We start from the raw sequence: 57,671 nt of genomic DNA on the forward strand, positions 1-57,671 counted from the left end.
AAGGATGTCGGCGTCAATTCATTCGGAACACTGCATCGCGCCAGCTCTTCCGAATAAGCGAGCGCGCGTTCACAAGGGGATATTTCAACAGCCTGCTAGAATCGCGTGTGATATCACGACGAACATCGACTGGAGCCTTCAATGACGACATCATCGCCCGAATGGCAAGCGCGCCAATATTCGCTGTTCGAGGAAGAGCGCACGCGCCCCGTCCGCGATCTGCTGAACGCGACTCATGCGCGAGCCGCGCGCACGGCGGTCGATCTCGGCTGCGGCCCCGGCAATTCAACCGAAACGCTCATCGCGCATGCGCCGAACGCGCGTGATCGGCGTCGACAATTCGGGCGACATGATCGACGCGGCGAAAAAGCGCCTGCCCCAAGTCGAATTCGCGCTCGCCGACATTTCCGCGTGGCAGGCAGAAGGACCGTTCGATCTGATTCTCGCGAACGCGGCGCTGCAGTGGGTGCCCGATCACGAGACGCTGTTTCCGTCGCTCGCCGGCAAGCTCGCGAAGGGCGGGCAGCTCGCCGTGCAGATGCCCGACAATCTCGACGAACCCGCGCACCGCCTGATGCGCGAAGCCGCCGCCGATGGCCCTTGGCGCGACAAGCTGAAGGGCGTGGAGCGCACCGCGCGCTTCCGGGCGGACTGGTATTACGCGTTGCTCAAGCCGCTGTGCGCGCGCGTCGACGTGTGGCGCACGACGTACCATCATCCGCTGGACGGCGGCGTCGATGCCATCATCGAATGGTTCAAGGGCTCGGCGCTGCGGCCGTTCCTCGCGAAGCTCGACGAGAAGGAAGCGGCCGCGTTCCTCGACCGCTATCGCGCCGGCCTGAAAACCGCATATACCGTTTTCGACGACGGCAGCGTGCTCCTGCCCTTCCCGCGTCTGTTCATCGTCGCGACGCGCTGAGTGTCAGTTCGGCCGGCGCTGCTCGCGCAACATCTGCACGAACTGCCGCGCCGCCGGCGAAAGCTCACCGCCCCTGCGCGTGACGATGCCGTAGGTCTGCGATTTCGACTTCATGCGAACGGGCAGAATGCGCAGCATGCCGTGGCGCTCGAACACTTTCGCGACGCTCGCCGGCAGAATCGACACGAGTTCCGCGCTCTCTTGCAGCAGCGTCACGGTCATCAGCGGCGAGGCGGTGGAAATCGGATTGGCGGGCATCGGCAGGCCGGCGAGATCGAGTTCGCGTTCCAGCAATGCGCTCATCGGCATATAGCTCGGATACGTGACCCAGCGATAGCGCGCGAGATCGGCGAAACCGACTTCCGGCTCGCCCGTGCGCTCGTGACCCTGACCGACGACGATGCAAAGCGGCTCGTCCGCCAGCGGCTGATACTGATACTTCGACGGCTGATCCGACACGCTCGAGCGCCCGATGACGAGATCGACGCGGCCGTCGTCGAGCATCGGCAGCATGCGCGCGCTCGTATCCTCGACGATTTCGATCGCCAGATCCGGATGCTTCGCGTGCATCTCGTTGACGATCGGCGCGACCACGCCCGGCACCGCGCCCATGATCGTGCCGACGGTCAGCCGCCCGCCCGTGCCCGCGCGAATCTGCGCGACTTCCTGGCAGAGCGCGTTGAGATCGGCGGCCAGCACGCGTGCGTAGCGCACCACGCAGCGGCCGAACGGATTCGGGATCAGCCCGCTCTTCGCACGCTCGAATAGCGGCGCTTCCAGCATGGATTCGAGTTCGGCGAGCGCCTTGCTCGCGGCGGATTGCGTCATCGCCATGGCGCTCGACGCCTTGTGCAGCGATTTGTGGTCGTCGAGCGCGATCAGCAGTTGAAGCTGCTTCATGCGCAGCCGCGACATCAATACATCGAGCGTGTTCTTCATCTTTCGGCGTGCGGGAAAGCGCGGGGTGATTCCAAAAAGCGATCAAGCGATGGAAAGGTTTCACTATACAGGCGCACGCGCGAAGCCGTATAGTCGGGCAAGGTGCAGTCATCGTACAACCGGTACATGCGGCTGCCGCGAATCACTCCAAGCAAGGACGAGACATCATGCAACTCACTGGCAACCTGCTCATCGGTCAGGAATCGGTCTTCGGCTCGAACGGCTCGATCAAGGCCGTCAACGCGTCGACCGGCGCGGCCATCGAACCGGCTTTCGGCGGCGCGACGCTCGCGGACCTCGACCGCGCGTGCGCCCTCGCCTGGGCCGCGTTCGACGTCTACCGCGAAACCGCGCCCGAAGCGCGCGCGAAGTTCCTGGAAACGATCGCGCAGAACATCCTCGATATCGGCGACGACCTGATCGAGCGCTGCATGATCGAAAGCGGCCTGCCGCGCGCGCGTCTCGAAGGCGAGCGCGGCCGCACGGTCGGCCAGTTGCGCATGTTCGCCGATGTCGTCCGCAATGGCGATTTTCTCGGCGTGCGGATCGATCCGGCGCAACCCGAGCGCAAGCCGCTGCCGCGCGTCGATCTGCGTCTGCGTCATATCGGCGTCGGCCCGGTCGCCGTGTTCGGCGCGAGCAACTTCCCGCTCGCGTTCTCCGTCGCCGGCGGCGACACGGCGTCGGCGCTCGCCGCCGGTTGCCCGGTCATCGTCAAGGCGCACTCGGCGCATCCCGGCACGGCGGAGCTCGTCGGCCGCGCGGTGCAGAAGGCCGTGAAGGACTGCGGCATGCCCGAAGGCACGTTCTCGCTCCTCTTCGACAGCGGCCGCGACATCGGTCAGGGCCTCGTCGCCGACAACCGCATCAAGGCGGCGGGCTTCACCGGCTCGCGCGGCGGCGGCGTCGCGCTGATGAAGATCGCGGCGGCGCGCAAGGAGCCCATCCCCGTCTACGCGGAAATGAGCAGCATCAACCCGGTACTGCTGTTCCCGAACGCGCTCAAGAATCGCGGCGAAGCCATCGGCAAGGCGTTCGTCTCGTCGCTCGTGCTCGGCGCGGGCCAGTTCTGCACGAATCCGGGCCTGATTCTGGCCGTCGACGGCCCGGATCTCGACAAGTTCATCGAAGCGGCTTCCGCTGCGCTCAAGGAAACCGCCGCGCAGACGATGCTTACGCCGGGCATCTGCAAGACGTACGCGAACTCGGTCGCGAAGACCGCCGATAACGCCGACGTGACCACCGCCGCGCGCGGCCTCGAAGCGAAGGGCGACAATCAGGGCCAGTCGGCGCTGTTCGTCACCACCGCCGAAGCGTTCCGCAAGAATCACGATCTGCAAGAGGAAATCTTCGGTGCATCGTCGCTGGTCGTGCGTTGCCCGAGCCTCGACGCGATGATCGATCTGATCGAATCGCTGGAAGGCCAGTTGACCTCGGCGCTGCATATCGACGAGGCCGATTACGCCGATGCGAAGCGCGTCCTGCCCGCGCTCGAGCGCCGCACCGGCCGCCTGCTGGTGAACGGCTTCGGCACAGGCGTGGAAGTCGGCCACGCGATGGTGCACGGCGGCCCGTTCCCGTCGACGGCGGATGGCCGCTCGACTTCGGTCGGCAGTCTCGCGATCAACCGTTTCCTGCGCCCGGTCAGCTATCAGGATCTGCCTGACGCGCTTCTGCCCGACGCACTGAAGACGGCGAATCCGCTCGGCCTGAACCGCCGCATCGACGGCAAGCTGCAACTGGCGGAATAACGCTTCGGGTCGGTCTGATGAAAGCCGCGGCGCGTCATTCGCGCCGCGGCTTTTTCGCTTCTGCGCAACGCCGGAGCACGAAAGGCAAACCTTTCGAACGATGATTCGGAAGCCTTACCAATCTCCCGGCAACGTCCGCCGCTTCGGGCGATCCGCATTGACATACTCGGCGTGGGCTCGCTACAACGTTTCGTCACGCGCTCGAATCGCTTTCACATCAGTGGGTTATCCGGCGATCGCGCCCCGTTGTCTTTTTTCGGCTAAGGATTGGCGATTCAAAACCGCCGCCGCGATCCCAAAATGTCAGAAATATCGTGAGCGAGAGCACCGCCCGGAGTAGGGGCGAAAGGCAATTGACGTCCGATAGTGGTTGAACCATAGTCGGATAGTCGTTTCCCGCTGGCGCGCGCGCCGCGCGGACAAAGAATACGAAGGATTGCTGCCGCGGGACGCCGTTCCCGCGTACAGGCGCGACGGCTCGGCGCGCATTGGCGGCCACGCGATTTTGGCAACCTCACGCACACGTCCTTCGAGGGCTTTAGCATGACCACGCGACTGACGTTTCCCGCATCCATGTTCTCCGTCGTCTGCCAGCGGTGCGGCAGCACGGTGCGCAAGAACGCCGACAGTTGCCCGAATTGCGGCGCAGACCGAAGCGCCGCATTCGGCCAGACGCGCGAGGCCGCCTCGGGCAAATCGCGCAAGAACGTTTTCGAAGAGGCATCGGCGCCGCTCGCATCGGCGGGTGCGTCCGCATCCGGTTCTTCCGCTTCCCTCGACTCGGATGGCGCCGGGCGCGTCGAGCCGGGCATGCGCTCGCGCTGGACGGAGCGCGCGAGTGAGCGCATCGCGCAAAAGGCGGCGGAATATCGCGCGCGCCGCGCCGAGGAATCCGCACGCAACGCCTTCGCCGATTCCAGCAACGATCCCGACGCCCTGCCCGGTTCCGAGCGGTGGAACACGAAGAAGACAGTCATCGCCGGTGCATGCGGTCTCGTGTTGCTGCTCGGCGCGACGTTCTATTACCAGCTTGGCGATTCGGACGGCGGTTCGAGCACGCCATCCGCGGATCACAGCGTTTCGGGCGTGATCGATTCCAAGGTCGGTTCGCTGATGCGCGGCGCAACCGACGCGCCCGGCACGCCTGCCGCACCGGCCGCGGCGGACCGGCGCCCGTTGGCCGCCGCTCCGTCCGGCAATGCGCTGCAGGATGTGCGCGTCGCGCTGGATCAGCACGATCTCGCCACGGCCCGCGCGCGGCTCAAAATGCTTCCGCCGCAGCAACAGGCGCGCGCCGACTACGAATCGCTGAAGGACGAGCTCGTCAAGCGCGAAGCGCAGCGCGACGCCGCGCTGCAACTCGCGCGCGCCTGCGAGCGCACGTCCGCGTGGGCGTGCGTGCAGCAGAACGCGGGCGAGGCGCTCGCCCTCGACGGCAGCAACATCGAATCGCAAGCCATGCTCGAACGCGTGATTTCGCACGCGGGCTGGCTCGCGCCAACGGCAGTGGCCGCGCTCGCCAAACGCGTGCCGGGCACGGCGCCCGCCGCGGATGCCGCGAACACGGCGGCTGCCGCGCCCGCTCAACTTCCCGCGCAGGCAAACGTTGCAGCGGCGGCCGCGCAGGCCGCGAAGACGAACGGGTTTGCTCAGAAGCCCACGCCGGACAGGCGCACGGTGCAACGCAGCACCGCAGCGCGCTGGGCCGACGACGACGCTGCCTACGAATCGCGCGCGGAGAAAATCGCGCGTGGCCAGGCGGCGACCGCCGCGATCACCGCGACGACGATCAATCCGCCGCCCGCGCCGACCGTCGCCACGACGATGACGATGCCCACGCCCGCGCCGCAAGCGGCCACGCAACCGACGCCCCAACCGACGCCCCTGCCGACGCCACAACCGGCCACGACGCAAGCCGCCGTGCCCGCGCCGTCGCAACCGGCCGCTGCGAAGGCCGCTCCGCCGCCCGTCACGCAAGCGGCGCGCGCGCCCTATTATCTCGGCGAAGAAAGCGCCCAGCCTTCCGCCGTGAATTCGCGTGCCGCGAACCCGCGCGCGCCCTATTACATCGGCGACGAGCCGCCGCAGCAAGCCGCTCGTCCGGCCAATCCGCGCGGCGCGTATTACCTCGGCGAAGATCCGCCGCAGCCGTCCGCGCCCCCGACGCGCACCGCCGTGCCGCATCCACCGCAATCGGGCAATCAGAGCAGCGCGCTTCCGCCATCGACGGCGCCGATGCAGGCAGCCGTGCCCCGTCCGCCCGCGGCCGTCGCACAAGCCGTCGCCCAGCCCGTCGTGCAGACGAACGTCGCGACGCGCAGCACGCAGGCCGCGGCCACGACCGGCGCGTCGCCGCAGTTCGCCACGGTGCCGGCCGGTTCGCATGTCGACTCCGACAAGTCCGAGGAACTCGAACGCGCCATCAAGCAATACGGCTGGAGCGGCGGCGATTCGGCCTCGAAGCCGCCGTCGCGCTGAAAACGGCAAAAAACGCAAAAAAGCGCACGAGAACGACGCAAGAACGACCCAAGAACGACGCAACTACAAGAACACGCAGAGACAACACCGACGCACCGCAAGCACGCGCCGCGCATCTTCGCGCCGGGCCGCATGCGAGTGCCCGCGCATGAGCAGATTGCGCGCGACGCGGACGATTCCCGCATCGTGCGAGTTTCAAAAAGCACCCGTCCAACTCCGACTAAGGGTCAATCATGTTCACCACGAAATACATGCGCAACGCCGCACGGGGCGCGCTGACGCTTCTCGCCATCGCCGGGATGATCGGCGCGGGATCGAGCTTCGCCGCCGATCCGATTCCCTACAAGATCACGACGGGCCAGGAACGCGGCACGTATATCCAGATCGGACAGGACTTGTCGAAGTACGTCGCCGAGCCGGCCGGCATCGAACTGGAAGTGCTGCCGTCGAAAGGGTCGGCGGAGAACGTGCAGCGCATGCGCTACGAGCCCGGCGTGAAGTTCGCGCTGGTGCAGTCGGACGTGTATCAGGCGTACATGGACATGGCGACCTCGGGCAATGCGGACGCGGGCAAGATCATCAAGCCGCTGCGGCTCATCATGCCGCTCTACGACGAAGAGATTTACTTCGTCACGCGCGCGGACTCGCCGATGAAGTACATCCACGAGATCAAGGGCAAGAACATCAGCGTCGGGCCGATCGGCAGCGGCACGGCGCAATCGGCGGAGACGCTGTATCGGCTGATGTTCGGCGAACCGATCGCCGAAGCCAACGAGCAGCACCTCAACAACGAGGATTCGCTCGCGCGGCTGATCGTCGGGAAGATCGACGTGGCGGTGATCGTCGCGGGGCAACCGGCGAAGCTCTTTCAGGACATGAATCCGGAGCTGCTCAAGCAGATCAGGCTGCTGCGCCTCGATCCGAACGCGCAGGAAACCGCGCGCGCGAAGCAGACCTATTTCCCGGCGACGATCCGCACGACGAGTTATCCGAACTGGATTCAGGAAGACACGCCGACGCTCACCGTGAAGGCGTTTCTCGTGACCTACGATTACGGTTTGCGCGGCACGGTCGGCGCGCTGTCGAAATTCGCCGATTCGCTGTGCTCGAACTTCGACACGCTGCAGGCGAACGGCCATCCGAAGTGGAAGCAGGTGCATCTCGAACTGCCGCCGCTCACGAAGGGCTGGAAATACTATCCGCCGATGGAAAAGCACTTGCGCGCGTGCATCGCGCAGCGCACGGCGGCCGCCGAGCAAGCGCAGAATCCGACGCGCAAGGTCGCGACGCGCGACGCCGACGCGGCCGCGCAAAAGCCGAAAAAAGCGGCGTGTTCCGCGCAGGAAAAGCTGCTGTTGTTGTGCGATCAGTGACGCCGCGAAGCTAGCGGACGAGCGTCGGCATGAGCGCGGCGAGGCGCGTCGCGCCGCGCTCGATCGCCGTGACGTGCGTCCCGCCGTAGCCGAGCAGCACGCCTTGCTGCGCCGGCTCGCCCGCGTAGAACGCGCGTATGCCGTACAGCCCGACCGATACGGCGCGCGCCGCCGCGACGACCTCGTCTTCCCGCACCGAACCGGCGAGCCGCGCGACGAGATGGATGCCCGCCGTCGCGGGCAGCGGCTCGAACCAAGGCGCGAGCTCGCCTTGCAGACGTTCGATCATCAGCGCGCGGCGTTCCGCGTACGCCTTGTGCATGCGGCGCAGATGCTTCGCGTATTCGCCATCGAGCATGAACGCGCCGAGCGCGGTTTGCGTCAGCATGCAGCTGTGCCAGTCGCAAATCTGCTTTGCGTTCCAGAGCGGTTCGGAGAGTGTCGCGGGCGGCACGACGTAGCCGAGCCGCAGATCGGAAAAGAGCGTCTTCGAAAACGTGCCGACATACGCGACGAGTCCCGCGCGATCGAGACTCTTCAGCGATTCCACCGGCCGCCCTTCGAAGCGGAATTCGCCGTCGTAATCGTCCTCGACGATCACCGCGCCGCGCTTGCCCGCCCATTCGAGCAACTCGACGCGCCGCTCGAGGCTCATCGGCATGCCGAGCGGAAACTGATGCGACGGCGTCACGTAGACGAGCCTCGTGTTGCGCGGCAGCTTTCTCACGACGATGCCCTCGCCATCGACCGGCACATGCGCGATGCGCGCGCCGAGCGCCGCGAAGAGCGCCCGCGCCGGCGGATAACCCGGCTCTTCGACCGCGACGACATCGCCCGGCTGGATCGTCACGCGCGCGAGCAGATCGAGCGCCTGTTGCGCGCCCTGCGTGACGATCACGTCCTGCCAGTTGCAGACGACCGCGCGGCTGAACGCGAGATAACGCGCGATGCCGAGCCGCAACGCCTGCTCGCCGCCCGGATCGCGATAACCCGCGACGCCGCCGCCCGCGCGCGCCTGCGTGCGCAGTGCCTGATTCAGGCAGCGTCGCCAGGCGTCGTAGGGAAAGAGCGATTTGTCGGTTACGCCGCCCTTGAAATCGCAGTCGAGCGTTTCGTCGGCGGGCGGCATCGGCATCGCCATGCGCTCGGGCATCTTGCGCCAGATGCCGGTGGCGCGAGCGCGGGCCGATACGGGTTCGGTGCGCGCGGTCGGCAGGCGCGTGAGCCCTTCAGCGACGAACGTGCCGTCGCCGGCGCGCGTGCGCAAGAAGCCTTCCGCGATCAGCCGCTCGAAGACATCGAGCGTGGTCTTGCGCGAGACGCCGAGCTGCGCGGCGAGATCGCGCGTGGACGGCAGGCGCGCGTTCGCGGCGAGCCGCCCTTCGATGATGCCCGCGCGTAGCTGGCCGTAGATCTGGCCGGTCAGGTCGCGGCGGCCGTGCAGGGTGATGTGGATGTCCAAGGGTGCTGGCGACCGACGCGGCTACAGTTGATAGGGCATCCGCACGCCCGGATCGTCGGGCGGGAAGTCCTTCGAGTTTCGCGAAACGAGCAGCGCATTCACCGATTGCGCCGACGCCCACACGATCGCATCCGGCAACTTGATGCGCGATTTCCTGCGAATTCCGATTGCGAGGTTCGCGACGGCCGAATCGAGCGGCACGAGATCGAAGGTGGACAGCCAGGCGCGCAGCGACGCTTCACTGTCGGGATTGGCGCCCTCTAGAACTTCCATGAGCGTGATGATGCTGATCGACCGCTCTTCGTAACGCTCGATCTCCTTGCGTGCCGCATCGATTCCCAACAGGTAATCGATCAGGATGTTCGTGTCGAAAAGCGCTCTTACCATTCTTCGCGCAGCTCCCGCTGATACTGCAATCCATCGATCTTTCGCTCTTGCCATAAGCCGAACACATCGACGGCAGGACGGCGCTTGTTGCTCGCGACGTACGCGCTGATCGCGTCCCGAATGACCGCGGCTCGCGGGCGCTGCTGCTCTTCGCCGATCGCGGCGAGTTCGTCTATCTGTTCGTCGGGCAAATCGATCAAGATCCTTCCCATAGATACCTCGCTATACGATATACATATGGTATATCACCATAGCCCATTTATTCACCTGCGCTGAAAATCGACTGACACAAAGTCACGCCTTGCTCGCTCAACCCCGCGCTGCCCGTCCCATCCTCGTTCATCCGCACCTCGACGAATCCCGCTTCCTCGAGCCCGGTCAATTGCCGACGCAACGCGCTCATCGGCAAACCGGACTGCTTCGCCAATTTCGCGAGCGACCACGCGCGTTCCGGCGTTTCCGTCTGTGCGCGCCAAAGCTGTGTCAGCACGGCGACGAGCGCCGGATCGATGTCATCGTTCATGCGCGAATCCCCATAGTTATCTCCCTGCCCGCGAGTTCGCCGAGCCGCCGCAACGCGGCCTCGCTCTGCGCGGTCCACGGATAACTGTAGTTCAGCCGGATGAAATGGCTGAAGGCGTTGCGCGTGGAGAACATGTAGCCCGGTCCGACCGTGATGCCGCTGTCGAGCGCGGCGCGATAGAGCCGCATCGAATCGACGCGCTCCGGCAATTCCACCCATAGCACATAGCCGCCCTGCGGCGCCGATGTGCGCGTGCCCGCCGGAAAGAAGCGCTCGACCATCGCGCTCATGATGCGCGACTGCTGCCGATACAGCTTGCGCACGCGCCGCAGATGCCGTTCGTAGCCGTCCTGCCGCAGATAATCCGCGATCGCGACCTGCGGCACCGATGGCGTCGTCAACGTGTTCAGAAACTTGAGCTTCTCGACCTGCGCCCGATACCGTCCCGGCATCGCCCAGCCGATCCGGTACGACGCCGTCAGACTCTTCGAAAACGACGCGCAATGCAGCACGAGCCCTTTTGTATCGAAGTTCTTGAGCGTCGACGGGCGCGCATCGCCGTAATAAAGCTCGTGATAGACATCGTTTTCGATGACCGGAATATCGTGCGCGGACAGCAATTCGACGAGCCGGCGCTTGCGCTCGTCCGGCATCTGGAAGCCGAGCGGATTCTGGAAGTTCGGCATCACCATGCACGCGGCGATCTTTCTTCGTCCGATGATCCGCGCCAGAGCGTCGATGTCGATGCCTTCCGCCGGATGCGTCGGCACTTCGATCGCGCGCATCCCGAGACGCTCGATCGCGTGCAGCATCGCGTAGTAAGTCGGCGATTCGACGGCCACCGTGTCGCCGGGCTGCGCGACGGCCTGCAGGCTCAGGTTGATCGCCTCAGTCGCACCGACCGTGATGACGATCTCCTCCGGATCGACCGGCACGCCGTTTTCGGCATAACGCCGCGCGATCTGGCGAATCAGCTCGGGATTGCCGGGCGGCAGATCGTCGATGAGATTCCAACTCGCCTGCCGCCGCGCGATCGCGTTCGCGTACTGGTTGATGCGCCGCCACGGAAACGGCTCGGGATCGGGATACGGCGAGCCGAACGGCACGGCGTCGTGAGCGCGGATGCTGCGCAACGTCGAAAGCACGAGCCGGCTCACATCGACTTCCGATGCCGTCGCGATCACGCGCGTCGGCTGACTGTGCGCCGCGCCCGCCTGCGGTTTTGCGCGCACGAAATAGCCGGACTGCGGACGCGTCTCCAGAATCCCGCGGCTTTCCAGGATCGCGTACGCATGCAGCACCGTCTTGATGCTCACGCCGTGCTGCTGGCTCGCCTGCCGCACCGACGCGATCTTCTCGCCGGGCGTGAACACGCCGCGCCGCACGGCTTCCTCGATTTCATCGGCGAGCTTTTCGTAGAGTTTCAACTGGATTTCGTTCTGAAGCGGCAATGCGTCAAGTCTAGGGCAAATCGACGCAACTGTACTCCTTCTATTTCGCATTTTCTGTGCGCCGCGCGCGATTCGGATCACAGTACGCTTCGGACATCGCAAGCCAAAAAGCATCATCCGCCAAGCCATGTTCAAGAAGCCCGAAGAACGCATCGAACCCTATACGCATCCCGCCGCCGGCTGGGGCGCGCTGAAGCAGGTCGCCATCAATCTCGTCAAGGAGAAGGTGGCGGGTGGCAACTACAAGACGCTCTTCAAGCAGAATCAGCCGGACGGCTTCGATTGCCCCGGCTGCGCGTGGCCCGACCGCGAGCACGGCTCGACCTTCGAATTCTGCGAGAACGGCGTCAAGGCCGTCGCCGCCGAAGCGACGAGCAAGCGCGTGACGCCCGCGTTCTTCGAGGAGCACACGGTTTCGTCGCTGATGACGCAGAACGATTACGAACTGGAGCAGCACGGCAGGCTGACCGATCCGCTCGTCTACGACGCAAAGCGCGACCGCTATGTGCCGATCGATTGGGACGATGCGTTCGAACTCATCGCCTCGCATCTGAAGAAACTCGACGATCCCGATGGCGCCGCGTTCTACACGTCCGGCCGTGCGAGCAACGAAGCCGCTTTTCTGTATCAATTGTTTGTGCGGATGTACGGCACGAACAATTTCCCCGATTGCTCGAACATGTGCCACGAAGCGACGAGCCGCGGCTTGCCGCATACCGTCGGCATCGGCAAGGGCACCGTCACGCTCGACGACTTCGAACACGCCGACACGCTGCTGCTCTTCGGCCAGAATCCGGCGACGAACCATCCGCGCATGCTCGGCGAGTTGCGCGAGTGCGCGAAACGCGGCGCGACCATCGTGTCGATCAATCCGCTGAAGGAGCGCGGCCTCGAACGTTTCGCGAGCCCGCAGCACACGCTCGACATGCTCTCGCCGAAGGGCGTGAAGATCAGTTCGGTGTTCATCCGCCCGAAAGTCGGCGGCGACTTCGCGCTGATCAAAGGCGTGGCGAAGCGCGTGATCGAACTCGACGACGCCGCGCGCGCGAACGGTGGCGAGCGCGTGCTCGACGTCGATTTCATCGCGGAGCACACGGTCGGCTTCGACGCCTTCGCCGACGACCTGCGCGCCGAAAGCTGGGACGCGATCATCGCGGAATCGGGCGTGGAGATGGACGATCTGCTGAATCTCGCCGACATCTACGCGAAAGGCCGCGCCGTCATCTCGACGTGGGGCATGGGCCTCACGCAGCACAAGAACTCCGTGCCGACCATTCAACTGCTTTCGAACCTGATGATGATGCGCGGGAATATCGGACGGCGCGGCGCGGGCTTATGTCCGGTGCGCGGCCATTCGAACGTGCAGGGCGACCGCACGGTCGGCATCGAGGAAAAACCGACGCAGGCGTTTCTCGACCGGCTCGGCGCGGCCTACGATTTCGAGCCCCCGCGCGAGCATGGCTACGACGTCGTCGAAACGATTCACGCGATGCTCGAAGGCAAGGTGAAGGTGTTTATCGGCCTGGGCGGAAATTTTTCGATCGCGACGCCCGACACGCCGCGCACCTGGGAAGCGATGCGCTCGTGCGATCTCACGGTGCACATCACGACGAAGCTCAACCGCAGCCATCTCGTACACGGCCGCGACGCGCTCATTCTGCCGACGCTCGGCCGCACCGAGATCGATGTTCAGAACGGCGTGCCGCAAGGCGTGTCCGTCGAGGATTCGATGAGCATGGTGCACATTTCTTACGGCATGAACAAGCCGGCCTCGGCGAATCTGCTTTCCGAAGTCGCGATCGTCGCACGCATGGCGCACGCGACGCTCGGCTCGGCCAAGGTCGACTGGCGCGCACATGAGGGCGACTACGCGCTGATCCGCGATGGCATCGAAAAAGTGCTCGACGGTTTCGAGCGCTACAACGAACGCCTGAAGCAGCCGGGCGGTTTTCATCTCGGCGTGGCGTCGCGCGATCGCGTCTGGAAGACGCCGAGCGGCAAGGCGCAGTTCATCGTGCACAGGATCGCGGTCGATACGCCGATCCACCGCGCCCGTGCGCTGTACGGCGACCGTCTCATGACGCTGATGACGACGCGTTCGCACGATCAGTACAACACGACGATCTACGGTCTCGACGATCGCTACCGCGGCGTGTACGGACAGCGGCGCGTGCTGTTCGCGAACCGCGAGGACATCGACATGCTCGGGTTCGAGCCGGGCGAACTGGTGGATATCACGAGCGTGTGGGACGACGGCATCGAGCGTCGCGTAGACGGTTTCAAGCTCGTCGAATACGACATTCCGCGTGGCTGTCTCGGTGCGTATTATCCGGAGACCAACCCGCTCGTGCCGCTGTCATCGGTTGCGGATGGCGCCGGTACGCCGACGTCGAAGTCCATTCCCGTGCTGCTGACGTCGTCCAGTCAGGCCATTGCTGCCTGAAACCGCTGCGCGACGCGATGCCGCCAAGCACGCGGCATCGCGCTCTCTCGCGCTGACGGATACGGCGTTCGAGCGCGGCGGCGCCGCTGAACCAGCGATCGGCGCATGCGCCCAGCATGGCGAGGATGCCGGCCCACGCGATCAACCCGGCGGCGAAGCTGTTGAATTCGCCGCTGAACCAGACGCCGCCGAGCATTGCGGCCGCGAACACCAGCATGACGATGGCGAACGGGGGGCAATGTTCGTGTTCGATATGAGCGCGGCCGCCAGCGCCCAAGCCCATTTGGTAGCCGCTGAGAGAATATGCGCTAATGGACTGCGCCATTTTGTCCTCCAGACTGTTATCAATTTGTGTTTCCACAAACTTACGCAGTTGGAGCGATCAGTAATACCAGACAATTCCTAACAACGCTTTCGACCTGTGGCGCTTGACTTTCGCCGAACCCCGCAAAACGCGATGCCACCGCGATTCACGCCTCATTTCGCTCCTGCGAACTCCTGAACATCGGCATCGGCTTCGCCGGCGAGCGGCACGACGCCGGACGGCCCCGTCGCATGCGGATGCAGCAACAGCGCGACGAGCCCGCTCCAGCCCGTCTGATGCGACGCGCCCACGCCGCGCCCGTTGTCGCCATGAAAATACTCGTGAAAGAGCACGAGATCGCGCGAACGCGGATCGGCCTGTAGCAGCGGATAGGCAGCCATCACCGGACGCTCGCCGTTCTTGTCGAGCAGAAAGAGCGTGGTCACGCGGCGCGCGAGTTCGTCGGCGATTTGCGCGAGCGAAAACTTCTGTCCCGAGCCCGTCGGATATTCGACGCGAAAATCATCGCCGTAATAGCGATGAAACTCGTGGATCGATTCGATCAGCAGATAGTTGACCGGCATCCACACCGGACCGCGCCAGTTCGAATTGCCGCCGAACACGCGCGAGTCGGATTCCGCCGGAAGATACTGGATGCCGAAGCTTTCGCTGTTGTGATAGAAGACGAACGGGTTATCGAGATGCACGCGTGACAGCGCGCGCACGCCGTGATCGGAAAGGAATTCGGTTTCGTCGAGCATGCGCCTGAGCAGCGCCTTCATGCGATGCCCGCGCAACAGCGACAGCAGCACGCTGTTGCCCTGACCCGCCACGTTCCAGCGCGACACGAGCCTCGAAAGATCCGTTCGATGTTCGAGAAACCAGTGCAGCCGTTCGCGCAATTCCGGCAGCGAGCGATACACCTTCGGCTCCAGCACATGCACGGCGAAAAGCGGAATCAGCCCGACGATGGACCGCACGCGCATCGGCACATTGGTTCCGTCGGGCAGGCGCAGCTTGTCGTAGAAGAACTCGTCCTCGCTGTCCCAGAGACCGGTGTCGCAATCGTCCTCGCAGCTCACCGCTTCCGCGATATACAGGAAGTGCTCGAAGAACTTCACGGCGATATCGACGAACACCTTGTTCGCGTATGCGAGCTCGAGCGCGATACGCATCAGATCGAGCGCGTACGCGGCCATCCATGCGGTGCCGTCGGCCTGATCGATGTGGCCGCCCGTCGGCAGCGGCGACGAGCGATCGAAGATGCCCACGTTGTCCAGGCCGAGAAAGCCGCCCTGGAAAATGTTCTTGCCGTCGGCATCCTTGCGATTCACCCACCATGAGAAGTTGAGCAGCAGCTTGTGGAACACGAGTTCCAGAAAATCGCGATCGCCCTTGCCGGTGATCGCGCGGTCGATCTCGTAGACGCGCCACGTCGCCCACGCGTGCACGGGCGGATTGGCATCGCCGAAAGCCCATTCGTACGCGGGCAATTGACCGTTCGGATGCTGATAGCGGTCCTTCACTAGCAATAGCAACTGACGTTTCGCGAACTCCGGATCGATGAGCGCGAACGCCGCCGCATGAAACGCGAGATCCCACGACGCGTACCACGGATATTCCCACTTGTCCGGCATCGACACGATGTCCGCGTTGCACAGATGCCGCCAGTCCGAATCGCGTCCGGTGCGCCGCTGCTTCGGCGGCTTCGGCTGAAGCGGATCGCCGTCGAGCCAGCGCGTCACATCGAACTGATAGTACTGCTTCGACCACAGCATGCCGGCGAGTGCCTGGCGTTGCACGAGCCGCTGATCGGCATCGGCGATATCGTGCTGCAGCGCGCCGTAAAACTCGTCGGCTTCCGCGATGCGTCGCGCGAAGAGACCATCGACGTCGAGCGGCACGGCGTCCGGCGCGGACTCGGGCCGCCAGCGCAGATACACGACCGCCTTGCCGAGCGGCTCCAGTTCGAGATGCGCGTGCGCGGCCGCGCGCGTGCCCTTGTCGCGGCGAATCGCGTCTTCGTCGCCTTGCAGGATGTAATCGTTGAAGCCGTCCTTGAACGGTCCCGTGCCTTCCATGTGGAAGAGACGCCTGACGTTGGTCTCGTTCTCGCAGAAGAGCCATTCCATCGCGCTCGCGTCCGGCGACCACGCGGTGACGACCATCGGTTCGTGCGCGCCCTGTTCGGCGAGCACGTAGGTGCCTTCGCCCTGCACCGTTTCCACCTTCAGCGAGGGCTTGATCGGCGTCGGCTTCCACGACCAGGTATTGCGCGCCCAGATTTGCGGCAGCACGTCGAGCGCGGCCCGCACCTCGCTGCGATTCTCGATCGTCACGCGCATCACGATGTCGTCCGGCGTGTGCTTCGCGTATTCGACCTGCACGTCGAAGTAACGCGCGTCGTCGAACACGCCCGTGTCGAGCACTTCGTATTCGGGCATGTCGGCGCCGCGCCGCGCGTTTTCATCGACGAGATCGGCATACGGATACGCCGCATGCGGATACTTGTAGAGCATGCGCATGTAGGAATGCGTCGGCGTGCCGTCGATGTAGAAGTACAGTTCCTTCACGTCCTCGCCGTGATTGCCTTCCTGGTTCGTCAGACCGAAGAGCCGCTCCTTGATGATCGGATCGCAGCCGTTCCAGAGCGCGAGCGAGATGCACCAGTTGAGTTTGTCGTCGCCGAAACCGGCGATACCGTCCTCGCCCCAGCGATACGCGCGGCTGCGCGCATGATCGTGCGGAAAGTATTCCCACGCGGTGCCGAATTCGCTGTAGTCCTCGCGCACGGTGCCCCATTGGCGTTCGCTCAGATACGGTCCCCAGCGCTGCCAGCGTGGGCAGTCCTTCGAATGGAGCCGCAGGCCCTCGACGGTTTCGAGCTGGTTGACGGGGCGCGATTTCGACATGGGCGTCTCCTCGATGGCGGCGTGCTGAACGACGGGCAAGTCTCGTAATTTAGCGCGTTTTGACGCCGGCCCGCGCGCGCCGCGCTAGGTTGCGCCGAGCAGCTTTTCGATGCGCAAGAGCTCCGCGAGCGACCACGCCTGAAACGGCGTCCCGCCGGGCGTGTGCGGCGCATCGGCATCGGCGACTTCGCTGACGTGATCGAGACCGTAGCGATCGAGATGCGCGTAGAGCGGCGTCAGAAAACGCTCGCGCGCGCCCGCCGCGCCGTGCACGCGCACCCACGCCTCGACGAACGGGCCGATCAGCCACGGCCAGACGGTGCCCTGGTGATACGCGCCATCGCGATCCAGCACGCCGCCCGCGTAGTTCGCCCTATAGGCCGGATCGGACGGCGCGAGCGTGCGCAAACCGGGCGGCGTGAGAAGTTGCGTTTCGACCTGATCGACGACCGCGCGCGCGATATCGCCATCGACGAGCGGAAACGGCAAGCCGCCGACCGCGAAGATCTGATTCGGGCGAATCGATCGATCGACGCGACCGGGTTCGTGATCGACGTCGACGACATCGAAGAGCGTATGCGTGTCCGGATCGACGAAACGCGCGGCGAACGACAACTGCGCCTGATCGCGCAACGCCTGCCAGCGCGGATTCCACGCGCTCGCGATCGTGAGCGCGTTGATCCACAGCGCCTGCACCTCTACCGGCTTGCCGATACGCGGCGTCACGACCCAGTCGCCTGCCTTCGCGTCCATCCATGTGAGCTGGACGCCGGGCACGCCCGCGCGCAGCAGACCGTCCACATCGGCGGCGATGCGAAAGCGCGTGCCGCGCGAATAGCCGTCGAGAATCGCATCGACGGCGCTTTGCAGGCGGCTCGTCGTCGCCGCGTGCGCGTGCCCCGTCGCCAGATAATCGTGCGCGGCGACGACGAACCACAGCGAGGCATCGACGGAGTTGTATTCGGGCAGGCCGCCGCTGTCCGGAAAGCGGTTCGGCACCATGCCTTCGGAAATCGTATCGGCCCATTCGAGCAGGATCGATTCCGCTTCCTGATGCCGGCCGGACACGAGCAGGAGGCCGCGCATCGAGATGAAGGTGTCGCGGCCCCAGTCGGTGAACCACGGAAAGCCCGCGATGATCGTTTTGCCGACATTGCGCGTGACGACGTACGCATCGGCGCTGCGCGCGAGCCGCGAGCCGAACGCCGCGCGCCGTTCCTTTTCCCGCGAGGCGAGATGCGATGCGTGCGCGAGCGCGCTGTCTTCGAACGGCTTGTCGTGGCCGGCGTGCGCGTGGAGGATCATCACGGCTTCGCCGCGCGCGAGATCGAAGCTGAAGATGCCGGGCGTCGCGAGGTCTTCGGTGAAATCGAGTCCGCGCTCGCGTTCGCGCACGTAGCAGAAGTTGCGATACCAGTCGGGGGCGTGATCGTAAGCGCCGTTCGACGTGACGCAAATCGTCGGCAAATCGCCATACGGCTGCCATTGCACGCGCTCGCCTTCCAGTGTGGCATCGAAGGAAAATGCCGCGTTTTCGTGGTGCAGCGCGTGGTAGTCGCGGCCTGAGAGCAGCGGGCGGACTTCCAACTTGGCCGCTTTCGATGCGCCCTCGAGACGCCAGCGCAGGACGGTTTGGCGGGCTTCCTTTGCAACGAACGCTTCTGCGACGATGATCGTTGCGTCGTCGTTACCGATGCGGTAGCGCCATGTGGGCCACGGATCTGTATCGAATGAAAGGAGGCTTGCGGTCGTGTCGGGATAGAGGATGTCGGGGGCGTAGCGCTGCATCGTCAGAGGGATACGCGCGTTGCCCGTTTCGAGCCATGCTTCCATGCCGTTGATGAGCACGACACGGCCGGCGGGCGGTTGAGTCGCCGTCAGCAGCAGCGCTTGGTAGCGACGTGTGCGCATCGTGCCGACCGTGCCGGAGGCGAAACCGCCGTAAGCATCGGGTTCGAGCCATTCGTCTTCCAGACGCGCAGCGTCGATCGGCGATTCATCGGTGCGTTCGATGCGTGTCATGGTTTTTGTTTTTTTGCTGGATTGCGTGTTCGTGGCGGCTCGGGGTTTCGCCGGATCCCGGTTTCGTGGCGGCTCGGGGTTTCGCCGGATCCCGGTTTCGTGGCGGCTCGGGGTTTCGCCGGATCCCGGTTTCGTGGCGGCTCGGGGTTTCGCCGGATCCCGCTTTCGTGGCGGCTCGGGGTTTCGCCGGATCCCGGTTTCGTGTCGGTCTATTAGCACTGCCCCTGTGCGGGGCGGCACTCACTTTCTTTGCTGCTGCAAAGAAAGTAAGCAAAGAAAGCAGCTTCCGATACGCCCGCGGTCACACGCAATTTGGGTAGTCCTCTCGTCCATCGTGGGCTGCCTAAAGAGTGCCCTCATCACAATCACCGGGCTTGGCTCGCGCACGGTCTGACTAGCTAGTAGTTACAACGCGCGGGTCCAGCAATCATACATCCGGCACAGCGCTACGCGCTGCCGCCCGGTATGCGAGGGAAACCAAAGGGCGGCGATTGCAGTGAGATGGAGACGTTAGTAGAGAAGCACATGCATCCCCGATGGACCGGTCGGCCGCGAAGCGGGCTGGAGCTATTTGGTGCTGAACCAGTTTGGTGTGTGGTGCGATGGTTCAGACCGTGCGCGAGCCAAGCCCGATGGGGCCTATGAGGGCACTCGTTAGGCAGCCCACGATCGACGAGAGGACTACCCAAATTGCGTGTGACCGCGGGCGTATCAGTAGCTGCTTTCTTTGCTTACTTTCTTTGCAGCAGCAAAGAAAGTAAGTGCCGCCCCGCACAGGGGCAACGCTAATAGACCGACGCGAAAACGGGATCCGGCGAAACCCCGACCCGACACAATCACGGGATCCAGCGAAGAAACAAAATCAACCAAGAACCGCACTCACAGCGTGAATCAAAATCCCGACAGCGCCTCCCACAAGCGTCCCATTCACGCGAATGAACTGCAAATCCCGCCCAATATTAAGCTCAACATCCCTGACGAGCGTCGCATCGTCCCACTGCTTGACGGTGGCGGCAATATGCTTCGCGATGCCATCGCGCAACTCCGGCGCAAGCGCCTTCAAAGCATCGCGCATATGCTCGTTAATCGACTCGCGTAATGCCGGATCGCTGCCGAGCGCCTCGGCAAAACCGCCCGCCATCGCGACGACCTTCGCATGCAGCGCCGAATCCGGCCGCTTGATATCCGCATCGAGCCACGCGATGAACTCGTCCCACAGCCCGTTCACGTATGTCCGCAACTCGGGCCGCTCCAGCCACTCACGCTTGTGCTCGTCGATGCGCGCCTTGAACGCCGGATCCGTCTTCAACCGCTCGACAAACCGCTCCACAGCCGCATCGAAAGCCTTGCGACGTTCGTGCTCGGGATCGCTGCTTACATCGTGCAGCCATTGATTCGCGCCGCGCACGAGACCGGCCGCAAACTTGTTGCCAAGGTCTTCAGCATTCAGTCCGACGAATCCCAGCATACCGACGAGCTTCGGATACTCCTCGCCCGCCACCGCGACGATGCGCGTCGCGAGCATCTCCTGCACTTCGGGCTTGTCGAGCCACCCGGCCAGTTGCTTCAGGCCCTCATCGAGCAGCAACTGATGACGCCGGTCCGATATCAGCGTCGACAGCACGCTTCCCGTCGCGCTCGCCAGATCGAACGACTCCGCGCGACGGCGCAGCGTCTCGTAGAGCATCGACTTCACGCGCGCGTCATCGACGAAAGACAGCAGTTGCCCGACCGCGCCCACGGCCTTCTTGCCGAGCAACTCGGCATTGGCAGGCTCGGCCAGCCACATCGACAGACGGCTCGCCGGATCGAACGCATTCACGCGCGCGACGAGCGCATCGGTGCCGAGAAAACGGTCGCGAACGAACACGGCCAGGTTGTCCGCGACGCGCGCCTTGTTCGCGGGCAGGATCGCGGTGTGCGGAATCGGCACGCCAAGCGGATGCCGAAACAGCGCGACCACCGCGAACCAGTCGGCGAGCGCGCCGACCATCGCGGCTTCCGCGAACGACGACACCCACGCCCACGCGCCCGCATCGTGCTGGCTTTTCGCCAGCGCGAACAAGGCGCCGGCCGCGACGAGCAGCCCGGCGGCGAACCATTTCATTCTTCTCAGCGCGACGGCTTTGTCCTGCGTTTCCATCTATGTCGGTTTCATGGTTTTGATGAGGCCGAAAGCTTACCAGCAGCGCGTTGCAAATCCCGAAGGACTTCGACGGCGCGTTCGCCCTCTTCGACCGGAACGAAGATGTGATCGTGATACGCCGCCGCAATCACATTGCAACTGATGTTCGCCTCGCCGAGCGCACGCGCGAACGCCGCCGTCAAACCGACCGCGTTCAGATCCGAATGAACGGTCAGCGTGATCCAGGCCGCGCGAAAGAGCGGCGCGACGCCGGCCGCCTGCGCCGCGCTTTCTTCCATCACGACCGTCAATCCCTCGCGCTCGCGGAACGTCGCGACGATGCCCGCGCCGCTCGCCACCGCATCGTGCGGCAGCGACGCGAACACGTACGCGCCCGGCTGCAGTTCGGGCTCCATCGACGCGATCAGCGTATCGAGATCACGCAGCATTTTCGGTCTCCCGTGTCCGCGCCAAAACCGGCCGCAGCGCAGCGCCGGTATGACTGCGCGGATGCGTCGCGAGCGTGTCCGGGTCCGCCGCCGCGACGATCGTGCCGCCATTCACGCCGCCTTCCGGGCCGAGATCGAGCACCCAGTCGGCTTCGGCGATCACATCGAGATCGTGTTCGATGACGATCACGCTATGCCCGCCATCCACCAGACGATGCAGCACGCGTATCAGCTTCGCGACGTCCGCCATGTGCAGGCCGACGGTCGGCTCATCGAGCACATAAAGCGTGTGCGGCGGCTTCTGGCCGCGCCGCGTGACGTCGTCGCGCACTTTCGACAGTTCGGTGACGAGCTTGATGCGCTGCGCCTCGCCGCCCGACAGCGTCGGCGACGGCTGGCCGAGCGTCAGATAGCCGAGGCCGACATCGCGCAGCAATTGCAGCGGATGCGCGATGCTCTGCATCGACGCGAAGAACTCGACGGCTTCGTCGATCTCCATCGTCAGCACTTCGCCGATGTTTTTGCCGCGCCATGTCACCGCGAGCGTTTCCGGATTGAAGCGCTGGCCGTGGCACACGTCGCACGGCACTTTGACATCGGGCAGGAAGCTCATCGCGATGGTCCGCACGCCCTGGCCTTCGCATGCCGGGCAACGGCCATCGCCCGTGTTGAACGAGAAACGCGACGGCGTGTAGCCGCGCGCGCGGGCTTCGAGCGTATCGGCGAAGAGCTTGCGGATCGTGTTCCACATGCCGATGTAGGTGGCCGGGCACGAACGCGGCGTCTTGCCGATCGGCGTCTGATCGACTTCGAGCACGCGATCGATAGCCTCGAAACCGGTGACGCCCGCGCAGCCCTGCCACGCATGCGCGACATCGAACGTCGGACGCGGCGCTTCGCGCGCGAGCACGCTGGCGCGCGACCCGGCAGCGGGCTTGTCCGCTTGCGCGGCCTTGCGCGCGCGCCGCACCGCAGGCGACGACAACACCGAACGGCCGACGGCATCGAGCAGGTTCGTCATCAGCACGTCGCGCGCGAGCGTCGATTTGCCCGAACCCGACACGCCCGTAATCGCGACGAGCCGATTCAGCGGCATCGTCGCCGTCACGTTGCGCAAGTTGTGCAGCGTCGCGCCTTCGACCGTCAGCCATTGCTCCGGCACGGCGGCGCGCTTCGCGGTCGCCGCGCGCACTTCGCGGCGCGGCTGCAACGGATGCACGATCGGATTCGCAAGGAACTGGCCCGTGAGCGACGCCTTGTGCGCCGCGAGATCCGTCACGTTGCCCTGCGCGACGACCGTACCGCCGCGCTTGCCCGCGCCCGGCCCGATATCGATGATGTGATCCGCGCGGCGAATCGTGTCTTCGTCATGCTCGACGACGACGAGCGTATTGCCCTTGTCGTTCAGCTTCTTGAGCGCGGAGAGCAGGATCAGGTTGTCGCGCGGATGCAAACCGATGGTCGGTTCATCGAGCACGTAACACACGCCTTGCAGATTACTGCCGAGTTGCGCCGCGAGACGGATGCGCTGCGCTTCGCCGCCGGAAAGCGTCGGTGCGGCGCGATCGAGGCTCAAATAGCCGAGCCCGACTTCTTCGAGGAATTGCAAGCGCCCTTCGATTTCACTGACCACGTCACGCGCGATATCCGCATCGCGGCCCTTGAGCTTGAGCGATGCAATCCACTCGCGCGTATCGCTGACGGTCCATCGTCCGACTTCCGTGATCGGATAATTGCCGAACGTGACGGCGCGCGCAACATCGTTCAGACGCGTGCCTTCGCATTCCGGGCAGGGCTGATCCACGATATCGTCCGGTTCCTGATCGACCGAGCCGATGCTCTGCTCGCGTCCGCGATCGTCTTGCGCGAAGAGCGTGTCGTCGAACGCGGCGCGCTGTTCGCGCGTGAGCTTCACGCCCGTCCCGACGCATGTGTTGCACCAGCCGTGTTTGCTGTTGTACGAGAACATGCGCGGATCGAGCTCCGGATAACTCGTGCCGCAAACGGGGCACGCGCGCTTCGTCGAGAACACGCGCGTTTCTTCCTTGCCGCGACGCGCGCCGTCGTGCCACGACCCATGCAGTTCATCGAGCGGCGCGCAAAGATGCATGACGCCCTTGCCGATTTCGAGCGTGTCGTCGAGCAAACGCCGCAGTTCCGCTTCGTTGTCCGCCGACACGACTAGATCCGCAACCGGCAATTCGATCGTATGTTCACGGAAGCGATCGAGCTTCGGCCACGGACTCACGGGCAGAAATTCGCCATCCACACGCAGATGCGTATTGCCGCGCGCCTTCGCCCATTTCGCGAGATCGGTATAGACGCCCTTGCGATTGACGACGAGCGGCGCGAGCAGTCCGACATGCTGCCCCTTGAAATCGCGCATGATCTGCGCGGCGATCGATTCGGAACTTTGCGACTGGACCGGCGTGCCATCGTGAATGCAATGCTGAATGCCGAGCTTCACGTACAGCAAGCGCAGGAAGTGCCAGACTTCGGATGTCGTCGCGACCGTCGATTTGCGTCCGCCGCGCGACAGGCGCTGTTCGATCGCGACGGTCGGCGGAATGCCATAGACGGCATCGACTTCCGGACGGCCCGCCGGCTGCACGATGGAGCGCGCATATGCGTTCAGCGATTCGAGGTAACGGCGCTGACCTTCGTGGAAAAGAATATCGAATGCGAGCGTCGACTTGCCCGAACCGGACACGCCCGTCACGACGTTGAACTTGTTATGCGGAATATCGACATCGAGCGACTTCAGATTGTGCTCGCGCGCGTTGACGATCCGCACCACGTTCTCGCCCTGCAACGCACGTCGCGCGCTCGCGACTTCCGCCGCGAGTTGCAGCGGCACGCCCGCGCGCTTTTGAGCCGCGCCGGGCGCCATCGCTTCTTCGTATTCGACCAGCGCGCGGCCCGTATGCGATTGTTCGCATGCCGAAACATCGTCCGGCGTGCCGACGCATACGAGCTGCCCGCCGCCATCGCCGCCTTCCGGACCGAGATCGATGATCCAGTCGGCCGCGCGAATCACATCGAGATTGTGTTCGATGACGATCAGCGAATGACCGCGTTCGAGCAGGCGCCGCAGTGCCTGCATCAACTTCGCGATGTCGTCGAAATGCAGGCCCGTCGTCGGCTCGTCGAACATGAAGAGACGGCTTTCGCTCTTGCTGGTCTGCGACGTTTCGGCGAGAAAGCCCGCGAGCTTCAGACGCTGCGCCTCGCCGCCCGAAAGCGTCGGCACGGGCTGGCCGAGCTTCACGTATTCGAGACCGACATCGACGATCGGCTGCAGCACGCGCAGCACTTCCTTGTCGCCGGCGAACAGCGCGACGGCTTCGCTCACCGTCAGCTCGAGCACATCGGCGACGCTCAACTGACGATCGCCGCGCTCGATCTTCACTTCGAGGATTTCCGCGCGATAACGGCGTCCGTCGCAATCGGGGCAACGCAAGTAGACATCGCTCAGGAACTGCATCTCGACGTGCTCGAAGCCCGAGCCGCCGCACGTCGGGCAGCGTCCATCGCCCGAGTTGAAGCTGAACATGCTCGCGCTATAGCCGCGCTGCAACGCGAGCGGCGCCTTCGCATAGAGCTTGCGAATTTCGTCGAACGCGCCGACATAGCTCGCCGGATTCGAGCGCGCCGTGCGGCCGATCGGCGACTGATCGACGAACACGACGTCGCTCAAATGCTCCGCGCCCTTCAGGTCGCGATACGCGCCGGGCGCTTCCGTCGCCTTGCCGAAGTGACGCATCAGCGCGGGCGCGAGCACGTCCTGGATCAGCGTCGATTTGCCCGAGCCCGATACGCCCGTCACGCACACGAGACGTTGCAGCGGAATGTCGACCGTCACGTCGCGCAGGTTGTGATCGCTCGCGCCTTCGAGCGTGAGGCGCGGCGTGTTCGCATCGACGACGCGGCGATTCCAGTTCGACGCATGCGCGACATGCTTGCGGCCGCCGAGATACGCGCCGGTGAGTGTGTCGGTGACTTGAATGTCGTCGGGTGCGCCGTCATAGACGATCTGCCCGCCGCGCTCGCCCGGACCCGGTCCCATGTCGATGAGACGATCGGCCGCGAGCATCACCGACGGATCGTGCTCGACGACGACGAGCGTATTGCCCGCGTCGCGCAGACGATGCATCGCTTCGACGATGCGGTTCAGATCGCGCGGATGCAAACCGATGCTCGGTTCATCGAGCACGAACAGCGTGTTCACGAGCGACGTGCCGAGCGCGGTCGTCAGATTGATGCGCTGCACTTCGCCGCCGGACAGCGTGCGCGACTGGCGATCGAGCGTCAGATAACCGAGACCGACATCGCAGAGATATTTCAGGCGCGTGCGGACCTCGGCGTGCAAGAGCTTGAGCGCTTCGTCGAGCAAGGTCGATGGCAGCGTCAGCGAATCGAAGAAGCGGCGGATGCGCTCGATCGGCATCAGCATCAGATCGTGCACCGTGAGGCCCGGCAGCGCTTCGAGTTGCGCGCGCGTCCAGTCGACGCCTTCCGGCATGAAGCGATCTTGCGGCGCAAGCACTGCGTCGGCCTGTTCCTTCGTGCCGAGACGCCACAGCAGCGATTCGGTTTTCAGACGCGCGCCGGCGCACACCGGACACGTCGTATAGCTGCGATATTTCGACAGCAGCACGCGGATGTGCATCTTGTACGCCTTCGACTCCAGATAATCGAAGAAACGCTGCACGCCGTACCACTGGTTCTGCCACTTGCCCGTCCAGTCCGGCGAGCCCTTGATGACCCAGTCGCGCTCCTGCTGCGTGAGATCCTTCCACGGCACGCCGAGGCGAATGCCCGCCTTCGCGCCGTAGCGCACGAGATCGTCCTGGTTCTCTTTCCACGCGGGCGTCTGCAATGTCTTGATCGCGCCTTCGCGCAGCGTCTTCTTTTCATCGGGGATGACGAGACCGTAATCGACGCCGATCACGCGTCCGAAGCCGCGGCATGTCTCGCAAGCGCCATACGCGGAATTGAACGAGAACAGCGCCGGCTGCGGATCGGCGTAGCGCAGATCGCTTTCCGGGCTGTGCAGGCCGGTGGAAAAACGCCAGATCTCCGGCTCGCCTTCGTCTTTCAGCACATAGACGTCGACGCGGCCCGTGCCGCGCAGCAACGCGCTTTCGATCGCCTCCAGCGCACGCGAACGCTCGATGTTCTGCAAGCGAAAACGATCCGCGACGACATCGAGCATCTGCCGTTTGCCGCTTGCGGTTTCGACGTGGCGTTTCGCCTGCACGCGCGTATAGCCGCTCGCGGAGAGCCACTGCTCGACCTCCTCGTCGCTCGCGGTGTCGGGCAATTCGACCGGAAACGTGATCGCGAGACGCGGATCATCGGCCCGCGTGCGTTCGAGCAGTTCGGCGTAGATCGTCTCGGGCGTGTCGTGACGCACGCGATGCGACGTCTTCTTGTCGAAAAGTTCGGCGGCGCGCGCGTAGAAGAGCTTCAGATGATCGTTCAGTTCGGTCATCGTGCCGACGGTCGAACGCGAACTGCGCACCGGATTCGTCTGGTCGATGGCGATCGCGGGCGGCACGCCGTCCACGCGATCGACATGCGGACGGTCCATCCGGTCGAGAAACTGGCGCGCGTACGCGCTGAAGGTTTCGACGTAGCGCCGCTGGCCTTCCGCGTAGAGCGTGTCGAACACGAGGCTCGACTTGCCGGAACCGGACGGGCCGGTCACGACCGTCATCTGGCCGGTGTGCAGGTCGAGATCGAGATTCTTGAGGTTGTGCTGACGTGCGCCGCGAATGCGGATTGCGTTATTCGATGCCAATTTTTCAACCGGTTCAATGAGTTAGGCGGCACCCTCGAAGTGTTCGACGAGGTCGCACGAGTGTTCGGAAGTGCGTGGCCGCCATAGCGATCAGTACTGTACACGCATACAGTGTTCGCCGCCAAACGTGTCGGAAGTGTCCGGTGACACTGCGCAAGGCGCTCGCCTGCTCGGCGATCACTTCAGATGTTCGATGACCGCATCCGCGACGGCATCCGGCGCCTCGCGCAGCGGAAAATGGCCGGCGCCATCGATAACGACGCGCCGATAGCCCGCCGTAAAGTAGCGCGCTTGGCCTTCCGAACTCGCCGGTTCGTCGCAGGCGTCCGCGCCGCCTTGAATCATCAAGGCCGGTACGCCGATGCGATCGTTCGTCGCAAGCCGCGCGTACAGATCGGCGAGCGCCGGATCGGACGGCTGATCGCTCCGCCAGCGCCGGCGATACGCGTTCAGCGTGATCGGCACCCAGTCGGGATTGTCGAATGCGCGCGCCGTCGCCGCGAATTCGGCTTCGTCGAACCAGCCGGGCGGCGACCATGTGTCCCACTGGATGCGCGCGAAGCCTTTGGGATCGGCGGCGACGGCGTCCGGGCCGCCGTCGAGCGACATGAACCATTGGTACCAGAAGCGCCGCGCCTGCGAGAAGTCGGGCAATTCGAAGACGCCGCGCGGCTGATACGCCAGCGCGAGCGCGGCCATGCGGCGCACGCGCTCGGGAAACAGCGTGGCGATCGTGTAGGCGGCGCGCGCGCCCCAGTCGTGGCCGACGACATCGAACGTGGCGATGCCGAGCGCATCGGCGAGATCGACGGCGTCTCGCGCGAGCGCGACGCCCGAGCCGTCGCGCACGGCGTCGTCGCGCAGGAAACGCGTGCCGCCCGCCCCGCGCAACTCCGGCACGACGGTTCGATAGCCGGCGTCGTTGAGCCGCGCGGCCACGGCATTCCACGCGCGCGCCGCATCCGGCCATCCGTGGATCAGCAGCACGACGGGCGCGTCGGCGGGACCGGAATCGGCGTAAGAGATATCGAGCGTCAGCGTGCGCGCGTGGCGTGCGAAATCCAGCATGGCGAGACTCCTCGAAAGCGAGGAGTCATTCTAGCGAGCAGTGAAAACACGCGCTCGGCGCGCTCACGCCCCGATCAACACCCCGCTCCTGATCGCCTTCTCACCCGTTACGCGTCCCATCGGCGCGCCCGCGTACACGAAGCGGACCGCGCGTCGCATGTAGAACACGCCGTCGTTGGCCGTCGTGACGGTCGTCACCGAGTCGGTGACCGGATCGACGATATCGAACACCGGATCGCCCGCTTGCAGCCGCGCGCCCACTTTCGCGCGATACACGACGATCCCGCTCGCCGGCGCCGTCAGTTGCTGGCTGCCCGCGAGCGGCGTCGCGGCTTGCGCGAGCGGCGGCGCGTCCTTCGCCTCGCCTTCGATCACGCCGCGCGCGATCAGAAAATCGACGATGGCCTCCGCATCCTGCGACGCCGTGTCGTAATCGACATCGCGCTGGCCGCGATGCTCGATCGTCGCCGCAATGTTCGGCGCGCCGAGCGGCGTTGCATCGCCGAGGCGCTCGCGCAGCTCGTTCCACAAAAGCGCATGAACCTCGTCGAAAGATTGACCGCCCGAATCCGTCGCCAGCAGCACGCCGTTCGCGCCGAGATAGCGCGCGAGCGGCTCGATCGCGGGCCAGCTCGCGGGACTCGTGTAGATGTGCATCGTCGCTTCGAGCGAGCAATGCAGATCGAGCACGACATCCGCTTTCGACGCCAGCCCGAGCAGCGCAAGCCGCAGCGATTCGAACTCGTTCTTCGCGGTCGTTTCGCCGAGCATCTCGACGAGCGCGCCGCGCAGCAGACGCGCGTTGTGCGCGGCATCGCCGGACGATAAGCGCGCGCCCACGCGTTCGATCAGCGCGGCAGCGGATGGCATCGGAAAATCGCGGTTGAAGTTGTGGCCGCTGTTCGCCTCGAAGCGCCCGAGGAATTGCCCGAGCACATGCTGCGACAAGCCGATGGGATTCGCCACCGGCACCAGCACGATTTCGCCGCGCATGCGCCCTTCGGCTTCGAGCGCGGCGAGACGCTGCTTCAAGGTCCACGCGGTGAGCATGGCGGGGGTTTCGTCGGCGTGCAGCGACGCTTGCAGATAAACGCTTTCGCCGTTCGCGGCATCGCCGAAATGAAAGCTGACGAGTTCGCGCGACGTGCCGAGCGTCGTCGACACGAGCGGATGACGTTGAGTGTGCATGTTCAGTCGCCGTAGACGTCGAAATCGAAATACTTGCGCGCGATTCTTTGATACGTGCCGTCCGCGCGCATGTCGCCCACGGCCTTGTCGACCTGGGCCTTCAGCGCCGCATCCTCCTGCCGCAGACCCATGCCGACGCCGTGATCGCCCATCGACAGCGGCTCGCCGACGAACGCGAAGCCCGCGCCGCGCGGCGTCTTCAGAGAGCCGTGCTCCGCTTCGACGGAGCCGAGCAGCGCGGCATCGATGCGTCCCGCGGTCAGATCGTTGAGCACGCCGTCCATGCTCTGATACGCGACCACTTCGACGCCGCCCGGCTGCCAGTTCTTCATCGCGTAGGTTTCGAACTGGCTGCCGCTCTGCACGCCGATGCGCTTGCCGCGCAAGCCCTGCGCGCTCGCCGTGAGCGGCGCGCCCTGCTTCGCGATCAGCCGCGAGCGGAACTGGAAGAGCTTGGTGGAGAAAGCGATCTGCTTCATGCGCTTGTCGGTGATCGCCATCGACGACATGATCCCGTCGATCTTGCGGGCCTGCAGCGCGGGAATCATCCCCGAGAACTCGAGTTCGACCCACTGGCAGCGCATCGCGATGCGGCGGCAGATTTCATCGCCGAGATCCACGTCGAAGCCCGCGACGTGGCCATCGGGCGTCTTCACGTCCATCGGCGGATAACCGGGATCGATGCCGAGGCGCAAGGTGTCGGCGTCTTTAGCGTGAACCGGCGCGGCGGCGGCGAGCGCGGCGGCGAGAAAAAGCGTGCTGAGTCTGAGCATGAACGCGGTGCCTCCTGATTGTGGCCACCGATGGTACGGGCCCAAAACGCTCGCAAAAAGAGGCGTTTTGCTTATCATGTTCAGTTTTTGAGATCACCCGACGGAGACGCCGAACGTGGATCTGACTCTCACGCAGTTGCGCATGTTCGTCGCCGTCGCCGATGCGGGCAGCGTGCGCGCCGCCGCGCGCCGGCTCGACGTTGCGCAAAGCGGCATCACGCAGCAGTTGCAGAAGCTCGAAGCGATCGCGGGCGGGCCGCTCTTCGAACGCGACGTGCGCGGCGCGCGGCTCACGCCGATCGGCGAGCGCTTGCGTGTACGCGCCGACTTGATTCTGGGGGAATGCCGCAAGACGGAAGACGAGATGCGCCAGTTGCGCGGCGAACTGACGGGTCGCGTCGCGCTCGGACTCGCGGCCGAAGCGACGATGCGGCTTTTTCCCGCGCTGCTGGCGAGCTATCGGGAGCGCTGTCCGCGCATCGATGTGCATCTGACGAGCGCGACGTCGCGGATGCTGACTTCGTGGGTACGCGACGGCAGCCTCGATTTCGCGCTCGCGCTGATCGCACCGGGCGCGGACATCCACGACATGGAAACGACGCCGCTCTTCGATTCCGACGTCGCGGTGATCGCGCGGCGCGGTCATCCGCTCGCACGTTCGCGCGCACTGGCCGACTTGCAGAACGCCGAATGGGTCAGCACACGCCAGCGCGGCGGCGGCGCGCCGGCCAACAAGCTATCGGCGCTCTTCGAGCACGCGAAGCTCGCGCCGCCGCGCATCGCCGCGACGACCGAAGCGGTCTTCGACACGCTGCATTGCCTTGCGTCGAGCGATTATCTCGGGCTCGAACCCGCGAGCCTCGCCGGACATCCGTTCTTTCGCGAGCACGTCGAGATCGTGCCGATCGCCGAACGTGCGGGGAGAACGCCCGTCTGCCTGCTGCGCCGCGCGGGCGTGCCGCTCACGCCCGCCGCGCAGGAACTCGCGACGATGGCCGTGTCGTACGCCCGGATGCTGCCGACTCAACGCGATGCGTGACGCGCATGCGAGCCTTTGGACTTCGCGGCCGCGTTCCTGCGGCGCGTCGCCCAGCCCTTCTTCGCGGCTGCCGAGCGATCCGCCGCCGAGCGCCGGCTCGCGGCTGCATGCGTCTGCCGCGACAGCGACTTGTGCGAAGCGGCCTTGGTGCTTTCGCGCTTGAGCACGCGCGTGGACGTTGCCGAGCGCTTCGCCTTCGACTCCGTGCTCGGGCTCTTCTTCGTCCGATGCGCGGCCTTGGTGTCCTGCGCGGCCTTCTTGCGTGTCGCCTCGGACGCCGTGCCCTTCTTCGGCGGCTTCATCTTCACGCCTGAGCGACGCGCCTCGGACAAACCGATGGCGATGGCCTGCTTCGCCGATTTCGCGCCGTGCTTGCCCTCGCGGACGTGATCGATCTGCTCCTTCACGAATGCGCCGGCTTGCGTGCTCGGGGACTTGCCTTCGCGTTTGGCTTTCGCCGCGCGCTCGAGAGTTTTCTTTTCGGGCATGTCGGACCTCCTTGGTGAAGTGGACTTGCCCTGACGAAGCGAGCAACGTGCGTGCCCGCCTCGCCCGAAAACCTTACTGCGTAAGACGCAGCACGCCGAGATTGCCCGCGATCTGCTGGAAGATCTGATTGAGCGTCGTGTTGCTCGGCGCGTGATAGTAGTTGCCGGGGCTCGCGCAGTTCTGCATCGTCGTCTGCGCGCTCACGCTGGCCGTATCCGTTCCGTAAGTGCCGAACGTAATCGAATAGATGATGATGCCGTCCTGCTTCATCGCCGAGCACACCGCGAGCTGGTAGGTGTTGATGTCGTCGACGGAGCCCATCGAGCCGGGGCCTTTGGGGAACACCGTGCTCGACGTCAGATCCGCGCGGCCCACGCCCGACAATCCGTTGAATGCCTGCGGCGGCATGAAGCCCGTCGATCCGCCCGGATCGTTCTCGCCGTCCGTCAGCACGATGACCACGCGCTGCAAGCCCTGCGTCGTCTCCGGGCGCGGCAAGGACGTGTCGGTCGAAATGAAGCCGTTGCCCGCGCCCGCCACATTGTCCGACCACGACGACTTCAGCATGCGCCAGCCCCACAGGAGACCGGTCGGGATCAGCGTCGAGCCGGCCGCCTTCATGTTGGTGATGGCGGTCGTCAGATCGCTCTGGCTCTTCGTGAGAAAGAGCGCAGGCGCGATGTTGCACGGACCGTTGGTGCCGTAGTTGGTATTGCCGTTCTGATCGTAGGTCGTGGTTGAAGTCGAATTGCTGCTCGAATTGACGTACCACTGGTCGTAAATCGCGGGCGGCGTTGCGCCCGAGTATGTCGTACCGCACGAAGTCGTCACGCTGCCGCTCGTGAGATACGTGAGCGGCGCGCCGACCGTGACGGTCGGGTTGCTGTTGATCGTGCAGGTGGTGATCTTGTTCTTCGTCGATTTGGTGTACGTGTAGACCGAGAAGCTGTTCTTCGGCACGTTCCAGAAGAAGGGCCTGAAGTTCGGCGACGACGCCGGCTCGTAGGCCTCCGCGCGCAGGTTGCCGCCCGCGTCGCGCGGCTCGACCGCGCAGCCGCCCCAGCCCGAACCCTTCCAGTTCTTGCTGGCGGTCATCGACATATGCTGGGCGTTGTAGTTGTCGAACAGCGGCGTGATCCACTTGCCGGTGGGCTGCAACGCATTCTTCACGTTGACCATCGTCGTGAACGGCACGAGGCCGACATACGAATCGGTCGTGGACGACTGGAAGATGCTGGTGACGAGATTCTGCGCGGCCGCGCGCAAGCCCGTGATCTTCGTGCCCGCCGTGTAGTCCTTGGTGTTCGCGTAGTCGGACATCGAGCCGGTATTGTCGAGCACCATCACCAGTTCGAGCGTGCTCTTGGGCAGGCGCAGCGCCGCGTTGCTCGCGCTGACGGTCGCCGTGTCGGGATTGGTCTGGTTGTTGCCGCTGTCGGAACCCGTGTCCGTCTTGGCCTTGCCGAAGAAGACCGGCGCGAGCAGCGGCATCGAGCCGGATGCCGAGAGCTTGATGGTCTGCCCCGTCGCGGGCGCGCCCGTCACCGACGCCGAGAAATTCGCGTTGGGCATGTTCAGCGACAGATAGCCGGACGGCATGTTGACGTCGTAGAACGCGCGCGCGTCGGTCTTCCAGTTGGCGAGATCGGCGGGCTTGGTGGTGTCGTAGTGCGCGAGATCCGCGCCCGCCGAGAGCGTCGCGACGTCGAGCGCCATCTGCATGCGCGCCTGCGTCATTTCGTAGTGGATCGAGTCGATGGCCATGCACATCGAGCCGATCATCATGCTCGCGCAGATCGCGAACATCATCGTGACGGCGCCCTCGTCGCCGCACACCAGATTGCGCGCGCTGCGCGCGCTCAGAGGGCCGTGCTGCTTTCGCATTGCGATGTCGACAAGGTCGAGGATGGGTTCGAGAGCGCCAGCACCTGCCCGTTGCGCGGACGAACGAAGACGCGCTCGTAGATCGTCGTCTCGCCCGGTGCGCTGCGCCAGAACGGCGCGGTCATCGAGAACGGCGTGTAACGGTAGAAGACTTCGATCGCCACCGCCGAATCGCCGTAGCGGAACGGCCAGTTGCTCGGCACGACCTTCGTCGCCGTGACGCTCGACGTCATGCCCGTCGGCTGCCATTTCGGCTTCGCGCTCCACATGATCGCCGGCGTGCCCTTGGTCTGCGCGAGCGTTCCGCCCATCTGCGTGCAATTGCAGTTCACATTCTGGTCGCAGATCGCCGTGATGATGACGCCGCCCTTGCTGTCGAGCGTGTTCGGCTGCGCGAGCGTGACCGCCGCCGCCCAGATCGACGTGAGGCTGTTCGCGTTGGTCGCGTTGTTCTTGTCCGACGTGTCGTCGATGACGTTGCTCATCTGGCCGATCGAATCCGCGAGCGTGAACGCCGTATGCTCGACGAGACTCACGGCGCGCATGTACAGATACAGCTCGGTGAAGCCGAGCAGGATCAGCAGCATCACGGGCACGACGATCACGAATTCGATCGTCACGGCGCCGCGCTCCGAGCGCATGAGCCGTTTCGACACCGAGCGCGCGCGTCGCGTGACGGCCGCCGCGAACGGGGATCGCATCGTTGCGCTGACGGGCTTCATTTTTCGTTTTGCACGAGATAGTTGCGTTGGAAGGTCATCGAGTTGATGCCGAAGAGCTTCGGAATGCCCGAGAAGGTCGGCATCGTCACCGTGATCTGGTAGAGCACGACATCGCCGAAGCCGCCCATCGTGTCCTCGTAGTTGCCTGCGGAAATATCGTTGTACGAGTCGTACGCGTAGGTCTTGATATCGACGGTGCCGTTGATGTTCTTCCAGCCGCCGAGAATGTTGTTGACGATGCGCGCCGCCTCCTGGCTGCGCGTGCCGCTCGACGGATCGGTCGTCGTGAGCCCCGCGCGCGAGGCCTGCTGCGCCGCGTATTGCACGGAGGCGTCGACGATCATGTCGAGCGCGACTTCGACCGTGCCGAGAATCAGGATGAACAGCACCGGCGCGACGATCGCGAACTCGATCGCCGATACGCCGCGCTCGTCGCGCGCGATGCGCTTCCAGAAGCGGCGGTTTCCGAGCGACCGCGCGCGCAAGATCATTTCACGCTCGCCGCCTGGACCTTGGGCGTCGCGATCGCGGAGACGGCGACGCTCTTCGACGGCTGCGCGCTCGTCTGTCCGTCGCGCTCGCGCTGCAGTTCGTAGTAACGCAGGTTGTCGCGCACCGACGCCTTCGGCAAATCGCGCGACAGGATCGCGGCGGCGGCTTCATCGTTGCCGAGCAGGCCGTACGCGAGCGCGAGATTCTGGCGCGCTTGCGGCGGCGCGGCGGGAAAGCGCGTCACGTCGAGCAGCACGTTCGCGCCCTGACGCGGATCGCCCGACAGCGTGAGCGAAAGACCGAGATTCAGCGACAGCATCGGATCGCCCGGATTCGCGATCAGCGCTTCGCGCAGCAGCGCTTGCGCGTGCGCGTGATCGCCGGAGAGATCGAGCGCCGCGCCGAGGCCCGCGCAGGCGAGCGGATCGTTCGGCGTGATCGCGAGCACGCGATGATACGTCGCGATGGCGTCGGCGAAACGTCGTTGATGAATCGCCACGCGCGCGATGCCGATGAGCGGCGGCGTCGCCTTCGGATCGATCTGGCTCGCGCGCTGATAGTAGACGCCCGCGCGCGTGAAATCGCCGACGCCGTACAGCGTGTTGCCGAGACCCGTCAGGCCGGGCACGGACTTCGGATCGGCCTGCACGATCTTTTCGTACAGCGAAGTCGCGAGCTCGAAGTTGTTCGATTCGAGCGCCGTGTCGGCGATGCGCAGTTCGCTCATCGTGCTCGGCGCGGAGTTGCGCAGCACGGGGCGCGTTTCGGTCACCTGGCGCACGGTGGTCGTGCAGCCGGTGGCGGCCAGCACGAGTGCGAGCATGGAGGCGAGTGCCGCGATACGCGCGGTGCGTTGGATGGATGGCTTCATTTATTTCCCGCGATGAACGCAAGCAACTGAATGACGGCAGGGCCCGCCGCGATCGAGATGATGGCGGGCAGAATGAACAGCATCATCGGCACGACCATCTTCGGCGCGAGCTTCGCGGCCTTCTCTTCGAGCGAGACGATATGCGCGAGACGCTCGGTGCGCGACAGCGTGCGCAGCGCCTGCGTGATGGGCGTGCCGTAGCGCATCGACTGCGTGAGCGTCGAGATGAGCGCGCGAATCGACGGCAGATCGATGCGCTCGGCGAGATTGTTGAGCGCGCGCGTGCTGTCGCCGGATAGCTTGAGCTCGTCGGCGGCGAGCGCGAATTCGTCGGAGAGCGGCGGGCAGATCGTCTTCAGCTCGTTGGCCACGCGCCGGATCGACACGCCCAGGCTGTTGCCCGCGTTCGTGCAGATGACGAGCAGATCGAGCGCATCGGGCAGGCAGCCGGCCATCATCTTGCGGCGGCGCGACGCCCGGAACGCGACCACGTACTCCGGCAGGATCATGCCGACGATGAACACCATCAGCATCGCGATGCCGCGTGCGGCCGGATACGCGCCGACCATCGGAATGCGCGAGCCGAGCATCACGGTGGCCGCCGCGCAGGCGAGCCCGCAGAAGAATTTCACCGCGAGCAGGATCGACACCGCGAGGTTGCTGCGATAGCCGCTGCGCACCATTTCCTTCTGCAGCTTGAGCCGATATTTCGCATCGAAGAACGGGATCTTGTCGCCGATGCGCGCGAGCCGGCGCATCACGCGCTCGCCGCGCGTCATCGTATCGCCGTCGTCGTCCGTCGCGACGTTGTCGGAGCGGTGCGTGGCCGCGGCCATGCGCGCGCGCTCCGCGATGCGCCCGCGCGTGCCGCCGTGCTTGGTCATCCACCAGATGGCGAGCGCGGCGAACAGACCGAACAGCATCAGCAGATTGATGAGCGTTTCGAACTGGTTCTGGTTCATCGCGAGGTATCGAGTTTCGACATCTTGCCGATCACGATCAGGCCCACGACGATGGAAATCACGCCGAACGTGAGCACGTTGTTACCCGAATCGGTGTTGAACAGCACCATCAGATAGTCGCGGTTGAGCGCATACATCGATCCCATGATGACAACCGGAATCGCCGCGAGAATCTTCGTCGTGATGCGCGCCTCGCCCGTCAGCGCCTTGGTTTTCTGGCGAATCTCGCGGCGCGTGCGAACGATGCCCGACAGGTTTTCCAATGTCTCGCCGAGCTGGCCGCCGGTTTCGCGCTGCAGCAGCAGACATACGCAGAAGAACGAAAAATCCGCGATCTCGATGCGCCGCATCGCCACCGCGAGCACTTCTTCCAGATCGAGTCCGACCTGCAGCGAATCGGCCATCAATTGGAACTCGCTCTTGAGCGGCTCGCGGCATTCGCTCGCCGCGCTGCCGATCACCTGCGTCACGGGCACGCCCGCACGCACCGCGCGCACGATCATGTCGATGACGTCGGGGAAGCCGTCGAGAAAGCGCTTGCGAAAACGCTCGACGAGAAAGCGGTACGACTGGGTCAGCGCGAGCGCCGGCAGGCCGATCGACACGAGCGGCGGCAGAAAATCCGGCATCGGCGCGAAACGGTTGACGATGACGGCGACGAGCTCGCCCGCGAGCGTCGCGACGATCACGATACGAAGGCCGTTCGCGCCCGCGACCGTGCGCAGGCGCGCGAGGCGCGGCCCGGTCCAGCGCGTGAAAGCGTTCTCGTGGCGATTGACGTGGAAGATGTCGAGATCGTGCTTGCTGGCCTTCGCCACGTTCGCGCCGCGCCCGGCGAACGATGTCTGCATGCGTTGGCGGATGCGCGACGGCGGCTGATTGTTGCGCATGTCCTGCACGATGACGACCATCACGCCGAACAGCATCACGCAGACGAACGAAGCGACGGTGATGAGATTGACGAGGTTCATGGCTTCATCGCTTCCAGAAGCGCATCTTCGAGGCCGTAGTACGCGGCGCGCTGCGCGAAGGCCGGACGCACGGCGGCGGTTTCGAAGACGCCCTTCACTTCTTCGCTGTAGGCGCTCGCGTCGTAGCGGAACGTGAACAGATCCTGCGTGATGATGACGTCGCCCTCCATGCCGACGAGCTCGGTGATGCGCGTCACGCGCCGCATGCCGTCGCGCATGCGCTCGATCTGCACGATGAAATGCACGGCGCTCGCAATCTGCCGGCGGATCGACAAGAGCGGCAGGTTGCCGTTCGCCATCATCACCATCGATTCGAGACGCGTGATGCCGTCGCGCGGCGTGTTCGCGTGGATCGTGGTCATCGAACCGTCGTGGCCGGTATTCATCGCCTGCAGCACGTCGAACGCTTCGGGGCCGCGCGTTTCGCCGAGGATGATGCGGTCCGGGCGCATCCGCAGCGCATTGCGCACGAGATCGCGCTGCGTCACGGCGCCGAGACCTTCGGCATTCTCCGGCCGCGTCTCCAGACTCACGACGTGCGGCTGCACGAGTTGCAGTTCGGCCGCATCCTCGATCGTCACCGTGCGCTCGCCGTGACCGATGAAATGAGACAGCGCGTTGAGCAGCGTCGTCTTGCCCGACCCGGTGCCGCCCGACACGATGATGTTGAGGCGGCATGTGCTCGCGAGCTTGAGCACGGTCGCCATTTGCGCGGACAGGTTGCCCTGCGTCGCCATGCGATGCAGCGTGATGTTGCGCTTCGAGAACTTGCGGATGGAGATCGACGCGCCGTGGATCGCGAGCGGCGGCAGCACGACGTTTACCCGGCTGCCGTCGGCGAGACGCGCATCGACCATCGGACTGCTTTCGTCGACACGACGTCCGACGCCCGCCGCGATGCGCTGCGCGACGTTGACGACGTGCGCGTTGTCGCGGAACTTGCAGTTGGTCAGTTCGAGCCGGCCGTGCCGCTCGACCCAGACCTGATCGGGACCGTTGACGAGCACGTCGGTGATGGTTTCATCGGCGAGCAAGGGTTCGATCGGGCCGAGACCGAACATGTCGTTCAGCAGCTCGCCGACGATCTGCACCTGCTCCGCGATCGTGACGTTCAGGCGCTCGCGCTCCGCGACATCGAGCACCAGCGTTTCGACCGCAGGCTTCATCTGCTCGCGCGTCTTGCCGACGGCCGCCGACGGATTCATCGCCGCGAAGACGCCCGCGCGGATCGTCTTGAAGAGATCGGAGCGCACGAGCGCTTCGTTGCCGTCCGGCTGCTGCGAGCGCACGGGCGCAGGCGCGGGCGCGGCGGCCTGCTTCTCGACGAGCGAAAGCGGCGGCGCCTCACCTTGCGGCTGTCCGTTCGCGCCGTCGCGGGAATCGGACGGCGGCTCCGCGCGCACCTGCTTTTGCCCGAACATCACGCCCTCCGGAGCTTGAACTTGCTCAGGAACGAGCGCTCGACCGTCGCGTGCTGGCCGGTGAGGTCATTGGCGATGCGCGCGATAGTCTGCGTGAAGCCGTTCTGCGCGCGCTCGACCGGCGCTTCGCCAAGGTTCTCGGCGGTCGCGAGCGCTTTCGGCTCGAACTGCACTTCGTGCAGCACGGTGCGGCCGATCGCCGTCATGAAATCCGTTTGCTGCACCTTCCCTGCGGCCGCCGCGTTCGGATTGTTGAGCACCACGGAAGTCGGCGGATTGTTGTCGCGATCCTCGATGTAGCGCAGCATGCGGATCGTCTCGCGCGTCGCATGCACCGAGCGGTCGGCGACGAGATACACGCGCGACGCGTGATCGAAGGCTTCGGCGGCGAGCGGGCCGTTCGGATCGCCGATATCGAGAATCACGTAGTGGAAGCTGTCGCACAAGAGCTCGACGACGCGGCGCAGCGCGCCCGGCTCGAACTGCTTCGTCGTGCCGTAGTCGATATCCGCCGACAGGATGAACAGGCGGCTGCCGTTCGAGACCAGCGTGCGTTCGACATATTGCGGATCGAGACGATGCACGTTCTGCAGCACGTCGACGAGGCCGTTGTTGCTCTGCGTGCCGAGCATGCTGTTGGCGGCGCCGCCGCACATCTTCAGGTCCACGTACGCCACGCGGCGATGCGTGTCCTCGGCGAGATAACGCGCGAGATTGAGCGCGAGCGTCGTCACGCCGACGCCGCCGCGCGCGCCCGCGAACGCGATGGTCTTGCCGGCGCGCGCGAGCGTCACCGGGCTCACCTTGCCCTCGGAGACGTTGACGGTGCGCTTGAGCAGCTCGACCGTCAGCGGCTTGACGAGATAGTCGCGCACGCCGATCTTGAGCAGGCTGCGGAACAGGCCGACGTCGTTGCGCTCCCCGATCGCGACCACCTGCACCGAGGGCTCGCACACTTCCGCGAGACGGCCGAGGTCGGAGAGCGGCATCACCGATCCTTCCAGATCGACGAGCAGAAAGAGCGGCGATCGCTCGATCTTCGACAGATGCGCGATGGCGTCGTCCACGTTGCCGACGGCGATGTGAACGTGCGGCATCGCCTGTTCGAGCACGAAGCTCTTCAGGACCTGCTCGGTCTTGCGGTCCGCCACGAACGCGATGAAGTCGGCGATCCGGACGCCCTGCTTGCCTTTGAAGAAGCTGATCTCGGTGGTGCTCATGTTCTCGGTCCGTGAAGGCGCTAGTTCGAATCGCGCGTCGACGACTTGTCGAGCTGGAGGACGTGGCCGGTTTCGTAGCGGCGCATCGCGCTGGCGGCGGTCGCGCCGTCGGCGGGGCCGAGCGGCTGCGGCGCGACGATATCGGCCGGACGCGCGAGCTGCGCCGCGAGATTCGTGTAGGTCGCGCAGCCCCATTGCATCGACGGGCGCTGCCTGCCGGCATCGGAGAGAACGGGCGGGCGCGAGAGCGCCGCGCAATCGGGCGGCACGGCGCCGGTGCCGTCATAGCCGATCACCGATTCGTTGGGCATGTTGCGCGGCGGGTGGAAACACCCGGACAGGCCGCACGCGAGCGCGAGCAGCACGGCGAGGGTCGAGACGCGGGTCGGGCGAAGTGCGAGTTTCATGGCTGGGCGCTCAGTAGACGTAGCCCGCCGCGCCGACGAGACGCGGTTCGGATGCGGACGGCTGCGCGCCCGCCTTGCGCTGGAAGCTGTATTCGACGTCGCTCGAAGGCGAGATCAGCGAATCGAGCGGCGAACGCAGCTTCGCGGGATCGGTCGGCTCGACGAGATACGGCGTCACCATGATGACCAGCTCGGTCTTGTTGTTCTGGTAATTCGACGACGAGAACAGCTTGCCGAGCACCGGAATCGAGCCGATGCCGGGAATCTGCGAAACGATGTCGGTGGTATTGCTCTGCAACAGCCCGCCGATCGCGAAGCTCTGGCCGCTCGCCAGCTCGACGGTCGTATCGGCGCGGCGCACCGAGAGGCCCGGCACGGTCACGCCGCCGGTCGTCACGCTCGCGGTCGAATCGATCTGGCTCACTTCCGGGCGCACCTTCAGGCTGATGCGGCGTTCGTTGAGCACGGTCGGCGTGAAGTCGAGCTTGACGCCGAACTGCTTGAATTCGACCGAGATCGCGCCGTTGGTCTGCGAGACGGGAATCGGAAACTCGCCGCCCGCGAGGAAGCTCGCGGTCTGGCCGGACATCGCGACGAGATTCGGCTCGGCGAGCACGGTGAGCAGGCCTTCCTGATTCAGTGCGTCGATGAGCGCGCGAATGTCCGTATTGCCCGCCTTGAAGCCCGCGAGAACGGAGAACGCGTTGTTGGACGGCAGGTTGATCGGATACACGACGCCGCCGTTCGAACCGACGATCGGCTGGCTCAGATTCTGGATCGCGCGGCCCGCGAAGAGCCCGCCGAGCCAGTTGCCCGAATTGCCGAGCGCCTGCCAGTTGATGCCGAGCTGCTGCGTCACGTTGCGGTCCACTTCCGTGATGCGCACGCGCAACTGCACCTGCAGCGGACGGTCCACCGTCAGGCGGTTGATGAGCACTTCCTTGTCGGCGAGAAACGGCGTCAGCGCCTGCACGATCGCATCGGCATCGCTGGAAGTCGGCACCTGGCCGGAGACGAGCAGCGAGCCCTGGCCCGAGCTCGTCTGCAGGTTCAGGTTCGGAAAGCGCGCGGCGAGCATGTTGCGCACCGAGAGCATGTCGCGCGCGACGACCACGGTGCGCTGAAGCAGCGTCTTGTTGCCCGGCCCGAGCACATACAAGGTCGTCGTGCCGTTCTTCTTGCCGAGCACGAACACGGTCTTGGGCGAAGGCACATGCACGTCCGCGATCGACGGGTCGGCCACGAACACCGAAGTCGCATCCTCGGGCAGGCGCAGCATCGTGCCCTTGCCCGCGTCGAGCGTAAGCGGGCCGAGCGTGACGGCGGCGTCCGCCGGCGCGGCGAGCGCGGTCCGCGCAGACGCCGCGGCGCGCACGCGAGTCTGCTGCGCGAGCTGCATGGCGGGCGCGGCGTCATCGCCGGGCTTCGTGGACATGACCGGCTGCGCCGCCGCTACGGACCCCGCCAGCAGCGCGCCGGCGCACGCGAGCGCGATTCGTGCGTTCCGCACGGTTCGCGCGCTCCGTCTTTCGATGCTGCTGAAGTCCAACTGCGTTCTCATGAGATTCGATCCTGGCACTGTGCTGCCGTGACTTGATGCTGCTGCTCCATATCGGCGCCGCGTTCGGCCGCGGCGGACGATGCTCATCGGGCCGGCACGCTGGGAATCGGCGGCGCGGCGTCCGACGATCCGCCGACCTGCGCGACCGTCGCACCGGCTTCGCCCTTCTCCGATCCGCGATAGATCGTGACCGGACGCGCGGGCGCCGCCACGCGAACCGGCGCGCTGACCTGCGTCTGGCGCGAGCGCGGCAGATCGCGCACGGCGCGCGAGATGTCGCCGGCCCAGATCGGCGCGTGCTGCGCGGACGATGCAGGCGCCGCCGCAGTCGCCGATGCGTTCGGATCGCGCTTGTCGGTCGCGAAGCTGCGCAGCGCGAGCGAAAGGGAACCGAGGCGCGCCGCCACGGCGACGACCTCGCCCATGCGCGGCGTCACTTCGAGCGTCACGGTGCGGGCGCGCGCGATGGGCTCGCTGCTGTCGCCGTTGTTCTTGGGCCGCTTGATCTCCGAGCCGACGGCCAGCACGCGTACGTGCTCGACCACGGTTTCGCTCGATACGGCCATGTCCGGCGAATCGGTGCGGCGCTCCATTTGCTGCGTCAGCAACAGATCGACGTAATCGCCCGGCTGAATCAGACCTGCGTTGCCGGAGACGTCATCGACCGCGACGGACACGGCGCGCATGTCGGGCTTGAGCGTCGCGGCGAGAAAGCCGGGTGCGTTCGGCAAAAAGACATCGGCCGCGGTCAGCACCGCGCCGCTCGCGGCCGGATGGCGCAGCAGCGCGCCCTTGAGGTCGGGCGCGTTCTGCGCGCCCGAAATGATCGCGTTGGGCGGAATCTGGTTGGCGGGCATCGCCTTCCACGCGAGGTCTTCGTCGCGCAGAAGCAGGCCTTGGGGCAGATCAGCGGCGCTCACCTGCACCTTCTCGGTCGTCACGGGCTGATTGGCCGGGCGCGAAGCGCTCGCGACCACGACGCGCACGATGAGCGCGATGAGCAGCGCGCCGATCAGAAGCATGGCGAACTTAATGATGTTGGACATGAGCGCGCCGTCCTATCGGATCGCAAAGAAAGGCATGAGCGCCGGCAGCACGATCACGAGACCGCCGCCGAGCGCGAGGGCCACGCCGTACGGAACGCCGCGCGCGCCGGAGAACATCGCGAGCGCTTTCATGGGCATGAACCGTTGCACGGGGTCCATGTGGCGCGTCGCGAGGCTGATGAGGGACACGACGGTCCCGATTACGGAAATCAGGGTTAAGGCGGGCAAGGACAAAGCGAGTCCGGCCCAGAGAAAAATCACGGAGGCGAGTTTCGCATCGCCTCCGCCCAGCATTTTCGCCGCGAACAGCACGGCGCAGACCAGGAATACGCCAATCGCGAGCAGCAGATGCACGATGACATCGTCGACCGGCATGCGGCGCGCCAGCGCGTCGGCAAAGAAGAGCGCCCCGACGACCAGCACGATTTTGGTCGGCAGGCGTCGGGAGCGCACGTCGATGACCGCGAGCCAGAGCAGCACGCAGAGCACGATCAGGCGGATGGCAAGAGACAAGAGCTGCACGTTGGTCTCGTTGTTGTGTGGGCCGGCGCTTGTTAGTTCGCGCTGCTTTGTGCCGTCGTGACCTTGTCGAACAGGGTCGAGAACATCGTTCCGACACTGGTGCTGAACGTGCTCGCCATCGCGCCGAGCGCCAGCACGACGATGCCGGCCAGGACTGCATACTCCATCGCGCTGACGCCGCGCTCGTCGCGCACGAATGCCTTCATCAGTTTGCGCATTTTTCTTTCCTTCAAGGGTTTAGGTAGGTGTGGACCCGGCAAAAGGAATACCGGGCAGGACCCATCCTAGCCATTTTGGGAAGGAATAACTTCGCGAATTAAAGCCTGAAATGGCCTCTTTCCGAGGTTTAGAAAAACGATGCGCGCGCCCTTTGTCGGCAACAATCCGAAATACTTTAGAGAGTGGATTTTTTCTTTTTTTATTTTTAACCAATCGACAAGACGGGCGCCCTATCGTTTTAAGCAGATCCCGCAAACTTTAGAGAAACCGCTTACTGATGTCTGGCGAAATGCGCTCGTAAGAAACGGCTCGACAAAACCTGAGCGATTCCGGAGCCAGGCGCGCGGCGCAGCGCTGAGCGCGCCGCCCCGAAACCGAAAGATTACCTTTTATTACCTGCTTTTGTCACGCAGTTTGCGCAACTCGCAAGATTATTATCCAGGGCCGCTCTTTCATGCCTTTCCATGCAAGCTTTATCCATCGCGCTTCTCGTCTTGTGGAAAAGAAGGCATGTCGATATCGCTGCTTGCCGAGCGGAAATTATCGCGCGCTTCTTGCGCGAGCTTTTCATAACGCTTGCGAAAAACCGTGAGTTCCCTTTCATCGAGCTCTTCGAGATCGAGCAGCGCGTTATGCGCCTTGTCGATTGCGCGAATCAGTTCGTCGAGCTTGATCTGCATCGCTGCGGTGTCGCGGTTCTGCGTGTTCTGGATCAAGAACACCATCAGGAAAGTGACGATCGTCGTCGACGTATTGATGACGAGCTGCCATGTATCGCTGAAGTGAAAGAGCGGTCCCGAGACGGCCCAGACGATCACGAGCACCACGGCGATGACGAAGGTCGATGCGCGGCCCGCTAATTGCGCGAGCGCATTCGAGAACCTGAGAAACCACGAAGTCTTCATTCGGCGTCTCCTGAGCTTGAGGATCTGCTACGGGGCGCGGCTAGAATACCGCTTGTGAACACGAAGCCCAAACCCATCGATTTCTACGCGCCGTCCGAGATCGTCGCGCAACGCCTGATCGGCGCGATCGTGACCGTCGACGGTATCGGCGGCCGCATCGTCGAAACGGAAGCGTACGACCGCGAAGATCCGGCCTCGCATAGCTTCTCCGGTCCGACGCCGCGCAATGCAGCCATGTTCGGGCCGCCCGCGCATGTCTATGTCTATCGCTCTTATGGCATTCACTGGTGCATGAATTTCGTGTGCCGCGAAGCCGGCCATGGCGCGGGCGTGCTGATTCGCGCGATCGAACCGCTCGTCGGCATCGATGAAATGCGCGAGCGGCGCGGCCTTGCGCCGATCAAACTGCTGTGCTCGGGACCGGGCCGCGTCGCGCAGGCGCTCGGCATCACGCACAAGAACAATGGCATGTCGCTGCTCGAAGCGCCGTTTCATATCGAGCCGCCCGAGGAAGAATGCGCGATCGTTCAAGGACCGCGCATCGGCATCAGCAAGGCGATGGACGTGCCGTGGCGTTTCGGGCTTGCCGGTTCGAAATTCGTCAGCAAGCCCTTTCCGAAGGATTGACGCTTCAGTCAGCCGGACGCAGCTTCTTCACTTCATCGTCCGATGGCTGCACGCTCGCGCCATCGACATAACGGAAGGACGTCATCACGCCCTTGCCGTCTTTCAGCCCGGTTACGCCGACATACGCGCCCATCGTCGATTGATTGTCCTCCTTGCGATACGTGATCGGACCGAACGGCGTATCGACAGGCAAGCCCTTGAATGCGGCCGCGAGCTTGTCGGCGTCGGGCGAGCCCGCTTTCTTCAGGCCGTTCGCAATCGACATCATCGCCGTATAGCCGACGACCGATCCGAGGCGCGGATAGTCGTGATACTTCGCCTCGTAAGCGGCGACGAACTTCTTGTTCGCCGGCGTATCGATCGAATACCACGGATAACCCGTCACGATCCAGCCGACCGGCGCTTCCTTGCCGAGCGGATCGAGATAATCCGGCTCGCCCGTCAAAAGCGATACGACCGCGCGATTCTTGAACAGGCCGCGCGTATTGCCTTCACGCACGAACTTGCCGAGGTCCGCGCTGAAGAGCACGTTGAAGATGCCGTCGGGCTTTGCATCGGCGAGCGCTTGCGTGACCGCGCCTGCATCGATGTTGCCGAGCGGCGTCGCCTGCTCCGCGACGAACTCGACATCCGGCTGCGCGGCCTTCAGCAAGCGCTTGAACGTGGCCACCGCCGATTGCCCGTACTCGTAGTTCGGATAGACGAGCGCCCAGCGCTTCTTGCCGAGTTTCGCGGCTTCGGGCACGAGCATCGCGACCTGCATGTAAGTCGAAGGACGCAGCCGATATGTGTACTTGTTGCCGTCCTGCCAGACGATCTTGTCGGTGAGCGGCTCGGCTGCGAGGAAGAAGATGCGCCGTTGCTTGGCGAAGTCCGCGAGCGCGAGACCCGTATTCGACAGATAACCGCCGAACAGCAATTTCACCTGCTCGCGCGCGACGAGCTCTTGCGCGACGCGCACTGTATCGCCGGGATTGCCGTTGTCGTCGCGCGAGACGACTTCGAGCTTGTTGCCGTTGATGCCGCCCGCCGCGTTGATCTCGTCGAGCGCGAGATTCCAGCCGTTCTTGTACGGCATGAGAAACGCGGGCTGCGCCTTATAGCTATTGATCTCGCCGATCTTGATGGTGTCGGCGTGCGCGGCGAACGCCATGCCCGCTGCGATGGCCGCGATAGTGAAGCGCATTGGCGCCATTGAATCTTCTCCTCTCCGTTTGAATGATCGTTTAAACACCGAGCAACTCGCGGCGCGCGGCATCGTCGCTCGCGAATGCGTGCATTGGGCCTTCATGGCGAATCTGCCCTTTTTCCAGCACATAAACGCGATCGCTGACGAGTTCCGCGAAATGCAGATTCTGTTCCGACAGCAGTATGGCGAGCCCTTCGCGCTTCAGTTCGAGAATCATATCGGCCATTTGTTCGACGATGACAGGCGCGACACCTTCCGATGGCTCATCGAGCAACACGAGGCGCGGATTGCCCATCAGTGTGCGCGATACGGTCAACATCTGCTGCTCGCCGCCGCTCATGCGGCTCGCGCGGCGATTGCGCATTTCGCCGAGATTCGGGAACACGCGAAAGAGCTTTTCGGGCGTCCACGATGGCGCATCTTCGCGCGGCGGCTGCCGGCCCGTGTCGAGGTTCTCCATCACCGTGAGATCGCCGAACACGCGGCGATCTTCGGGCACGTAACCCAGCCCCTTGCGCGCGATGCGATGCGGCGCCATGCCCGCGATGTCTTCGCCCATGAACGACACCGCGCCCGATATGCGCGGCAGAAGACCCATGACGGCTTTCATCGTCGTGGACTTGCCCGCGCCGTTGCGGCCCATCAGCGCGACCACTTCGCCTCGTCCGACTTCGAAGCCGACATCGAACAGTATTTGCGCGCGGCCATGGAACGCATTCAACGCATCGACTTTGAGCAGCGTCATGACGATGCTCCCGCATTCAACGCCGCACGCGGCGCATACGATGCGCCCGTGCCGAGATAGACCTCGCGCACGCGGGCATCGTCGCGGATCGCTTCGGCATCGCCTTGTGCGATGAGACGTCCGCGCGCGAGCACGATCAGCTTGTCCGCATGTGAAAAGACCACGTCCATGCTGTGCTCCGTGAACAGCACGCCGATGTTGCGCTCTTTCGCTAGACGCGCGGTGAGCGTCATCAATTCATTGCGTTCCTGTGGCGCCATGCCAGCGGTCGGTTCGTCCATCAACAAGAGCTTCGGATGATTTGCAAGCGCGATAGCAAGCTCGACGCGCTTCACGTCGCCGTATGCGAGCACCGCGCAACTGCGGCGCGCATGCATCGCCATGCCGACGAGACCGAGCAACGCCATCGCATCGTCTTCCCTCCACGATTCGACGCGCCCGAACAGCCTGTAGATGCGCCGCTCGCGCGACAGCAATGCCATCTGCACGTTTTCGAGTACGGTCATCGAATTGAAGGTCGCGGCGATCTGAAACGTGCGCGCGACGCCACGCCGCCAGATATCGCGCGGACGCATGCCCGCGATATCGTGACCGTCGAAGCGGATCGCGCCGGAAGTCGGCTTGAGCTGACCGTTGATCATGTTGAAGCACGTCGATTTGCCCGCACCGTTCGGACCGATGAGCGCGAGCAATTGACCGGCTTCGAGATCGAATGAAACGTCGTCGACGGCGTCCACACCGTCGAACGACTTCGAGAGATGCGCGACGGATAGCAGGCTCATTGCGCCTCCCTGAAAAAGCGCTCGCGCACGAAACCCGCGATGCCTTGCGGAAACGCGATGACGAGCACGAGGATCGCCGCGCCGAGCAGCGCTTGCCAGTAGTCGGTCTGACGCGCGACGGCATCCTGCAGCCAGGTGAACACGCTCGCGCCGACGATCGGACCGGCAAGCGTCTGGATGCCGCCGAGCAGGACCATCACGAGGCCGTCGACGGAGCGGCCGACGCTGATCGCTTCCGGCGAGATGTTGCCCTTCGAGAACGCATAGAGCGAACCCGCGAGCCCGCACACGAGCGCCGCGACGATGAACGCGGCCCACTGCACGCGCGCGACGTTCACGCCGATCGCTTCGGCGCGCAACGGCGAATCGCGACCGGCGCGCATCGCGAGACCGAGCGGCGAGAAAAGCATGCGCCGCAAAAGCCATACGCCGATGACGGCGAAGAAGAGCGTGAGGTAGTAGAACGCGACGGGAGACGATAGCCACGGCGACGGCCAGATGCCCAATATGCCGTTGCTGCCGCCCGTCACGGCATCCCATTGAAAGACGACGGACCAGACGATCTGCGCGAACGCGAGCGTGAGCATCGCGAGATACACGCCCGATAAGCGCACGCAAAACCAGCCGAACACGATCGCGCCGATGCCCGCAATCAGCGGCCCGAGCACGAGCGCGGCTTCCATTGGTAACGCGAATACCTTGAGAAACAGCGCCGCGCCGTATGCGCCGAGGCCGAAGTACGCCGCATGACCGAACGAGTGCATGCCGCCCGGTCCCATGATGAAGTGCAGGCTCGCGGCGAACAGCACCGCGATCATGATCTCGACGAACAGCACGGGCATGTACGGAAACGCATCGGCGGCGAGCGGCGCGAGCGCAAGCGCGATCACGGCGATGAACGCCGCGATCCTCATGTTTCGCATGGCGGGTAGCAAAGGCCGGTCGGCGGGCGCGGCGGAACGTGCGATCGTCTGCGGACGGCCGAAGAGTCCCCACGGACGCAGCACGAGCACGACCGCCATTACGACGAACTCGGCGACGAGCGTGAACTTCGACAGCGAGAAGCCGACGCCCATGATCGTTATGTTCCCGATGCCGATGCACATCGCCTTGATTTCGGCGATCAATAGCGCCGCGACGAACGCGCCCGGAATCGAGCCCATGCCGCCGACCACGACGACGACGAACGCATTGCCGATGGTCTCGATATCGAGCGAAAGATTCGCCGACATGCGCGGCACCTGCAGCGCGCCGCCGAGTCCCGCGAGCATCGCGCCGACGAAGAACACGCCGGTAAAGAGCCACGCCTGATTGACGCCGAGCGCGCCGAGCATCTCGCGATCCGCGCTCGCCGCGCGCACGAGCGTGCCCCAGCGCGTGCGCGTGAGCGCATACCAGAGCATGAACAGCACAAGCGGGCCGATGACGATCAGCGCGAGGTCATAGGTGGGCAACGCATGACCGAGCAGCTGCACCGCGCCTTCGAGATGCGGTGCGCGCGGGCCGAACAGATCTTCCGGTCCCCAAAGCCACAGCGCCGCATCGCGAATGATGAGCACGAGCGCGAACGTGGCAAGCAGATGAAACAACTCCGGCGCGCGATAGATGCGCCTCAGCACGCTCACTTCTATTACTGCGCCGATCGCGCCGACCAATAGCGCGGCGCCCGCGATCGACGCCCAGAACCCCGCGACGCTTTCGCCGAAGCGGCTCGCCAGGCTGTACGCGACATACACGCCGAGCATATAGAGCGAGCCGTGCGCGAAGTTGACGATGCGCGTGACGCCGAAGATCAGCGACAGTCCCGAAGCGACGAGAAAGAGCGCAGAGGCATCGGCGAGGCCGTTGACGAGTTGAACGAGCAGGTTGGAGAGCATCGGCTCTGTGAGCATTTCGGCGGAAAGAGCCGACATTATCGATGAATTGCGCAACCTTCTCGTGGCGCGACAGAAACATCCCGCGTGAAAACCACTGGAAAAAACGTATTGACGGCGTTTATGTCTCGTATATGCTCGCTGAAGGGCAATTGTCGGCATGGGCAATCGCTCTGCAAATCCACTCGACCAACGAGTCTTATCGTGAAAGTCCAAAGCCCTCTGGCACGCAGGAGCCATCACTCCCGCGCCGATCGCTGCGGCAAGCTTCCCGATCGCCGCTTCCTGTCGGTTCTGACCGTCCTCTCCCGCCGCTGCGTGCGGCGTCGCAACGCGATTTCCGCGCGCGCGTTCATCGCCGTGCATTGCGTCGGCGCGGCTTCGCTGCTGCCGTAGCGCCTCCTCTCGTTTTCTCCTCGAGCTGCTGTTGGTCCGCGCGCGTGCGCCCGCACGCGTGAACGCGCGCGTCCTGCTTCTTCGCGCATTCGCGATGCATCGCGAAGGCCGTGGACGCGTGCGCCCTATCGAAACGTGAGAACGAACATGGAACGCATCGACGAATTCCTGCGAAAACATCGCATCACCGAAGTTGAAGCGATCATTCCCGACATGGCCGGCACCGCGCGCGGCAAGATCATTCCGCGCAGCAAGTTCGAATCGGGCGAAGCGATGCGCCTGCCGCAAGCCGTGATGATCCAGACCGTGACGGGCGACTATCCCGTCGATGGCAGCTTCACCGGCGTCACCGATCCCGACATGGTCTGCGTGCCCGATCCCGCGACGATCCGCCTGATTCCGTGGGCCACCGATCCGACCGCGCAAGTCATCCACGATTGCGTGCATTTCGACGGCACGCCTGTCGCCATTTCGCCGCGTCGCGTGCTGCGCGAAGTGCTTCATAAATTCGCCGCCAAGGGCTGGCGGCCTGTCGTCGCGCCCGAACTCGAGTTCTTTCTCGTCGATATGAATCGCGATCCCGATCTGCCATTGCAACCGCCGGTGGGCAGAACCGGGCGCGCGGAAACGGGGCGTCAGGCGTACTCGATCGATGCCGTCAACGAGTTCGATCCGCTTTTCGAAGACATCTATGAATACTGCGAGATGCAGGAGCTCGAAGTGGATACGCTGATTCACGAAGTGGGCGCGGCGCAGATGGAAATCAACTTTCTGCATGGCGATCCGCTCAATCTCGCGGACCGCGTGTTTCTTTTCAAGCGCACGGTGCGCGAGGCCGCGCTGCGCCACAAGATGTACGCGACCTTCATGGCGAAGCCGATGGAAAACGAACCCGGTTCGGCGATGCATGTGCATCAGAGCCTCGTCGATGAAGAGACCGGCCGCAATCTCTTCACCAATCGCGAAGGCGAACCGACGGGGCTCTTTTATAGCTACATCGCGGGCTTGCAGAAATACACGCCCGCGCTCATGCCGATCTTCGCGCCGTATATCAACTCTTATCGCAGGCTATCGCGCTTCATGGCCGCGCCGATCAACGTGCAATGGGGCTATGACAACCGCACCGTCGGCTTTCGCGTGCCGCACTCGTCGCCGCAGGCACGACGCATCGAGAATCGCATTCCGGGCGTCGATTGCAATCCGTATCTCGCGATTGCCGCCACGCTCGCCGCGGGTTATCTCGGCATGACGCAACATCTCGAACCGACCGAACCGCTCGCGAGCGATGGTTATCGCCAGCCTTATCAATTGCCGCGCAATCTCGACGAAGGCCTCACGCTGATGGGCGCTTGCGAGCCGCTTGCCGAAATGTTCGGCGAGAAGTTCGTGCGCGCCTATCTCGCGCTGAAGGAAACCGAATACGAAGCGTTCTTCCGCGTGATCAGTTCGTGGGAACGCAAGCATCTGCTATTGCACGTTTGAAGGAGCCGACAACATGAACGATCGAATCGATTCGACGGCGCATTACCGCGCGCTCGACGCCGCGCATCATCTGCATCCGTTCTCCGATATGGGCGCGCTCAATCGCGCGGGCAGCCGCGTGATCGTGAAGGCCTCAGGCGTGTATCTGTGGGATTCGGAGGGAACGCGCATCATCGACGGCATGGCGGGCTTGTGGTGCGTGAACGTCGGCTATGGACGCCGCGAACTCGCCGATGCCGCACTGAAACAGATGCAGGAACTGCCTTACTACAACACCTTCTTCAAGACGACGCATCCGCCGATCATCGAGTTATCGGCGATGCTTGCCGATGTCGCGCCCGCGAAGTTCAATCGCTTTCTTTATTGCAACAGCGGATCGGAGGCCAACGATACGGCGCTGCGCGCCGTGCATCGCTATTGGGCCGTGCAAGGACAAACGAAAAAACGCTATGTCATCGCGCGAGCGAATGCGTATCACGGCTCGACGATCGCGGGCGCAACGCTCGGCGGCATGAGCTATATGCACGAGCAGATGCCATCGAAGATGGAGCATGTCGCGCATATCGATCAGCCATACTGGTTCGGTGAAGGCGGCGCGATGAACGAAGAGGAATTCGGCATTGCGCGTGCGCGTCAGCTCGAAGATATGATCGTCGAACTCGGCGCGGAGAACGTCGCCGCTTTTATCGGCGAGCCGTTTCAGGGCGCGGGCGGCGTGATCTTTCCGCCATCGACTTATTGGCCGGAGATCGCGCGCATCTGCCGCAAGCATGACGTGCTCTTGATCGCCGATGAAGTGATCGGCGGCTTCGGCCGCACAGGCGAGTGGTTCGCGCACGAGCACTTCGGCTTCGAGCCGGATGTCATCACGATCGCAAAAGGTCTTACGAGCGGCTATGTGCCGATGGGCGCCGTCGCGCTATCGGATCGCATCGCGAATGCAATCGTGAATGGCGGCGAATTCAATCACGGCTTCACGTATTCGGGGCATCCGGTCGCGGCTGCAGTGGCCGTGGCTAACCTCAAGTTGCTGCGAGACGAAGGCATCGTCGCGCGCGTAAAGCACGATGCGGGGCCGTACTTTCAAAAGCGATTGCGCGAAGCGTTAAGCGATCATGCGATCGTCGGTGAAATTGCGGGCACGGGGCTCGTCGCCGGCATTCAGCTTGCCGAAGACCGCGCGACGAAGAAGCGCTTTGCCAATGGCGACGATATCGGCACGATATGCCGCGACTTCTGTTTCGCGGGCAATCTCGTGATGCGCGCGAGTCACGATCGCATGTTGCTTTCGCCGCCGCTCGTCGTCACGCATGACGAGATCGACGAAATCGTCGATAAAGCTCGCGCCGCCATCGATGCGACCGCGCGCGCGATCACGCACGCCGCGTAGCGAAGTACTCCGCCGCCATGTGCCTAAACGCCGTGACGGCGGGATTGTCTTGATCGGCACGCCACGCCATGCTCATTTCGGCCTGAACGGCGTTGCCCGCAATTTCCCTGAACTCGACACTGTCGTAATGAAACCGTTGCGACGATGCGGGCAGAATCGATACGCCCAGCCCTGCACGCACGAGCGAAAGAATGGTCGGCGTCTGATCGATGTATTGCGTGAAGTGCGGCTTCACTTCATCGGCGACGAGCATGCTCATGATGCGGTCGTAGAAGTATTTGCCGTGCGTGGGCGAATGCATGATGAAGGGCTGCTCGTGCAACTGCGTGAGTTCGAGCCGGTCGAAACGGCACAGCGCGTGTCCCGCAGGCAATGCGACGATCATCGGCTCGCGGTCGACGAGAAGAAACTCCACTTTCTGCCGCGAAGGCAGCGGCCGCATGAAGCCGAGATCGATCGCGTTTGCCTCGAAGGCTTCGATCTGCGCGACGGAAATCATCTCGAGCAGCACGACGTCGATATCGGGCAAATCGCGCTTCGCAGCGACGAGCAGTTCGGGTATCAGCTCATAGCCCGCCGCGCCCGTGAAGCCAATGCGTACGCGCCCGGTCTTGCCCTTGCTCGCGCGCCTCACGGTGCTTTCGGCTTGCTCGGAAAGATTGAGCAGGCGCGTTGCATCGGCGAGAAACACGCGCCCTTCGGTCGTCAGCTTGACCGTGCGCCCGACGCGCTCGAACAGCTTCACGCCGAGGTTTTCTTCGAGCAGATGAATCTGTCTGGAAAGCGGCGGCTGCGTCATGTTGAGCAGCGCGGCCGCGCGCCTGAAGTTCAGTTCCGTCGCGGCCGCAACGAAGCAACGTACTTGTCCGAGATCGAGCATTCGTAATCGACGTTGAGGTGATGGCCGATCATTATATGTTCGCCCCGGACGCGTTCATGCGCGTGCGTCAGGTCGTGAGGCTGCCTTCGGGGCGCTGTCCCGCAAGAGCCTGAGCGAGACTCGCGAGCACCATCTCGCCCATCGCCGTGCGCGATTCGACCGTTGCGCTCGCGCGATGCGCCTGCAGTACGACGCGATCCATGCCGAACAATTCGGCCGGCACATTCGGCTCATCGACGAAAACATCCAGGCCCGCGCCCGCGATCACGCCACGCGACAGCGCTTCGACGAGATCGCTTTCCTCGACGAGCTTGCCGCGCGCGATGTTGATGAGATAACCGTCCTTGCCCAACGCATCGAGCACGGCCGCATTAACGATGCCCTTCGCTTTATCGGCTGCAGCGGCGAGCACGAGAATGTCGCTTTCGCGCGCAAGCGACAGCAGATCGGGCACGAAGCGATAGTCGATATCGTCCATCGCGCGTACATCGGTATAAGCGATCGGACAACCGAACGCGGCGGCGCGTTGCGCAATCGCGCGGCCCACCTTGCCGAGGCCCACGATGCCCACGCGCTTGCCGCTGAATCGGCGCGACAACGGAATCGCGCTCGGGCTCGGGTTGTTCACCCACTTGCCGGTCTTCACGAAATCGTTGCCGGGGCAGATCTCGCGCAGCGTGGTCAGGATGAGACCGATGGCGAGATCGGCAACATCTTCGGTCAACGCGCCGAACGTACCCGTCACCGGCAACCCGCGCGAGCGCGCGAATTCGAGGTCGACGGCATCGGTGCCGACGCCGTTCACCGCGATCACCTGCAATGCAGGCAAGCGTTCGATGAGATCGTTGGCGATGCCCGTATGTCCGCCGGTAATCACGCCGCGAATCGAAGCGCCGTGTTCGCGGATATACGCGTCCTTGTCTTCCTGCTCGAACAGCCGATGCATCGTATAAAGCGCATTCAGCTTTTCATTGATGGCCGGTACGAGGATGGGATTGAGTTGCAGAATGCTCGGCTTCAATTCGCGTGCTCCATGGTGTTCGTTGCGATGTGGAGCGGATCATGTCTGCTTTCGGCGATAACGTCCAATCCCAAAACGCTATCAATTGATCCACGAATCGACGCATTGCATGCCGCGCTTCGATCGATTCAATCCGGGAATCAGGTAATAGCAATAAAAGATTGGACGCTCTTGTCCACGCTCCCCACAATTCGAAGCATCGGAAGGCACATCGACAATAAAGCCTTGCACATAACATCGGAGACAACAGCGCAATGAACAACGCTGACGGCATCGTCGCTTCCTCGAAAGCGGAACCTGTTGCGGAGAAACACACGAAACACCGCTGGGTCGTGATGGGACTGATCTTCTGCATCTGGGCGATCGCGTGCGCGGATCGCGCCAACTTCGGCATCGCGCTGCCGTATCTGAAGAGGGAATATCACATCACCAATACCGAGGCCGGTCTCATCGTGAGCCTGTTCTCCTTCGCTTATGGCTTCGTGCAGATTCCCGTCGGCCTCCTCTACAAGCGACTCAGCGAAAAGACCACCGGCCTGCTGTTTTCCGTCTTCATGATTCTCACGTCGGTATTCACCGGATTGATGGGCACGACATCGTCGGTGTTTCTGCTGATGGCGTATCGCGTGGGTCTCGGCTTGTCGGAAGGACCGCTCGGCATCGGCTGCACCAACGTCATCAACCGATGGTTCCCCGCAAAGGAAAAAGGCACGGCCACCGGCCTGTGGATCGCCGCATCGAAGCTCGGGCCGCTGATCGTGCCGTCGGTGTGCATCATCGTGATCCAGTTGTGGGGATGGCGCGAGATCTTCTATGTGTTCGCGGTGCCGGGCATTCTGCTCGCCGTCGTATGGATGTTCTTCGTGACGAACTCGCCCAGCGAGAATCGCTTCTGCTCGCCCGCCGAGCGCCGCTACATCGCCGATGAAACGACCGTCGGCAGCAACGGCGGCAAGTCGCTGTCGCGCGCGCGCATGACGCCGATGCCCCGGCTCGACGCTATCAATCGCACGAAGCGCGTGCCGCAGCTCGAAACGATTCGCCAGGTCTTCGGCTCGTGGAATATCTTCGGCATCGCGCTGGGCTATGGCTGCATGATCGGCATCAGCAACATCTTCATCTCGTGGATTCCCACTTATCTCGTGACAGTGAAGGGCTTCGCTTCGGTGAAGATGGGCTTCCTTGCATCGGCGCCTTTCATCGGCGCGGTGACGGGCAACATGCTCGGCGGCATCATCTCCGATCGTCTGCTTGGCGGACGCCGCAAACCGATGATGATGCTCGGCGCGCTCGGCACGATGCTGATGACCTTCCTGCTGATCGATGCGCCCGACAGCGTCGCCTATCTCGGCGCGGCGCTGATGCTCGCGGGCCTGATGCTCGGCATCGGCTTCGCAGGCTACTCCGCGTATCCGATGGGTCTCGCAACCAAGGCCACCTATCCGACGGCGTTCGGCATCGTGAACTCGGTCGGACAAATCGGCGGCGCCTGCGCTCCGCTCGCGGTCGGCCTGCTGCTCGACAGCTATAACTGGACCGCGGTCTTCCTGTACATGGTCGGGACCGCGACGCTGTGCCTGCTCTTGTTGCTCAGCGTGGTCGAACCGATAACCGACTCATCGGAACCGGCGAAATGAAATTCAGTTGATTCGATGATGCTTCGCGCCGCTCCGTGCGGCGCGATTTCTTTCAGAGACCGCCCTCGACCATATCGAGAAGCCGCTCGGCAAGCGGTTCGATCTGCGTGCGCTTCAGCCCCTGCAAAGGGCCTTCGATCAGCAAGAGCGCGAAGCCGTGCACCGCGCTCCATGCTAGATATTCCGCTTCGGGCCGGCGTTTCGCTTCGAGCGCGCCCGCCTCGACCATGTCGTCCAGCGCGCGGCTCAGCAACTCGAACGGATCGAGACCGCCCGGCCCCGCGCCATAGGTTTCCTCGTGTTCCGTCCATTCCGTTTGCGGCGCCGCGAACGCCGTGCGAAACAATCCCGCTTCCTTTTGCGCAAAACGAAGATATCCCGTGCCGATGGCGCGCAAACCCGCGCGCGCCGCATCGGCACGGCGGCGCTTCTTCGGGCGCGACGCGAGTTCCTCTTCCATTGCTTGCGCGACGAATGACAGCGCCGCCGAGCGTACCGCCGATAGCAATTCCTGACGGCTCCCGAAGTGACGATAGGCCGCGTTCGG

Annotated in this window: 47 protein-coding genes and 1 pseudogene (1 of these 48 cut by a window edge); 12 read left to right on the forward strand and 36 right to left on the reverse strand. The window is 64.2% G+C overall.

Annotated features, from left to right (window positions below; translation table 11 throughout):
- Positions 1–141 precede the first annotated feature (141 nt).
- A pseudogene (gene tam, locus QCE49_RS30480) lies at positions 142–919 on the forward strand (trans-aconitate 2-methyltransferase).
- A 3-nt stretch (positions 920–922) separates the two neighbouring features.
- Here tam and QCE49_RS30485 read toward each other — a convergent pair.
- Positions 923–1,858 carry a LysR family transcriptional regulator gene (locus QCE49_RS30485; protein ID WP_008352964.1) on the reverse strand — a complete coding sequence of 312 codons (936 nt, stop codon included), beginning with the start codon at positions 1,856–1,858 and terminating at the stop codon, positions 923–925.
- A gap of 167 nt (positions 1,859–2,025) precedes the next feature.
- On the opposite strand from QCE49_RS30485, the gene QCE49_RS30490 reads away from it, so the two are divergent.
- The 3 genes from QCE49_RS30490 (at position 2,026) to QCE49_RS30500 (ending at position 7,460) form a co-directional block, all read left to right on the forward strand.
- The gene (locus QCE49_RS30490; protein WP_008352961.1) at positions 2,026–3,609 is read left to right on the forward strand and encodes an aldehyde dehydrogenase (NADP(+)); all 1,584 of its coding nucleotides are present in this window, start codon (positions 2,026–2,028) and stop codon (positions 3,607–3,609) included.
- A 543-nt stretch (positions 3,610–4,152) separates the two neighbouring features.
- Complete coding sequence (locus tag QCE49_RS30495; protein ID WP_250457995.1) at positions 4,153–6,087, forward strand: zinc ribbon domain-containing protein; 1,935 nt, start codon at positions 4,153–4,155, stop codon at positions 6,085–6,087.
- 233 nt (positions 6,088–6,320) lie between these two features.
- Positions 6,321–7,460 (forward strand): TAXI family TRAP transporter solute-binding subunit, encoded by a 1,140-nt coding sequence (locus QCE49_RS30500; protein ID WP_008352958.1) that lies wholly within the window; start codon positions 6,321–6,323, stop codon positions 7,458–7,460.
- Positions 7,461–7,470: 10 nt separating this feature from the next.
- On the opposite strand, the gene QCE49_RS30505 is transcribed toward QCE49_RS30500, so the two are convergent.
- The 5 genes from QCE49_RS30505 to QCE49_RS30525 are packed head-to-tail and all read right to left on the reverse strand — an operon-like array spanning position 7,471 to position 11,259.
- Entirely contained in the window at positions 7,471–8,922 is a 1,452-nt protein-coding gene (locus tag QCE49_RS30505) for a PLP-dependent aminotransferase family protein (protein ID WP_250457996.1), read from the reverse strand.
- A gap of 21 nt (positions 8,923–8,943) precedes the next feature.
- Positions 8,944–9,309, reverse strand: coding sequence for a type II toxin-antitoxin system VapC family toxin (locus QCE49_RS30510; RefSeq protein ID WP_250440701.1), 366 nt, complete (start codon positions 9,307–9,309; stop codon positions 8,944–8,946).
- The gene (locus tag QCE49_RS30515) at positions 9,303–9,521 is read right to left on the reverse strand and encodes a ribbon-helix-helix protein, CopG family (RefSeq protein WP_175979495.1); all 219 of its coding nucleotides are present in this window, start codon (positions 9,519–9,521) and stop codon (positions 9,303–9,305) included. The genes QCE49_RS30510 and QCE49_RS30515 overlap by 7 nt, the downstream gene beginning before the upstream one ends.
- A 47-nt stretch (positions 9,522–9,568) precedes the next feature.
- The gene (locus tag QCE49_RS30520; protein WP_008352953.1) at positions 9,569–9,832 is read right to left on the reverse strand and encodes a helix-turn-helix domain-containing protein; all 264 of its coding nucleotides are present in this window, start codon (positions 9,830–9,832) and stop codon (positions 9,569–9,571) included.
- Positions 9,829–11,259: a PLP-dependent aminotransferase family protein gene (locus QCE49_RS30525; RefSeq protein ID WP_250457997.1), complete on the reverse strand. Its 1,431-nt coding sequence runs from the start codon at positions 11,257–11,259 to the stop codon at positions 9,829–9,831. The genes QCE49_RS30520 and QCE49_RS30525 overlap by 4 nt, the downstream gene beginning before the upstream one ends.
- 151 nt (positions 11,260–11,410) lie before the next feature.
- On the opposite strand from QCE49_RS30525, the gene QCE49_RS30530 reads away from it, so the two are divergent.
- Positions 11,411–13,726 (forward strand): FdhF/YdeP family oxidoreductase, encoded by a 2,316-nt coding sequence (locus QCE49_RS30530; protein ID WP_250457998.1) that lies wholly within the window; start codon positions 11,411–11,413, stop codon positions 13,724–13,726.
- Positions 13,716–14,132 (forward strand): hypothetical protein, encoded by a 417-nt coding sequence (locus tag QCE49_RS30535; protein ID WP_250440703.1) that lies wholly within the window; start codon positions 13,716–13,718, stop codon positions 14,130–14,132. Before QCE49_RS30530 ends, QCE49_RS30535 begins: the two co-directional genes overlap by 11 nt.
- A 71-nt stretch (positions 14,133–14,203) precedes the next feature.
- Here the strand turns inward: QCE49_RS30535 and QCE49_RS30540 are convergent, their stop codons facing one another.
- The 8 genes from QCE49_RS30540 to QCE49_RS30575 form a co-directional block, all read right to left on the reverse strand.
- Complete coding sequence (locus QCE49_RS30540) at positions 14,204–16,942, reverse strand: MGH1-like glycoside hydrolase domain-containing protein (protein WP_175979499.1); 2,739 nt, start codon at positions 16,940–16,942, stop codon at positions 14,204–14,206.
- A gap of 84 nt (positions 16,943–17,026) precedes the next feature.
- The gene (locus QCE49_RS30545; protein WP_250457999.1) at positions 17,027–18,964 is read right to left on the reverse strand and encodes an amylo-alpha-1,6-glucosidase; all 1,938 of its coding nucleotides are present in this window, start codon (positions 18,962–18,964) and stop codon (positions 17,027–17,029) included.
- A gap of 862 nt (positions 18,965–19,826) precedes the next feature.
- Positions 19,827–21,107, reverse strand: coding sequence for a DUF445 domain-containing protein (locus QCE49_RS30550; RefSeq protein ID WP_250458000.1), 1,281 nt, complete (start codon positions 21,105–21,107; stop codon positions 19,827–19,829).
- 11 nt (positions 21,108–21,118) lie between these two features.
- Complete coding sequence (locus QCE49_RS30555) at positions 21,119–21,538, reverse strand: ACT domain-containing protein (RefSeq protein WP_250458001.1); 420 nt, start codon at positions 21,536–21,538, stop codon at positions 21,119–21,121.
- Complete coding sequence (gene uvrA / locus QCE49_RS30560) at positions 21,528–27,341, reverse strand: excinuclease ABC subunit UvrA (RefSeq protein ID WP_250458002.1); 5,814 nt, start codon at positions 27,339–27,341, stop codon at positions 21,528–21,530. The genes QCE49_RS30555 and uvrA overlap by 11 nt, the downstream gene beginning before the upstream one ends.
- A gap of 177 nt (positions 27,342–27,518) precedes the next feature.
- Positions 27,519–28,409: an alpha/beta fold hydrolase gene (locus QCE49_RS30565; RefSeq protein WP_250458003.1), complete on the reverse strand. Its 891-nt coding sequence runs from the start codon at positions 28,407–28,409 to the stop codon at positions 27,519–27,521.
- Positions 28,410–28,472: 63 nt separating this feature from the next.
- Positions 28,473–29,597: a succinylglutamate desuccinylase/aspartoacylase family protein gene (locus tag QCE49_RS30570; RefSeq protein WP_250436021.1), complete on the reverse strand. Its 1,125-nt coding sequence runs from the start codon at positions 29,595–29,597 to the stop codon at positions 28,473–28,475.
- Between the two features lie 2 nt (positions 29,598–29,599).
- Positions 29,600–30,370 carry a transporter substrate-binding domain-containing protein gene (locus tag QCE49_RS30575; protein ID WP_250458004.1) on the reverse strand — a complete coding sequence of 257 codons (771 nt, stop codon included), beginning with the start codon at positions 30,368–30,370 and terminating at the stop codon, positions 29,600–29,602.
- A 115-nt stretch (positions 30,371–30,485) separates the two neighbouring features.
- Between QCE49_RS30575 and QCE49_RS30580 the strand changes: the two genes are divergently transcribed.
- The gene (locus tag QCE49_RS30580; protein ID WP_250458005.1) at positions 30,486–31,409 is read left to right on the forward strand and encodes a LysR family transcriptional regulator; all 924 of its coding nucleotides are present in this window, start codon (positions 30,486–30,488) and stop codon (positions 31,407–31,409) included.
- Here the strand turns inward: QCE49_RS30580 and QCE49_RS30585 are convergent.
- The 15 genes from QCE49_RS30585 to QCE49_RS30655 all read right to left on the reverse strand — a co-directional run bounded on the left by QCE49_RS30585 (position 31,394) and on the right by QCE49_RS30655 (position 45,101).
- Positions 31,394–31,897 (reverse strand): DUF6496 domain-containing protein, encoded by a 504-nt coding sequence (locus QCE49_RS30585; protein WP_008352931.1) that lies wholly within the window; start codon positions 31,895–31,897, stop codon positions 31,394–31,396. The two genes, QCE49_RS30580 and QCE49_RS30585, sit on opposite strands and share 16 nt — an antisense overlap.
- A 73-nt stretch (positions 31,898–31,970) precedes the next feature.
- Positions 31,971–33,782: a TadE/TadG family type IV pilus assembly protein gene (locus tag QCE49_RS30590; RefSeq protein ID WP_250458006.1), complete on the reverse strand. Its 1,812-nt coding sequence runs from the start codon at positions 33,780–33,782 to the stop codon at positions 31,971–31,973.
- Positions 33,758–34,504, reverse strand: coding sequence for a TadE/TadG family type IV pilus assembly protein (locus QCE49_RS30595; RefSeq protein WP_250458007.1), 747 nt, complete (start codon positions 34,502–34,504; stop codon positions 33,758–33,760). The genes QCE49_RS30590 and QCE49_RS30595 overlap by 25 nt, the downstream gene beginning before the upstream one ends.
- Positions 34,501–34,995 carry a TadE/TadG family type IV pilus assembly protein gene (locus QCE49_RS30600; RefSeq protein ID WP_008352927.1) on the reverse strand — a complete coding sequence of 165 codons (495 nt, stop codon included), beginning with the start codon at positions 34,993–34,995 and terminating at the stop codon, positions 34,501–34,503. Before QCE49_RS30600 ends, QCE49_RS30595 begins: the two co-directional genes overlap by 4 nt.
- Positions 34,992–35,867 carry a lipopolysaccharide assembly protein LapB gene (locus QCE49_RS30605; protein WP_250458008.1) on the reverse strand — a complete coding sequence of 292 codons (876 nt, stop codon included), beginning with the start codon at positions 35,865–35,867 and terminating at the stop codon, positions 34,992–34,994. Before QCE49_RS30605 ends, QCE49_RS30600 begins: the two co-directional genes overlap by 4 nt.
- On the reverse strand, positions 35,864–36,829 hold the full coding sequence (locus QCE49_RS30610; protein WP_175979507.1) for a type II secretion system F family protein: 966 nt from the start codon (positions 36,827–36,829) through the stop codon (positions 35,864–35,866). The genes QCE49_RS30605 and QCE49_RS30610 overlap by 4 nt, the downstream gene beginning before the upstream one ends.
- The gene (locus QCE49_RS30615) at positions 36,826–37,800 is read right to left on the reverse strand and encodes a type II secretion system F family protein (protein ID WP_175979508.1); all 975 of its coding nucleotides are present in this window, start codon (positions 37,798–37,800) and stop codon (positions 36,826–36,828) included. The genes QCE49_RS30610 and QCE49_RS30615 overlap by 4 nt, the downstream gene beginning before the upstream one ends.
- Entirely contained in the window at positions 37,797–39,221 is a 1,425-nt protein-coding gene (locus tag QCE49_RS30620) for a CpaF family protein (RefSeq protein WP_008352923.1), read from the reverse strand. The genes QCE49_RS30615 and QCE49_RS30620 overlap by 4 nt, the downstream gene beginning before the upstream one ends.
- Entirely contained in the window at positions 39,221–40,441 is a 1,221-nt protein-coding gene (locus QCE49_RS30625; protein WP_008352922.1) for an AAA family ATPase, read from the reverse strand. The genes QCE49_RS30620 and QCE49_RS30625 overlap by 1 nt, the downstream gene beginning before the upstream one ends.
- Before the next feature lie 20 nt (positions 40,442–40,461).
- Complete coding sequence (locus tag QCE49_RS30630) at positions 40,462–40,848, reverse strand: CpaD family pilus assembly lipoprotein (RefSeq protein ID WP_250440716.1); 387 nt, start codon at positions 40,846–40,848, stop codon at positions 40,462–40,464.
- 10 nt (positions 40,849–40,858) lie between these two features.
- A complete protein-coding gene (locus QCE49_RS30635; protein WP_409017617.1) occupies positions 40,859–42,247 on the reverse strand; it encodes a type II and III secretion system protein family protein in 1,389 nt (462 codons plus the stop codon).
- A 245-nt stretch (positions 42,248–42,492) separates the two neighbouring features.
- Positions 42,493–43,455 carry a Flp pilus assembly protein CpaB gene (gene cpaB / locus QCE49_RS30640; RefSeq protein WP_008352917.1) on the reverse strand — a complete coding sequence of 321 codons (963 nt, stop codon included), beginning with the start codon at positions 43,453–43,455 and terminating at the stop codon, positions 42,493–42,495.
- A gap of 12 nt (positions 43,456–43,467) precedes the next feature.
- Positions 43,468–43,977 carry a prepilin peptidase gene (locus tag QCE49_RS30645; protein WP_008352914.1) on the reverse strand — a complete coding sequence of 170 codons (510 nt, stop codon included), beginning with the start codon at positions 43,975–43,977 and terminating at the stop codon, positions 43,468–43,470.
- A 32-nt stretch (positions 43,978–44,009) separates the two neighbouring features.
- Positions 44,010–44,195, reverse strand: coding sequence for a Flp family type IVb pilin (locus QCE49_RS30650; RefSeq protein WP_175979510.1), 186 nt, complete (start codon positions 44,193–44,195; stop codon positions 44,010–44,012).
- Between the two features lie 474 nt (positions 44,196–44,669).
- Entirely contained in the window at positions 44,670–45,101 is a 432-nt protein-coding gene (locus QCE49_RS30655) for a low affinity iron permease family protein (RefSeq protein WP_250458009.1), read from the reverse strand.
- A 54-nt stretch (positions 45,102–45,155) separates the two neighbouring features.
- Between QCE49_RS30655 and QCE49_RS30660 the strand changes: the two genes are divergently transcribed.
- Entirely contained in the window at positions 45,156–45,728 is a 573-nt protein-coding gene (locus QCE49_RS30660; protein WP_008352911.1) for a DNA-3-methyladenine glycosylase, read from the forward strand.
- Positions 45,729–45,732: 4 nt separating this feature from the next.
- Here QCE49_RS30660 and QCE49_RS30665 read toward each other — a convergent pair whose 3' ends face one another.
- Genes QCE49_RS30665 through QCE49_RS30680 form a run of 4 tightly spaced genes read right to left on the reverse strand, consistent with a single transcriptional unit; the run spans position 45,733 to position 50,321 of the window.
- Complete coding sequence (locus QCE49_RS30665; RefSeq protein ID WP_008352910.1) at positions 45,733–46,923, reverse strand: ABC transporter substrate-binding protein; 1,191 nt, start codon at positions 46,921–46,923, stop codon at positions 45,733–45,735.
- A gap of 31 nt (positions 46,924–46,954) precedes the next feature.
- On the reverse strand, positions 46,955–47,662 hold the full coding sequence (locus QCE49_RS30670; protein WP_249798690.1) for an ABC transporter ATP-binding protein: 708 nt from the start codon (positions 47,660–47,662) through the stop codon (positions 46,955–46,957).
- Positions 47,659–48,444, reverse strand: a complete 786-nt coding sequence (locus QCE49_RS30675; RefSeq protein WP_250458010.1) for an ABC transporter ATP-binding protein — start codon at positions 48,442–48,444, stop codon at positions 47,659–47,661. Before QCE49_RS30675 ends, QCE49_RS30670 begins: the two co-directional genes overlap by 4 nt.
- Positions 48,441–50,321, reverse strand: coding sequence for an ABC transporter permease (locus QCE49_RS30680; RefSeq protein WP_250458011.1), 1,881 nt, complete (start codon positions 50,319–50,321; stop codon positions 48,441–48,443). Before QCE49_RS30680 ends, QCE49_RS30675 begins: the two co-directional genes overlap by 4 nt.
- A gap of 201 nt (positions 50,322–50,522) precedes the next feature.
- On the opposite strand from QCE49_RS30680, the gene QCE49_RS30685 reads away from it, so the two are divergent.
- The 3 genes from QCE49_RS30685 (at position 50,523) to QCE49_RS30695 (ending at position 53,586) form a co-directional block, all read left to right on the forward strand.
- The gene (locus QCE49_RS30685; RefSeq protein ID WP_008352906.1) at positions 50,523–50,714 is read left to right on the forward strand and encodes a hypothetical protein; all 192 of its coding nucleotides are present in this window, start codon (positions 50,523–50,525) and stop codon (positions 50,712–50,714) included.
- Between the two features lie 147 nt (positions 50,715–50,861).
- Positions 50,862–52,196, forward strand: a complete 1,335-nt coding sequence (locus QCE49_RS30690) for a glutamine synthetase family protein (protein WP_250458012.1) — start codon at positions 50,862–50,864, stop codon at positions 52,194–52,196.
- Positions 52,197–52,209: 13 nt separating this feature from the next.
- Positions 52,210–53,586 carry an aspartate aminotransferase family protein gene (locus QCE49_RS30695; RefSeq protein WP_250458013.1) on the forward strand — a complete coding sequence of 459 codons (1,377 nt, stop codon included), beginning with the start codon at positions 52,210–52,212 and terminating at the stop codon, positions 53,584–53,586.
- On the opposite strand, the gene QCE49_RS30700 is transcribed toward QCE49_RS30695, so the two are convergent.
- The gene (locus tag QCE49_RS30700) at positions 53,570–54,466 is read right to left on the reverse strand and encodes a LysR substrate-binding domain-containing protein (protein ID WP_008352900.1); all 897 of its coding nucleotides are present in this window, start codon (positions 54,464–54,466) and stop codon (positions 53,570–53,572) included. The genes QCE49_RS30695 and QCE49_RS30700 overlap by 17 nt on opposite strands.
- 67 nt (positions 54,467–54,533) lie before the next feature.
- A complete protein-coding gene (locus QCE49_RS30705; RefSeq protein WP_250436036.1) occupies positions 54,534–55,487 on the reverse strand; it encodes a 2-hydroxyacid dehydrogenase in 954 nt (317 codons plus the stop codon).
- A gap of 254 nt (positions 55,488–55,741) precedes the next feature.
- Here QCE49_RS30705 and QCE49_RS30710 point away from each other — a divergent pair, with 254 nt between their 5' ends.
- A complete protein-coding gene (locus QCE49_RS30710) occupies positions 55,742–57,124 on the forward strand; it encodes an MFS transporter (protein ID WP_250458014.1) in 1,383 nt (460 codons plus the stop codon).
- Between the two features lie 52 nt (positions 57,125–57,176).
- On the opposite strand, the gene QCE49_RS30715 is transcribed toward QCE49_RS30710, so the two are convergent.
- Positions 57,177–57,671: the 3' portion of a TetR/AcrR family transcriptional regulator gene (locus QCE49_RS30715; protein ID WP_008352896.1), read on the reverse strand. The gene runs 141 nt beyond the window's last position; 495 of the gene's 636 nt are visible here — the last part of the coding sequence; its start codon lies beyond the right edge, outside the window — the gene reads right to left on this strand; the stop codon is at positions 57,177–57,179.

The organism is Caballeronia sp. LZ008 (assembly GCF_031451435.1).
In the GTDB taxonomy this organism is placed as follows: domain Bacteria; phylum Pseudomonadota; class Gammaproteobacteria; order Burkholderiales; family Burkholderiaceae; genus Caballeronia; species Caballeronia zhejiangensis.

What these genes read in the sequence shown, in the direction of transcription:
- QCE49_RS30485 (WP_008352964.1), bottom strand. Translation starts at nt 1,858, where the DNA reads ATGAAGAACACGCTCGATGTATTGATGTCGCGGCTGCGCATGAAGCAG.
- QCE49_RS30490 (WP_008352961.1), top strand. Translation starts at nt 2,026, where the DNA reads ATGCAACTCACTGGCAACCTGCTCATCGGTCAGGAATCGGTCTTCGGC.
- QCE49_RS30495 (WP_250457995.1), top strand. Translation starts at nt 4,153, where the DNA reads ATGACCACGCGACTGACGTTTCCCGCATCCATGTTCTCCGTCGTCTGC.
- QCE49_RS30500 (WP_008352958.1), top strand. Translation starts at nt 6,321, where the DNA reads ATGTTCACCACGAAATACATGCGCAACGCCGCACGGGGCGCGCTGACG.
- QCE49_RS30510 (WP_250440701.1), bottom strand. Translation starts at nt 9,309, where the DNA reads ATGGTAAGAGCGCTTTTCGACACGAACATCCTGATCGATTACCTGTTG.
- QCE49_RS30515 (WP_175979495.1), bottom strand. Translation starts at nt 9,521, where the DNA reads ATGGGAAGGATCTTGATCGATTTGCCCGACGAACAGATAGACGAACTC.
- QCE49_RS30520 (WP_008352953.1), bottom strand. Translation starts at nt 9,832, where the DNA reads ATGAACGATGACATCGATCCGGCGCTCGTCGCCGTGCTGACACAGCTT.
- QCE49_RS30530 (WP_250457998.1), top strand. Translation starts at nt 11,411, where the DNA reads ATGTTCAAGAAGCCCGAAGAACGCATCGAACCCTATACGCATCCCGCC.
- QCE49_RS30540 (WP_175979499.1), bottom strand. Translation starts at nt 16,942, where the DNA reads ATGTCGAAATCGCGCCCCGTCAACCAGCTCGAAACCGTCGAGGGCCTG.
- QCE49_RS30545 (WP_250457999.1), bottom strand. Translation starts at nt 18,964, where the DNA reads ATGACACGCATCGAACGCACCGATGAATCGCCGATCGACGCTGCGCGT.
- QCE49_RS30550 (WP_250458000.1), bottom strand. Translation starts at nt 21,107, where the DNA reads ATGGAAACGCAGGACAAAGCCGTCGCGCTGAGAAGAATGAAATGGTTC.
- QCE49_RS30555 (WP_250458001.1), bottom strand. Translation starts at nt 21,538, where the DNA reads ATGCTGCGTGATCTCGATACGCTGATCGCGTCGATGGAGCCCGAACTG.
- QCE49_RS30565 (WP_250458003.1), bottom strand. Translation starts at nt 28,409, where the DNA reads ATGCTGGATTTCGCACGCCACGCGCGCACGCTGACGCTCGATATCTCT.
- QCE49_RS30570 (WP_250436021.1), bottom strand. Translation starts at nt 29,597, where the DNA reads ATGCACACTCAACGTCATCCGCTCGTGTCGACGACGCTCGGCACGTCG.
- QCE49_RS30575 (WP_250458004.1), bottom strand. Translation starts at nt 30,370, where the DNA reads ATGCTCAGACTCAGCACGCTTTTTCTCGCCGCCGCGCTCGCCGCCGCC.
- QCE49_RS30585 (WP_008352931.1), bottom strand. Translation starts at nt 31,897, where the DNA reads ATGCCCGAAAAGAAAACTCTCGAGCGCGCGGCGAAAGCCAAACGCGAA.
- QCE49_RS30590 (WP_250458006.1), bottom strand. Translation starts at nt 33,782, where the DNA reads ATGCGAAAGCAGCACGGCCCTCTGAGCGCGCGCAGCGCGCGCAATCTG.
- QCE49_RS30595 (WP_250458007.1), bottom strand. Translation starts at nt 34,504, where the DNA reads ATGAAGCCCGTCAGCGCAACGATGCGATCCCCGTTCGCGGCGGCCGTC.
- QCE49_RS30600 (WP_008352927.1), bottom strand. Translation starts at nt 34,995, where the DNA reads ATGATCTTGCGCGCGCGGTCGCTCGGAAACCGCCGCTTCTGGAAGCGC.
- QCE49_RS30605 (WP_250458008.1), bottom strand. Translation starts at nt 35,867, where the DNA reads ATGAAGCCATCCATCCAACGCACCGCGCGTATCGCGGCACTCGCCTCC.
- QCE49_RS30610 (WP_175979507.1), bottom strand. Translation starts at nt 36,829, where the DNA reads ATGAACCAGAACCAGTTCGAAACGCTCATCAATCTGCTGATGCTGTTC.
- QCE49_RS30615 (WP_175979508.1), bottom strand. Translation starts at nt 37,800, where the DNA reads ATGAACCTCGTCAATCTCATCACCGTCGCTTCGTTCGTCTGCGTGATG.
- QCE49_RS30620 (WP_008352923.1), bottom strand. Translation starts at nt 39,221, where the DNA reads ATGTTCGGGCAAAAGCAGGTGCGCGCGGAGCCGCCGTCCGATTCCCGC.
- QCE49_RS30625 (WP_008352922.1), bottom strand. Translation starts at nt 40,441, where the DNA reads ATGAGCACCACCGAGATCAGCTTCTTCAAAGGCAAGCAGGGCGTCCGG.
- QCE49_RS30630 (WP_250440716.1), bottom strand. Translation starts at nt 40,848, where the DNA reads ATGAAACTCGCACTTCGCCCGACCCGCGTCTCGACCCTCGCCGTGCTG.
- QCE49_RS30635 (WP_409017617.1), bottom strand. Translation starts at nt 42,247, where the DNA reads ATGCAGCTCGCGCAGCAGACTCGCGTGCGCGCCGCGGCGTCTGCGCGG.
- cpaB (WP_008352917.1), bottom strand. Translation starts at nt 43,455, where the DNA reads ATGTCCAACATCATTAAGTTCGCCATGCTTCTGATCGGCGCGCTGCTC.
- QCE49_RS30650 (WP_175979510.1), bottom strand. Translation starts at nt 44,195, where the DNA reads ATGCGCAAACTGATGAAGGCATTCGTGCGCGACGAGCGCGGCGTCAGC.
- QCE49_RS30655 (WP_250458009.1), bottom strand. Translation starts at nt 45,101, where the DNA reads ATGAAGACTTCGTGGTTTCTCAGGTTCTCGAATGCGCTCGCGCAATTA.
- QCE49_RS30665 (WP_008352910.1), bottom strand. Translation starts at nt 46,923, where the DNA reads ATGGCGCCAATGCGCTTCACTATCGCGGCCATCGCAGCGGGCATGGCG.
- QCE49_RS30670 (WP_249798690.1), bottom strand. Translation starts at nt 47,662, where the DNA reads ATGACGCTGCTCAAAGTCGATGCGTTGAATGCGTTCCATGGCCGCGCG.
- QCE49_RS30675 (WP_250458010.1), bottom strand. Translation starts at nt 48,444, where the DNA reads ATGAGCCTGCTATCCGTCGCGCATCTCTCGAAGTCGTTCGACGGTGTG.
- QCE49_RS30680 (WP_250458011.1), bottom strand. Translation starts at nt 50,321, where the DNA reads ATGCTCTCCAACCTGCTCGTTCAACTCGTCAACGGCCTCGCCGATGCC.
- QCE49_RS30690 (WP_250458012.1), top strand. Translation starts at nt 50,862, where the DNA reads ATGGAACGCATCGACGAATTCCTGCGAAAACATCGCATCACCGAAGTT.
- QCE49_RS30695 (WP_250458013.1), top strand. Translation starts at nt 52,210, where the DNA reads ATGAACGATCGAATCGATTCGACGGCGCATTACCGCGCGCTCGACGCC.
- QCE49_RS30700 (WP_008352900.1), bottom strand. Translation starts at nt 54,466, where the DNA reads ATGCTCGATCTCGGACAAGTACGTTGCTTCGTTGCGGCCGCGACGGAA.
- QCE49_RS30710 (WP_250458014.1), top strand. Translation starts at nt 55,742, where the DNA reads ATGAACAACGCTGACGGCATCGTCGCTTCCTCGAAAGCGGAACCTGTT.